Genomic DNA, 40690 nt, shown 5'->3' with positions numbered 1-40690 from the left:
GCTGATCGCGGCGATCATCTCCGGGCTGATCATGCGGTTCTCGCCGCTGCGCCTCGTCACCGCCTATATCGAGACGATCTGGGCGCTGCGCTTCTCGCTGATCACCATTGCGGCGATGCTCGCGCTCGGCGTGCTCACCCGCTACGCCGGCGTCGACGCCACGCTGGGCCTCGCCTTCGCGGGCACCGGCATCCTGTACCCGTTCTTCGGCACGCTGCTCGGCTGGCTCGGCGTCGCGCTGACCGGGTCGGACACGGCCTCGAACGTCCTGTTCGGCGGGCTGCAGCGGATCACCGCCGAGCAGCTCGGCCTGTCGGGCGTCTTGATGGCGGCGGCGAACTCGTCGGGCGGCGTGATGGGCAAGATGATCGACGCGCAGTCGATCGTGGTGGCGTCCACCGCGACCAACTGGTTCGGCCATGAAGGCTCGATCCTGCGCTTCGTGTTCTGGCACTCCATCGTGCTGGCCTGCATGGTCGGCGGCTTCGTGATGCTGCAGGCCTATGTCTATCCGTTCACGGAAATGGTGATTGCTGCTCCGAAATAGCGGGTCGCAGCATATTCGATGCGAAATTGCTTTTCCCCGTCGCCATCAGGCGGCGGGGATTTTGTTTGCGCCACCACATTGTGTCCCGACCTTTCTGGTCAAATCCGGCCGTCTCGCGTAGAACCGCGCGGGTGTCGACGACCCTTCCAGAACCGGGATATCCGATGATTTCCAATACGACATTGCTGCGCGCCGCCATGGCTGGCGCGGCACTTCTGTTCTCATGGCCGGCGCACGCCGCTGATGATTTCCCGTTCGGTCTCGAGATGACGCTGGACGCCCAGCGCATGCCTGGCTCGAAGCGCATCCCCAATCTCGAAATCGGTGATGCGGGCGAGGCGATGGTCGAGCTGTGGTGCAAGGGCGGGAAGGGACAGTTCTCGGTCGCCGGCAACACGGTGGTGTTCGTGCCGGGTACGATCGTCAACCGCAACTGCACGGAGGCGCAGGTGCAACTGGACGATCAGCTATTGGCGGATCTCGGTGCCGCGACCAACTGGCAACGGCGCGGCGATACGGTGACGTTCATCGGACCGAAGACACTGCGGTTTCGGCTGAATACGAATTAAGAGCACCCACATTCTGTCGTCGCCCGGCTTGACCGGGCGATCCAGTAAACACTGTCACTGGCGATCTTGCATGTCCGTCGCCGTGTACTGGATCACCCGGTTTCGCGGGTGATGACAGCGTAGGGAGTGGCTTACTTCCACCCGCTCTTCTCCGAGTCCCAACGCTGCGCCTTGAATTCCGCAGCCACGGCCGCCACCGCGCCATTGTCATCGCGCGGATCGCTTTCTTCATCGGTGGCCGGCGAATCCGCCAGCGCCAGCTTCGCGCCGGACGCCTCGTCCACCGTTGTCACCGACGGCGCCGAGATCCACAAAATGAGCTTGTCCGTCGCGCCGGGCTTGTCCGGCGACACCACGGCGCCGACTTCCACATTCTCCGTCAGTTCGAGCGCGGGCATGACCTGGCTCGGCCGTTTGAAGGTCAGCTTCAGTTTGCCGGTCTCGTCGTCCCACGCCGTCGCCGATGACTTTGCGCCCATGGTCTTGGCCAGCACATTCGCCAGCGTGGTGGCCAGCTTGCTGCGATCGATCTTGTCGCCGCTTTTCCAGCCCGTTGCATCGAAGCGCACCGTGCGCTCCATGTCGATCGCGCCGGCCGTCCAGCCGACGGCGACGACGCCAGGATAGGTCTTTGTCTTGGCGACGAACTCCACCGCCCGCTCCGGATCGACGGAAAGATTGATGACCTGTTCGCCGGCACGCAGCGCCTCGCAGCTGACAGACAGGCTGCCGAGCGAGACTTCGACACTCTGGCCGCGCAGCGAGCGGACGAAGTCGAGTGCCGCTTCCAGCTTGATCTTCACCGCAATGGATTCCGGTGACACCTCGCTGAAATCCTTCGGCGCGACGACGAGACTTTCATCGCTGCCCTGGTTCTGCAGGTATTCCTTCTCGCTCTGATCGGCGTTGTCCGCCGAGGTCAGGCTCGTGGTGGTCTGGCCGACCGTCACCTGGCCCTTGAATTCAAACGTGTCGCCGGTCGGTCGGCGGTTCAGCTTCACGGTCACCGGCAGCTTGTCGACCTGTGTCTCGGTCGCGCCCGACAGCGTCTGGCCATTGACCGTGAGATTGGCGACAAAGCGGTCCTTGCGATCGGTGCCCTTCTCGGCGGGATAGCAGACATCCAGCGTCGCGCCGGTCACTGTCTTGCCCTGCCGTGTCTCCTTCAGGATCACGTCGGCATTGCCATCCATCAATCCATCGATGGAGCTGAAGTAGCGGATCTCGGGGCCAACAACCTGGGTCTTGGGAGCGGCCTTCATTTGCGCAACAGCGACATTGACGGTTGCGAGTGATGCCGTTGCCGCGAGGCCGAACAGGCAGAGGGGAAGCGCGCGCATGTAAATGCCTTTGGACGGGTCTGAAATTGGACGCGGTGGAGTGATTCTGATCGCGCCAGACTATTCGCGGATTGAATCAGAACTATGCTGGCCAGAAAAGGCGCGCTGGCGTCTTTCTTTACCGCTCCCCCGTGCGCGGGAGCATTTGACACCATACCTTTGGTTGAGCGCCCGCGGCGCCAAGCCGCTTTCCCTGCAACGCAATATTGGCTAACCAAGGCCGCCTTCACCCGAGGGACGGCTTCTTGCCGTGCGCGTTCCGCGCAGAGTGCCATCCGCGCCAGCCTGCGGTCCCGTGCCGTTCCGGCTGCCGTGCCATTGATCCAAGAAAGTAACAAGAAATGTCCAAGCTTCATCTGGCGATCGCGGCCGTTGCCGCTGCGCTGGTCGTTGCTTCCCCGGCGGAAGCCCAGAGCCCAGAAATCACCATCGGCGTCAGCCTGTCGACCACCGGTCCGGCCGCAGCCCTCGGCGTGCCGGCGCGCAACGCGCTGGAATTCGTGCCGAAGGAAATCGGCGGCGTGCCGCTGAAGCTGATCGTCCTCGACGACGGCGGCGATCCAACGACCGCGACCACCAATACCCGTCGCTTCGTGTCGGAATCCAAGGCCGACATCATCATCGGCTCGTCGATCGTGCCGCCGTCGATCGCCATCTCGGCCGTCGCCAACGAAGCCGGCATTCCGCATTTCAGCCTGTCGCCGATGCCGTTCACCCCAGCCCGCGAAAAGTGGTCGGTGGACATGCCGCAGCCGGTCGAGATCGTCGGCAAGATCATGTACGACCACATGAAGGCGAATGGCGTGAAGACCATCGGCTATATCGGCTATTCCGACAGCTATGGCGATCTGTGGTTCAACGACCTGAAGACCCAGACCGGCCCGATGGGCATGAAGATCGTCACCGAGGAGCGTTTCGCGCGTCCGGATACATCGATCACCGGTCAGGCGCTGAAGCTGATCGCCAGCAATCCCGACGCCATCCTGATCGGCGCCGCCGGCACAGGCGCGGGCATGCCGCAGTCGGAACTGCGTGACCGCGGCTACAAGGGCCTGATCTACCAGACCCACGGCGCAGCGTCGTCGGACTTCATCCGCATCGCCGGCAAGGCAGCGGAAGGCGTGCTGATGGCCGCGGGTCCGGTGATGAACCCGGAAGGCCAGCCGGATTCGGCGCTGACCAAGAAGCCGGGCCTCGCACTCAACACGGCCTATGAAGCCAAGTATGGCGCCAACAGCCGCAGCCAGTTCGCCGGTCACTCCTATGACGTGTTCGAAGTGCTGAAGCGCGTCGTGCCCGTCGCGCTCAAGACGGCCAAGCCCGGCACGCCGGAATTCCGCGAAGCCATCCGCCAGGCATTGCTCACCGAGCGTGAGATCCCGGCGAGCCAGGGCGTTTACAACTACACCGAAAAGGATCGCAACGGCGTCGACGACCGCTCGCGTATCCTGCTGACGGTGAAGGACGGGAAATACGTTCCGGCGAAGTGAACTCGCTGAGCACAAAACAAAGCCGGCGGTCGTGAGACCGCCGGCTTTTTGTTTGGACCGCTGATGGCTAGATCGCGCTGTCGCCCTCGTGCTGGAAGCCGAGATAGCTGGCCACCACGCGCTGGTTGCTCGCGATGTCGCTGGCCTTGCCGTCGAGCACGAATTCGCCGAGCTCCATCACATAGGCGCGGTCCGCGATCTTCAATGCGGCCTGCGCGTTCTGTTCCACCAGCAGCACCGCGACGCCGGCGGCCTTGAGTTCGCCGACGATGCGGAAGATGTCGGCGACGATGATCGGTGCGAGGCCGAGACTTGGTTCGTCCAGCATGAGCAGCTTCGGTGCGCCCATCAGCGCGCGCCCCATGGCGAGCATCTGCTGTTCGCCGCCGGAGAGCGTGCCGGCGAGCTGCTTGCGGCGTTCCCTGAGGCGGGGGAACAGGGTGTAGACGCGCTCGAACGAGCGTGCGGCGGTCGCCTTGTCGATGCGGAAGGCGCCGAGCAGGAGATTGTCTTCCACATTCATCGTGGCGAAGAGTTCGCGATGCTCGGGCACGAGGCTGAGGCCGGCGGCAACGCGGTCCTCGATGTCGAGCTTGCTGATTTCCCTGCCGGCGAAGCTCACACCGCCTTTCAGCGGCAGGATGCCCATGGTGGCGTTGAGCAGAGTCGTCTTGCCGGCGCCATTGGCGCCGATGATGGTGACGATCTCGCCGTCGCGCACCTCGAGATTGACGGCGCGGACGGCCTCGACCTTGCCATAGGACACATGCGCGTCGGTGACTTTCAACAACGCGGTCATGCGGCGGCTCCGAGATAGGCCTTGATCACGTCGGGATTGGTCTTGATCTGGGCCGGCGTACCTTCCGCGATCTTGGTGCCGAAATCGAGCACCACGATACGATCGGCGAGATTCATGACAAAGCCCATGTCGTGCTCGACGAGGAGGACCGACATGCCGCCTTCGCGGAGCTGGCGCAGCAATGCCGCGAGCTGTTGCTTCTCCATATGGCGCAGGCCGGCGGCGGGCTCGTCGAGCAGGAGCAGCATCGGATCGACGCAGAGCGCGCGCGCGATCTCGACGATGCGCTGCTGGCCGAGCGAGAGCGAGCCGGCGAGCTGGTTCATCTGGTCGCCGAGGCCGACGCGCTCGATCTGCCTGGCGGCTTCGGCCAGCAGTTTTGCTTCATCGGCACGATCGAGCCGCAGCATGCTGGCGATCGCGCCCGAGCTGCCACGCAGATGCGCGCCAAGGGCGACGTTTTCCAGCACGGTCATGTCGGGCACGAGCTTCACATGCTGGAACGTGCGGGCGACGCCGAGTTTGACGACTTTCTGCGGCGGTGCGCCGGAGACGCTTTCGCCGCGCACCGTGACCAGGCCGGCCGTTGCGGGCAGCACGCCGGTGATCAGGTTGAACGTCGTGCTCTTGCCGGCACCGTTCGGGCCGATCAGCGCGACGATCTCGCGGCTCTTGACCTCGAAGGAGACGTCATTGACGGCGACTACGCCGCCGAACTGCTTGCGCGCCTTTTCGACCTGCAGGAGCACGCCATCGGCCGGTGCGCTCTCCGCGCGGCCGGGCAGTGCATCGGCCGGGGCGGGACGCTTGCGGCTTTCCCTCGCGGGCAGCAGCGAGGTCAGCCACGGCCACATGCCGGTGGGTGCGAGCTGCAGCAATGCGACGAGCAGGATGCCGAACACGATAGCCTCGAGCTGGCCGCTGCCGCCGAGCAAGGCCGGCAGGTAGCTCTGCAGCGCTTCCTTCAGGATGATGACCACGGCTGCGCCGAGCACGCCGCCCCAGACATAACCGGCGCCGCCGACGACGGCGATGAACAGATATTCGATGCCGAGATGCGGGCCGAACGGCGTCGGGTTCGCGGCGCGCTGGAAATGCGCATAGAGCCAGCCAGACAGGCCGGCCAGCACGGCGGCGTAGATGAACACCAGCAGCTTGGCCCGCGCCGTCTGCACGCCGAAGGCTTCGGCGGCGACATGGCCGCGGCGCAGCGCGCGGATGGCACGGCCGGTGCGGGAGTCCAGCAGATTCATGGAGAGCAGGGCAGCGATGATGACGGCGATCCAGATCGGGAAGTAGATCGTGCCGGGATCGAGCATCTTCCATGAGCCGATCGACAGCGGCGGGATGCCGGAGATACCGTCATTGCGGCCGAGGAATTCCAGTTTGCCAAACAGGTAGTACAGGCTGATGCCCCAGGCGATGGTGCCGAGCGGCAGATAATGGCCGGACAAGCGCATGGTCAGCAGGCCGAGCAGCACAGCGGCAAAGCCCGCCACCAGCAGCGACAGCGGCAGCGTCAGCCATGGCGACACGCCATAGGCGGTGGACAGAACGGCTGTCGTGTAGGCGCCGAAACCACAGAATGCAGCCTGGCCGAAGGAGGTGAGGCCGCCCACGCCCGTGAGCAGGACGAGGCCCATGGCGACCAGCGAGGCGAGGCCGATATTGTCGAGCAGCACGATCCAGAACGGCGGGATGCCGGGGATGAACGGGATCACGGCCATCACGACGGCGAAAGCGAAGATGGGAAGGAGACGCGACGTCATGGCGCTCAATCCTTCTCTTCTTCGACTTCAGGAGCTGCGAGCGAGCGCAGCAGCAGAACCGGCAGGATCAGTGTGAAGACGATCACTTCCTTGTAGTTGCTGGCATAGAAGGACGAGAATGCCTCGACGCAACCGACCAGGATCGCCGCGGCGGCGGTGAGGGGATAGCTCACGAGGCCGCCGATGATCGCGGCGACGAAGCCCTTTAAACCGATCAGGAAGCCGGTGTCGTAATAGAGCGTGGTGATCGGCACGATCAGGATGCCGGAGATGGCGCCGATGACCGAGGCCAGCAGGAAGGCCAGCTGGCCCGACAGCGTGGTGCGGATGCCGATAAGGCGGGCGCCGAGGCGGTTCACCGCGGTGGCGCGCAGGGCCTTGCCATAGAGCGTGTAGCCGAAGAACAGCCACAGGCCGACGATCAGCGCGATGGTGATGCCATAGACGGCGATGCTCTGGCCGGTGAAGCGCAGGGCGCCGATGGTGATGGCATCGGTCGAGATCGCCGGGCCACGCTGGCCTTCAGCGCCGAAGAAGACGAGGCCGAAGCCCTGCAGCGCGAGGTGGCAGCCCACCGAGGCGATCAGCAGCACCAGGACGGATGTGTGCGCAATCGGCTGATAAGCGATGCGGTAGAGGTACAGGCCGATGGCGGCGACGATCAGCAGCGACAGCGCGATATTGACCGGGATGCTGGACGGCTTGCCCGCCAGCGCCAGCATGATCCCCCAGATGGCGAGCGGGAACACGATATTGACGGCCACTGAGCGCAAGACACGCTTGGCCTGCAGCGCCCGGCGGAAGGTGAACAGGTCGAAGGCGAAGGCAACGACGCCCATGGCCACCGCCAGCTTGATGGTTCCCGGCATCTGCCCGGCCGAGAGGCTGGCATAGGTCAGCGCGCCGAAGGTGATGAACTCGCCCTGGGGGATCAGGATCACGCGCGTGACCGCGAAGACCAGCACCAGTGCCAGTCCCAGCAGCGCATAGATCGCGCCATTGGTGATGCCGTCCTGAAGCAGGAACAGCAAGATCGTCGTATTCAAGGCCGGACGCTCCCCCATATTGCCTGCCGCGGCGGATACCACAGGGGCAGGACAATCAACAATGGCGGTTGAACCCGCTCACATATTTGGTATATTTGATAACGATTATTGATCATAACTCAAGCCCAGCCGCAACTCGACCGGGTGTGACATTGAACCACCGGGATTCGCGGAAGGCGAGCGATGACGACGTCCAAAACCCCCATTCAGGATTCCGCCAGACCGGACCTGGCCAGCTTCGCTGAGGATGGCGATGCATTGCAGATGGGCGAGCTCAGTGAGCTGCTGGGCTATGTGATCAAGCGTGCGCAACTGAAGGTGTTCGATGATTTCCATCGCTGCATGGCGCCGCTGCAACTGACGCCGGCACAGTTCTCGGTGCTGCTGTTGCTCGACACCAATCCCGGGCGGAACCAGACAGAAATCGCCAACACGCTTGGCATCCTGCGTCCGAATTTCGTGGCGATGCTGGACGGCCTGGAAAGCCGCGATCTGTTGACGCGGATGCGCTCGCCGAGCGACCGCCGCTCGCATGTACTGATGCTGACGGACAAGGGCCGCGCCACGCTGGCCCGGGCCAAGAAACTGGTGGCGACGCGGCACGAGGCGCGGCTCATCGAATTGCTCGGGCCGGGAGAGCACAAGGCGTTGCTCGGGATGATGGCGAAGATCGCGAACGAGTTTTGAGTCGCAACGACGCGCTGTGGCATGTGATTTCCCTCCCCCAAGCGGCGTAGCCGCGCAGCGGGGAGGGTCCGCCGATAGGCGGGGGTGGGGGCTCTCCCCGCGCTCCGACGTCACGTGGGGATAGACCCCACCCGTCTCGAAGCTCGCTGAATGCTCGCTTCGATCCACCCTCCCCGCCGCGCCGCTCCGCGGCTTGGGGGAGGGAAAACTTCACCCCACCAAAATAACCCGAACATCATTCACGTTCGTCAGCGTTGGCCCGGTCTGCAGCAGATCGCCCGTAGCTGTGAAGAACGTCGTTGCGTCGTTGTTCTTCAGTGACGCGATGGGATCGAGCTTCTGCGCACGCATGGCTTCGAACGTCTTCGCATCGAGCAATGCGCCGGCCGGATCGCTGGCACTGCCTGCGCCGCCATCCGCGCCGTCCGTGTCACCGGCGAGTGCGACAATGCCCGTGGTGTCCTTGAAGGCATCCACCAGCGCCAGCGCATATTCCTGGTTAGGACCGCCGCGGCCATTGCCGATCACAGTGACAGTCAGCTCACCGCCGGAAACGATTGCGATCTTCCGGCCGTCGGCCTGCGCCTTCAGCGCCATCCTGGCATGCTCAGCCGCGACCTCGCGGGCCTCACCTTCGAGATCGGCGCCGAGATCGATGACCTCATAGCCGGCATCGCGTGCCACCTGCGCGGCGGCATCGAGCGATTCCTTCGGACGCGCGATCAGCTTGAAGCTGGCCCGTGCGAAGGCGGGATCGTTCGGCTTCACGCTTTCATTGGCTTCATCGTTCAGTGCGGCATTGACGGCATCATCGACTGCAAGCTTGTATTTGGCGACAATGGCGCGGGCGTCCGCGAGCGTCGTGGAATCCGGCACGGTCGGGCCAGAGGCGATCACCGCGGGATCGTCATGCGGCACGTCGGAGATGGCCAGCGACAGGATCTCGGCCTTCTGTCCGGCGCGGGCGAGACGGCCGCCCTTGATGCGGGACAGATGCTTTCGCACCGTGTTGATCTCGCCGATCACTGCGCCGGAGCGGAGCAGCGCGCGATTGAGCTGCTGCTTCTGCTGGAACGTGATGCCGGTGACTGGCGCGGTCCAGTTGGCGGAGCCGCCACCGGTGATCAGCACCAGCAGCAGGTCGTCGGCGGCGGCAGTGGCGGCGAGCGCGAGGGTGTCGTCGGCGCCCTTCATCCCGGCCTCATCCGGCACGGGATGGCCCGCCTCGACCACGCGGATGCGGCGGGTCGGAACGCCATGGCCGTGGCGGGTGGTGGCGATGCCGGTCAGGCGCTCGGGATCGAGCTTCAGCGTGTCGAGGTAATGCGCTTCGGCGGCGGCAGCCATGGCCGCGGCGCCCTTGCCGGCGGCGAGGCAGATGATGCGGCCTTTCGGCGGCGCCGGCAGGTGGGCGCTGAGAATGACGTCAGGATGCGCTGCAGCGACAGCGGCATCGAAAATGGCGCGGAGCAGGGGGCGTTTGTCAGTCATGGGAGGGGTTATGACGGGCAATTGTGGGGGCGGCAATCCCCTCTCCCGCTTGCGGGGAGAGGGTGGATCGATGACCGGAGGTCATCGAGACGGGAGAGGGACGGTCAGCTTCAGGCCCTCTCCCGCAAGCGGGAGAGGGGAAAAAACAACGAACCTCAGTTCGTCCCCACCTCGCCCTTCATCACTTCGCCGAACAGCTTCCAGCTCTCGCCTTCGAACTTCATCATCTGCATCTGGTCGATGGGCGCGAAGTCGGTAGGCGAGGTGTTGACCTTGACGCCCGGCAGCAGGGTCGACTGCTGGATGTCCTTCAGGTTAGCGGCCTGCTTCATCACGTTGGCGCGGGTGAGGTCGTCGCCGCACTGCTTGAGCAGGATCGCCATGGTCTCGGCGATGTTGTAGCCGGACATCAGCGAGGAATCCGCGGGATTGCCGTCCGGGACATATTTCGCGAGGAATTCCTTGTAGGCGATCATGCCGGGATCGTCCTTCCACTGCGGGTCGGTGGCGTCCTTGGCGTAATGCGCGGAGATCACGCCCTGCGCGTTCTCGATGCCGGCGGGGCGCAGCACCTGGCCGACCGAGACGCTGACGCCGGGGACGATCATGGTGGGCTTCCAGCCGAGTTCGGCGATCTTCTTGATGGTCTGCGCGGCAAATTTCGGCGTCGCGAAGATGACGACGACGTCCGGGTTTGCAGCCTTGATCTTCACGATATGCGAATCGACCGTCGGCTCGGTCAGCTCATAGCTGTCCTCGATGACGATCGACGATGCCTTGTCGCCAAAACCGTCTCGGAGGCCCTTGAGATAGTCCTTGCCGAAATCGTCGTTCTGATAGAGCACGCCGACCTTGGCGCCGGCCTTCTCCTTCATCAGATACTGCGAATAGATGCGACCTTCGCTCTGGTAGCTCGGCAGATAGCCCATGGTCCAGGGGAAGTGTTTCGGATCGTTCCACTTGGTGGCGCCGGTGGCCAGGAACAGCTGCGGCACCTTTTTCGCATTCATGTATTTGTGGATGGCCGTGTTGGACGGCGTGCCGAGCGCGGAGAACATCAGCAGCACTTCATCGCTCTCGACCAGCTTGCGGGTCTGCTCAACGGCCTTGGGCGGCGAATAGGCGTCGTCATAGGAGATGAAGGTGATCTTGCGGCCATTGATGCCGCCCTTGTCGTTGATCATCTTGAAATAGCCGGCCTGCGCCTTGCCGACGGCGCCATAGGCCGAGGCCGGTCCGCTATAGGGCACGATATTGCCGAGCTTGATTTCGGTATCGCTGGCGCCGGTGTCGTATTTCTTCTGGGCGAAGGCTGTGGTCGAGGAGGCGGCGAGCAACATGGCGGCGGCCGAGAGGGCAGCAAGCCGCACGGACGTGGCGGACATTCGAGTTCCTTCCCTTGCTTGCAAGGCATGATTTTCTTGTTCGGCAAACGCGCTCTCGCGTTTGCGAGCGGGTCTTACCGCGAATGCTCAGTGGCTCCAATGGAAAGCGTCCCGGAAATGCGCGAGGCCTGCGCCGACTTTGGTCGCAGGCCTCGCTTATTTCGCTGGAAGGAATGATCAGCCGGCGACGTCGGCGCTGATGATGTCGCCGAACAGCTCCCACATCTCGCCCTTGAAGCGCATCAGTTGCAACTGACTGATCGGCGCGAAGTCCGTTGCCGACGTGTTGATCTTGATGCCCGGCAGCAGGATCTCGGTGCGGTAGTCCTTCAGACTGGCAGCCTGCTTCATGACATTCTCGCGGGTGAGATCGTCGCCGCACTGCTTCAGCACCTGCACCAGCGTTTGTGCTGCGCCGTAACCGACGATGACATTGCCGTCGAGCTTGTTGCCCTCCGGAAAGTCCTTCGCCAGGAAGGCGAGGAAGGTCTTCATGCCGGCGTCATCCTTCCACTGCGGATCGGACACATCCTTGGCGTAGGCGGCCGAGATGATCCCCTGGCCGTTCTCGAAGCCGGCGGGCTTCATCACGCTGCCGACCGAGGCCGAGACATTGTTGAGGAAGTGCTCGGGCTTCCAGCCGATCTCGGCGATCTTCTTGATCGCCTGGGCGGCGAATTTCGGCGTGGTGATGTTGATGAAGACATCGGCGCCGGACGACTTCAGCTTGACGATATGGCTGTCGATGGTTGGCTGGGAGGTTTCATAGGCTTCCTCCGCGATGATCATCGTGGCGGCCTTGGCGCCCAGTCCGTCCTTGAGGCCCTTCAGATAGTCCTTGCCGTAGTCATCGTTCTGGAACAGCACGCCGATCTTGGCATTCGGCCGTTCCTTCAAAAGATACTTGGCATAGATCTGCGTTTCGGACTGGTAGCTAGGCTGCCAGCCCATGGTCCATGGAAAATCCTTCGGATCGTTCCACTTGGTCGCGCCGGTGGCGACGAACAGCTGCGGCACCTTCTTGGCGTTCATGTATTTGTGGATCGCCGAATTGGGTGGTGTGCCGAGCGGATTGAAGACGAGCAGCACTTCATCGCTCTCCACCAGCTTGCGCGCCTGCTCGACAGTCTTCGGTGGCGAATAGCCATCGTCATAGCTGATGAAGTTGATCTTGCGGCCGTTGATGCCGCCCTCGGCATTGATCTTCTTGAAATAGGCTTCCTCGGTCTTGCCGATCACGCCGTAGGCGGAAGCGGGGCCGCTATAGGGCATGATATTGCCGACCTTGATCTCGGTGTCGGTGACGCCGGGGCCATACTTCTTTTGGGCAAGCACACCCGATGTGGTGGCGGCGAGGATGGCGACGGCAGCCGGAAGCACGGCCAAACGCAGATGCATTGCAGGCATTTCTGTCTCCCTGATGATGGCTTGTGTGTCATGTTTGTTGACGCTGGAGCTCTCCGGCTCCTCGCGACATTCAACACCCGCGCGGAAGTGGCGGCAAGAAAAAGCCCCCGCGACATTGTCGCGAGGGCGGGGCGTTGGGTATCTTGCTACTGTAGCAGACCGCGGGACTATTGCGTCGCGACGTCGCCGCTAAAGATCTCGCCAAAGCGCTCCCACGCCTGGCCCTTGAAGCGCTGCATCTGCAGTTGCGAGATCGGCGCGAAGTCGGTGGCTGACGTGTTGATCTTCACGCCCGGCAGCATCGTGTCCGGTACGTAGTCCTTCAGGCTGGCAGCCTGTTTCATCACATTGGCGCGGGTGAGGTCGTCACCGCACATTTCGAGCACTTTCACCAGGGTCTGGGCAGCGCCGTAGCCGTAGATCGTGCCGGAGTCGGCCTTGTTGGCTTCGGGATAGTATTTGTCGAGGAAAGCCGACCATTTCTTGATGCCCGGATCGTCCTTCCATTGCTGATCGGTACCATCCTTGCTGTAGGACGCCGACAACACGCCCTGCGCATTCTCAAAGCCGGCGGGCTGCATGACGGCGCCGACGGAGATGCTGACATTGGTCATGATCTGCAGTGGCTTCCAACCGAGTTCGCCGGTCTTGCGGATGATCTGCGCGGCGAATTTCGGCGAGGCGAAGATCATGAGCACATCCGGATTGGCGGATTTGACCTTCACCACATGGGTATCCATCGTCGGCTCGGCGACCTCGTAACTGTCCTCGACCGTGATCATCGTCGCCGCCTTGGCGCCGAGACCGTCCCGGAAACCTTTCAGATAATCTTTCCCGAAGTCATCATTCTGGTAGATGATGCCGATCTTCGCGTCAGGCTTCTCCTTCAGCAAATACTTCGCATAGATCACGGCCTCGCTCTGATAGGAGGGCTGCCAGCCGATGGTCCATGGAAAATTCTTCGGATCGTTCCATTTGGTGGCGCCAGTCGCGACGAAGAGCTGGGGCACCTTCTTGCCGTTGAGATATTTCTGGATCGCGGTGTTCGACGGCGTGCCGAGCGGATTGAACACGACGAGCACTTCGTCGCTCTCCACCAGCTTGCGCACCTGTTCCACGGCCTTCGGCGGCGAATAGGCATCGTCATAGCTGATGAAGTTGATCTTGCGTCCGTTGATGCCGCCCTGCGCATTGACCATGGCGAAATAGGCGGCCTCGGTCTTACCAATCACGCCATAGGCTGATGCGGGGCCGCTATAAGGAATGATGTTACCGATCTTGATCTCGGTATCGGTCGCGCCGGTATCGTATTTCTTCTGCGCAAAGGCGCCGGTGGTGGCGAGCAGAAAAGTCAGCGCAGCAGGGATCGCTGCCAGACGCAATGATCTTGGAAATCCGGATCGTGCGAGCATTCAATGTCTCCCGTGGTGTTTCGTCCCAACAGTTTTTACGGAGCTCTACGGCCCCTGCGACATATTGAACGCCCGTCGTCCTCGGGTCACAAGAAAAAGCCCCTGCGACAAAATCGCAGGGGCCCGGAATCACGATAATTCGCGTGCAGTGCGGCGAGTGCGGTGCACTTAATCCGGCGCCTTCACATCGGCATTGATGATGTCGCCGAACAGCTCCCACTTGTCGCCCTTGAAGCGCATCATGCGAAGCTGCGAGATCGGCGCATAGTCGGTGGCCGAGGTGGAGATGGTAATGCCCGGCAGCAGTGTGTCCGGCGCAAAATCCTTCAGGCTGGCCGCCTGCTGCATCACGTTCTCGCGCGTGAGATTGTCGCCGGCCATTTCCAGAACTTTCACCATGGTCTGTGCGGCGCCATAGCCGAAGACGAGGCTGTTGTCGGTGCGGTCGGCGCCCGGCATGTATTTGTCGACAAAGGCCGACCATCTCTTCATGCCGGCATCGTCCTTCCACTGCGGGTCGGCGCCGTCCTTGCGGTAGTCGGCCGACAGCACGCCCTGTGCATTGTCGAAGCCGGCGGGCTGCATCACTGCGCCGACGGAGACGCTGACATTGGTGACGAGCTGCAACGGCTTCCAGTTGAGTTCTCCGATCTTCTTGATGCCCTGTGCCGCGAATTTCGGCGTCACGAAATGCATCACCACATCGGGATTGAGCGACTTCACCTTGACGATGTGGGAGTCGATCGATGGCGTCGAGATCTCGTAGCTTTCCTCGATCACGATCATCGACGCCGCCTTGGTGCCCAACGCCTCGCGGAACGCCTTCTGATAGTCCTTGCCGAAGTCGTCGTTCTGATAAACCACAGCGATCTTGGCGTCCGGCTTTTCCTTCAGCAGATATTTGGCATAGATCTGCGCCTCGACGGCGTAGCTCGGCTGCCAGCCCATGGTCCAGCGGAAGTTCTTCGGATCATTCCACTTGCTGGCGCCGGTGGCGACGAACAGCTGCGGCACCTTCTTGGCGTTCATGTATTTCTGGAACGCGGTGTTCGAGGGCGTGCCCAGCGAATTGAAGACCAGCAGGACCTCGTCACTCTCCACCAGCTTGCGCACCTGTTCCACGGCCTTCGGCGGCGAATAGGCGTCGTCATAGGTGATGAAGTTGATCTTGCGGCCGTTCACGCCGCCATTGTCGTTGATCATCTTGAAATAGGCGGCCTCGGTCTTGCCGATCAGTCCATAGGACGAGGCGGGACCGCTATACGGCATGATGTTGCCGATCTTGATCTCGGTATCGGTGGCGCCGGTGTCGTATTTTTTCTGGGCAAGCGCGTGGCCGGATGCGACGAGGCTCAAGCTCGCGGCGACGGACAATGCCAGCGCGTGGGCGCGGATCGAAGGCATTTCAAACTCCCGATGATTGTTGTTCTTGCGGGCCTTTTTGGCTCCGTCGGGATTGAACACGGTTCACATTTGCACCGCAATGAAAAGCCCTTCGCGAGAGGCTCACGAAGGGCTGATTTGTTGAGCAGGTGAATGCCGTGTGGCGGCAAATCTCAGCGGCTGATCTCGCCCGAAATGACAGGGCCGAACGGTTCCCACTTCTCGCCGGTGAAACGCATCATCTGCAGTTGTTCGATAGGGTAGTGATCATTCGTCGATGTGTTCAGCTTGACCCCTGGCAGCACGATATCCGGGACAAAGTCTTTCAGGCTCGCCGCCTGTTTCATTACATTGGCGCGAGTGAGGTCGTCGCCGGCCTGCCTCAGTACCTGCACCATCGCCTGCGCGACGCCATAGCCATAGATGGTGGAGATGTCGCTGCGGCTGTAGTCCGGCGCGTATTTGGCGAGGAAGGCGCTGAAGCGCTTCATCCCCTCGTCATTGTCCCATTGCGTGTCCGAGCCGTCCTTGGCGTAGTAGGCTGACAGGATGCCTTGGGAGATGTCGAGGCCGGCAGGTTTCAGTACGGATCCGACGGAAGCGCTGGCGTAGCCCTGGATGTAGAGCGGCTTCCAGTTCATCGCTGCAACCTTGCGGATGGCCTGCACAGCGGATTTGGGCGTGGTGACGCTGATCAGGACATCGGCGCCCGAGGCTTTGAGGTTGATGATGTGGCTGTCGATCGTCGGCTCGCTCACCTCATAGCTGGTAGCTGCCACAATCATCGAGGCCTTGTCACCGAGGCCGTCCTTCAGGCCCTTGAGCACGTCCTTGCCGAAATCGTCGTTCTGGTACAGCACCGCGATCTTCGCATCGGGCTTTTCCTTCAGGATGTAGCTCGCATAGATGCGCCCCTCGCTCTGATAGGGCGGCTGCCAGGCCATGGTCCACGGCCAGGCCTTGTGATCGCCGAACGACGTGCTGCCGGCGCCGACGAAGAGTTGCGGCACCTTCTTCCCGTTCAGATATTTCAGGATGGCCGTGTTCGACGGGGTGCCCAACGGATTGAACACGGCGAGAACCTCGTCGCTCTCGACCAGCTTGCGGGCCTGTTCTACGGCCTTGGATGGATTATAGGCATCGTCATAGCTGATGAAATTGATCTTGCGCCCGTTGATGCCGCCCTGATCGTTGATCATGCGGAAATAAGCGGCCTCGATGATCCCCGCGGTGCCATAGGCCGAGGCCGGGCCGCTATAGGGCATGATATTGCCGATCCTGATCTCGGTGTCGGATGCGCCGGGGTCGTATCGCTTCTGGGCGAAGGCCGGGTGAGCCGCGGCGAGGGACAGGGCCGCCGTCATGGCGACAAGGGCGGGCGAGTGAAGGCGCGTCGGCATATCCAGAAAAATCCTCGGCATGGCGAGGAGGCGCTAATGTCGGCGCCAAAGAAAACCCCTCGCGATGCGATCGCGAGGGGCACTGCGGATGTGGCAGAAAGATGGTGACGGAACCCGATCAGCCGTCGATCTTGCCGGCGATGATGGGGCCGAACAGGTCCCACTTGTCGCCCTTGAAGCGCATCATCTGAAGTTGTTCGATCGGGTAGAAGTCGGTGGCCGAGGTGTTGATGGTGATGCCCGGCAGCAGCGTGTCCGGTGCAAAGTCCTTGAGGCTGGCCGCCTGCTTCATGATGTTGGCGCGCGTCAGGTCGTCGCCAGCCTGCTTGAGCGTCTGCACGATGGTCTGCGCATGGCCATAGCCGAACACGACGGAGCCGTCGGTCTTGTTCGCATCCGGGGCATATTTGGCGAGGAAGGCGTAAAATTTCTTCATGCCCTCGTCATTGTCCCACTGCGGATCGGCGCCATCCTTGGCATAGGCAGCCGACAGGATGCCCTGCGCGTTGTCAAAACCCGCAGGCTTCAGCACCGAACCGACCGAGGCGCCGACATTGCTCTGGAAGTACATCGGCTTCCAGCCGATCTCGGCGACGCGCTTGATGGCCTGGGCGGCGAATTTCGGCGTGGTGATCGACACGAATGTATCCGCACCCGCAGCCCGCAGCTTGACGATGTGCGAGTCGATGGTCGGCTCGGACACCTCATAGCTGGCTTCGGAAATGATCATCGATGCAGCCTTGGTGCCGAGACCGTCCTTGAGGCCCTTCAGCAGATCCTTGCCGAAATCGTCGTTCTGATACATGACGCCGATTTTGGCATCCGGTTTTTCCTTCAGGAGATAGGCGGCATAGATGCGGCCTTCGCTCTGATAGGCGGGCTGCCAGCCCATGGTCCACGGGAAGTCCTTGTACTCGCCGAACTTGGTGGCGCCGGTCGACACGAACAGCTGCGGCACCTTCTTGGCGTTCATGTATTTCTGGATCGCCGAATTCGATGGTGTGCCGAGCGGTGAGGCGAGGAACAGGACTTCATCGGACTCGACGAGCTTGCGCGCCTGCTCCACGGCCTTGGGCGGCGAGTAGCCATCGTCATAAGTGATGAAATTGATCTTGCGGCCATTGATGCCGCCCTGGTCGTTGATCATTTTGAAATAAGCGGATTCGATCGTGCCGATCACGCCATAGGCGGATGCGGGTCCGCTGTAGGGCATGATGTTGCCGATCTTGATTTCCTTGTCGGTGGCGCCGGTGTCGTATTTCTTCTGCGCAAACGCGCTGCCAGTGAGTGCGACGGAGACTGATGCGGCAAGCAAAAAGGACGTTGCGCGCGAACCAAGCAAAGGCATTCCGGGATCTCCCTAGATCATTGTGAGTGAAGTTGTTTTGTCTCGTTTTGTTGGACCACATTGGTCGCGAGGGATTGAATACGGTTCGCCTTGAGCTGGCAAGAAAAAGCCCCCGCAACTTTCGTCGCAGGGGCTTCTATGTCCGTTAGTTAATGTTGGACCTGATCGATCAGCGACGCATCTTGCTGAACATCGCCTGCACACCGTATGCGAGCTGGCGTGCTCCGTTCGGCAGCAGGAAGATGATGAAGATCAGGATGACGCCGAACACCGCGCCGGACAGGCCTTTCGACACGTGCTCAGCAATGTTCGGAACGAACACGATGAACAGCGCACCCGCGAGCGAGCCCGGCAGCCAGCCAACGCCGCCGACCACCATGCCGAGGAACAGCGCGATGGCGAGCTGGATGGTGTAGCCATCCGGCGCCACGAACTGCACCGCGATGGCGCCGAGGCCGCCGGCAATGCCGGTGATGCCGGCCGAGACGCCGAAGGCAAGGGTCTTGTAGAGCGCCACATCGACACCCATCGCGGAGGCCGCGATCTCGTTGTCGCGGATCGACATCATCGCGCGGCCGGAGCGCGACTTCAGTAGATTGACCGACACGATGTAGATCGCGATCGCAACGACGAGGGTGAAGAAATACAGCCACATGTCCTGCGACACCTTCAGCCCCATGGAGGCGAAGATCTCGGGGGCATCCGGCTTGGTGACGACGAGGCCCTGCACGCCGCCGGTCCAGTGCTCGAACACGCCGAGCTTCAAGAGCTGCGGCATCGCCACCGCCAGCGCAAAGGTCGCCAGCGCGAGATAGATACCGCTCAATCGAAGTGCGGGCAGGCCGAACAGGAAGCCGGCGATGAAGCAGATGATGCCGGCAAACGGAAGCGTGAGCGCGTAGTTCATGCCGGCGTGTTCGATCAGGATCGCCGACGTATAGGCACCGAGTGCATAGAACGCGCTCTGGCCCAGCGAGAACTGGCCGCTGGCACCCGTAAGGATGTTCAGCGCCAGCACCGCGATCGCGTAGATCAGAACCATCGTCATCTGGAAGATGATGAAGTTCTTCACGAAGAACGGCGTGATCGCGAGCAATGCGAGCAGCACCAGGGATGCGACCGGTCCGAGCGACATCGCCTTTTTGGGAACAGCGGCGACGACCGGAGCAGAGGAGACTTCTTGAACGGTGCTCATGATCACACTCGCTTCACGATGGTACGGCCGAACAGGCCATGGGGTTTGACGACCAGCACGGTGATGATCAGCGCCAGTGCGATGGGCAGCTTGAGCTCGTTACCGACACCCGGAATATAGGTGCCGACAAGGTTCTCGAAGATGCCGACCAGGAAGCCGCCGATCACGGCGCCGAGCGGGCTCGACAACCCGCCGACGACTGCGGCCGCGAAGCCGTAGATCAGCACGCCGCCCATCATGTTGGGCTCCAGGAATACGACCGGAGCGATCAGCATGCCGGCGATCGAGCCGATCGCGGCGGCCATGCCCCAGCCGAGGGCGATCATCCACGAGGTGTTGATGCCGACCAGGCGAGCCGATTCCGGCATCACTGCCGCAGCGCGCATCGCCAGACCCACGCGGGTGAAGCGGAAGAACAGGAACAGCAGGATCAGCAGCACCAGCGTGACGCCGATCATGCCGGCCTGGTGGGTCGAGATCAGCTGGCTGCCCAGGAAAGGAGCCGAGCCGAATGGCGACGGGAACTGCTTGATGGTGAAGTCCCAGGTCAGGCCCGCGACGCTGTTCACGATGGCGAACAGCGCGATGAAGCCGGCGACGTGGGTCAGCACCGGCGCTTTCGCGAGCGGCTTGAACAGTGCCCGCTCGATGACGACGCCGCCGATGAAGGAGAAGACCAGCACGACGACGAAAGCGATCCAGTAGGGCGTGCCCCACTGCATCAGTTGCCAGGCGACGAAGGTCGAGAACATCGCCATCTCGCCCTGGGCGAAGTTCAGATGGTCGATCGCCTGGTAGATCATCACGACTGCGAGCGCCATACAGGCATAGATCGCGCCCGTGGCAATGCCAGCCAGGACTTGGTTGGTAAACAGCTCCATGGCTTCCCCCTCAATATCCCAGATAGGATTTACGGACGTCTTCGTTGTTCGCGATCTCGTCGGCGGTGCCGGACATCACGATGCGTCCTGTTTCGATCACATAGGCCTTGTCGGCGAGTTCGAGCGCGAGCTGTGCGTTCTGCTCGACGACCAGGATCGAGACCTTGTCCTCGCGATTGATCTTGCCGAGGATCTTGAACAGATCCCGCACGACCAGGGGCGCAAGGCCGAAGGAAGGCTCGTCCAGCAGCATCAGGCGGGGCCGCAGCATCAGCGCACGGGCCACCGCGAGCATCTGCTGTTCACCGCCGGACAGCGTGCCGGCCTGCTGGGTGTGGCGCTGCTTGAGCACCGGGAAGTGGTCATACATGCGCTCGATGTCGCCATCGATCGCCTTGGTGTCCTTGCGGCTGATCGCGCCGAGCTGCAGGTTCTCTTCCACCGTCATGGTGGTGAAGGTGCCGCGGCCCTGCGGGACATGGGCGATGCCCAGCCGCACAATGCTTTCGGTCGACTTGTTGTCGAGCTTCTTGCCTTCGAACTCGATCGAGCCGGTGGAGCGCACCATGTTGCAGATCGCCCGCAGCGTGGTGGTCTTGCCGGCGCCATTGGCACCGAGCAGGGTGGTGAGGCTGCCTTCCTTGAGATCGAATTCGAGGCCGTGCAGCGCCTGGACCTGGCCGTAATAGGCACGCAGGTCCTTTACATGGAGCATCGCGGTCATGAATCCTTGTCTCCCAGATAGGCCTTGATGACAGCCGGATCTTTCTGGACGGCAGCCGGGGTGCCTTCCGCTAGTTTCTTGCCGAAGTTGAGCGCGACCACGTGGTCGGCGATGGACATCACGAGCCCCATGTGATGCTCGACGAGCAGCACGGTGACGTCGCGTTCGTCGCGGATGCGACGGATCAGGTCGCCGAGCACATAGACTTCCTCGTGATTGAGGCCGCCGGCCGGCTCGTCGAGCAGCAGGATCTTTGGCTCGGCCGCGAGCGCGCGCGCGAGTTCGACGCGCTTCTGGGTGCCGAAAGGGAGACCCGACACGATGGTATCGGCGACGTCGTGGAGGTTGAGGTAATCAAGGATGTCGTTGACGTCCTTGTTGATCGCCGCTTCGCCCTTGCGCACCCATGGCAGCTTCAGCGAGTCGCTGATGATGTCGCTGTTGGTGCGGGCATGCTTGCCGACGCGCACATTGTCGCGAACCGTGAGGTTCGGAAACAGTGCGACGTTCTGGAAGGTGCGGCCGATACCGATTTCGGAGATCTTGTGCGCAGGCCGCGTCAGGATCGACTGGCCTTCCATCAGGATGTCGCCCTTGCTTGGCTGATAGAGCCGGCTGAGGCAGTTGAACAGCGTGGTCTTGCCGGCACCATTCGGGCCGATCAGGCCGAGGATGTGACCCTTCTGCATGTCGAACGACACGCCATTCAATGCGATGATGCCGCCGAACACGACGCTGACGTCGTTGACCTGCAGCAGTGGGCTGCCCGATGCAGCAGGCGCACGCGGCGCCGTATGAGTTTGTGCGACTTGTGCCTGCGTCATGTGCGAGGCCCGTCGATATGACGAAGGCCTTCGCAGTGAAGGCTATCCGAACCCTTCAACAATACGAGCAACTTTCCCTCCTGATTTGTTTTTCTTGGTTTCTGTTTTTTTTGAATGCGGCGCTGCAAGTCCCCCGAGCGCCGCTTCGATATTTCTTACCATTGCGAGCAAGCGAGGTCCAATGTCGTTGCGCAGTCGTTCTTCCGTGAAGCGAAATGCGGGTGCGCCGCAATTGAAGGCATATGGGCCGGTGCCGTCGTTCAGTGTGAGCGCAACGCCGGCCGCATGTACATCGTCCTGCCATTCACCTGCGGAAATCACGAATCCATATTTGGCGACCATCTCGCCGGCCTGTTCGAGGCCGTCGCGCATCTTGGCCCAGCGGCTTCCATAGTGTTCGCGAAACTCGCGCAATAATTGGGCACGCTCTTCTGCAGGCAGTGCCCAGAAATAAGCACGCCCCATTGCCGTTGTTGCGATCGGGATACGGGAGCCGACATCGAGCTGGACGCCGACGGTGAGGCTCGACTTGCTCTGCCCGAAATAGATCATGCTGAGACGATCGCGGGCACCGACGGCACAGGCGCCGCCGGTCTGTCGCATCAATTCGTCGCGGAACGGTTCGGAGAGAGAGCGCACGCCCAAATTCGCAAGTGCAGCATACCCGAGGGCCATGGCTGCCGGCGCGAGCTGATACTTCTCGAAGCGTGGAACGGGCGTAAGATAACCAAGCTTCGTCAGCGTATAGGTGAGACGGGAGATCGTCGGCTTTGGAAGATTGGTGCGCGCCGCGATTTCCTGATTGCCGAGCAATCCGTCATTGGGGCGGAACGCGCGCAGCACATCGAGGCCACGCGCCAGTGCGACGACGAAATTGCGATCGGTCGCCGGTGGTTTTCCTGAACGCTTCACGCTTCCCCGATGATTGTCTCACGTCGTCGATTTTTCGACACGTTGTCCTTGTTTGCGCCCAGATTGGTTTTTCTCTTGTGCGCGCTCGTTGACAATGGACGCTCTTCAAAATAACCCTGCCTGTCAAGATGTGGAATTAAATTTCGCACTGCGAAACAACAAAAATCCCGCCAGTAATTCGATCCAAGGAGAATGCCGTGAGTGATGTCGTGAAGCTTGAACGTCATGATGAAGTTGCTGTTGTCACGGTCAATTCGCCCCCGGTGAATGCGCTCAGCGCGGCGGTTCGCCGTGGCATCTTCGAAAACGTCAAGGCTGCGAATGCCGACACTGCGGTGAAGGCGATCGTCATTGCCTGCGCGGGCCGCACCTTCGTCGCTGGCGCCGACATCACCGAATTCGGCAAGCCGCCGCAGTCGCCGGGCCTCAACGAGGTCATCGCCGAAATCGAGAATTCCTCTAAGCCGGTCATTGCTGCCATTCACGGCACCGCGCTCGGCGGCGGCCTCGAGCTGACGCTCGGCTGTCACTTCCGTGTCGCTGTGAAGGAAGCCAAGCTCGGTTTGCCCGAAGTGAAGCTAGGTCTGCTGCCGGGCGCCGGGGGCACCCAGCGCCTGCCGCGTGCGGTTGGTCCTGAGCTCGCCGTGCAGATGATCGTCACCGGTAATCCGATCGGCGCGCCGGAAGCTCTCAAGAATGGCTTGATCGAAGAGATCGTCGAAGGCCCGACCGAAGGCGCCATTGCATTCGCCAAGAAGGTGATCGTCGAGAAGCGCCCGCTGCGCGTGCTCAAGAACGATGATTCGAAGCTTGCCGCCGCCAAGGCCGATCGCTCGATCTTCACCAATGCTGCCGCCGCCGCCAACAAGAAGAACCGCGGCATGAATGCGCCGCTCGCTTGCGCCGAAGCCGTGAGCTGGACGCTCGATACGCCGTTCGACGAAGCGCTCAAGAAGGAGCGCGAGATGTTCCTGAAGCTGGTCGCTGACGACCAGTCGAAGGCACAGCGTTATGCCTTCTTTTCCGAGCGTGAAGCCGCCAAGGTCCAGGGCGTGCCGGAAACCACGAAGCCGCGTCCGGTCGAGCGCGTCGCCATCATCGGCGCCGGCACCATGGGTGGCGGCATCGCCATGTCCTTCGCCAATGCCGGCATCCCGGTGACGCTGATCGAGACCGGCGAGGAGCAGCTCAAGCGCGGCATGGGCATCATGCAGAAGAACTGGGAGAACACCGCGGCCCGCGGCGGCATTCCGGCAGATGCACCGGCCAAGCGCATGGCGCTGATCAACGGCAAGGTTGGCCTCGACAACGTCAAGGACGCGGACCTCATCATCGAGGCCGTGTTCGAAACCATGGCCATCAAGAAGGAAGTGTTCACTGCCATCGACGCGCACGCCAAGCCGGGCGCGGTGCTGGCCTCCAATACCTCCTATCTGAACATCAACGACATTGCCGCCGTCACCAAGCGTCCGCAGGACGTGCTCGGCATGCACTTCTTCTCGCCCGCCAACGTCATGAAGCTGTGCGAAATCGTGCGCGCTGAAAAGACCGCGCCGGATGCGTTGCTCACCGCCGTTGCCATCGCACGCAAGATTGCGAAGGTTCCGGCCGTGGTCGGCGTCTGCGACGGCTTCGTCGGCAACCGCATGCTTGCAGCCCGCTCCAAGCAGTCCGAGAAGCTGCTGTTCGAAGGCGCGCTGCCGCAGCAGGTGGATGCCGTCGTCACCAAGTTCGGCCTGCCGATGGGCCCGTTCGCCATGGGCGATCTCGCCGGCCTCGATATCGGCTGGCGTTCGCGTCAGGACCGCGGCATCAAGTCGGAAATCGCCGACGCGCTGTGCGAAGCCGGCCGCTTCGGCCAGAAGACCGGCAAGGGTTACTACAAGTATGAAGCCGGTTCGCGTGCGCCGATCCCGGATCCGGAGGTCGAGAAGCTGATCGACGAGACCTGCAAGCGCCTCGGCCTCACCCGCCGCGCCATCGGTGACCAGGAGATCCTGGAACGCATGGTGTATCCGATGATCAATGAGGGGGCCCGCATCCTCGAAGAGAAGATCGCCTCGCGCCCGAGCGATATCGATGTGATCTGGCTCTACGGCTATGGCTGGCCGATCTATCGCGGCGGCCCGATGTTCTATGCCGATCAGGTCGGCCTGAAGGAAATCGCGGATCGTCTGTCGTTCTACGCCAAGCAGACCAACGATCCCTCGCTGGAGCCGGCCCCGCTGCTGAAGAAGCTGGCGGACGAAGGCAAGACGTTTGCGTCGCTGGGTAAGTAAGCGCCGTCATCCACGTGTCGTCCCCGCGAAAGCGGGGACCCATAACCTCCGAGCCAGTTTCGATCACGGTGCTCTCCCAGAGCACCATTTCGTCATCGGAGGCTATGGATCCCCGCCTTCGCGGGGATGACATGCGAGTGTGTGGACCTGCAGTTTGATCGACAGGTAGCCTGATGTCCTACCCCGGCGAGAAATATTACCCCAAAGGCGTCCGCTGGGACGCGCCGATCGCGCGCGGCACGTTGCCGGGCCTGCTCGCCGAGGCGGCACGCAACTACGATACCCGCACCGCCATCGAATTCCGCGGCAAGCCGATCTCCTTTACCGATCTGCAGGCCCGTGCCGACATCGCCGCCGCGAGCTTCATGCGTGCTGGCTACGGCCCCGGCGCGACCATCGCGCTATTTCTCGGCAACACGCCGGATCATCCCGTTATTTTCTTCGGTGCGCTGAAAGCCGGCGCCCGTCTCGTGCATTTGTCGCCACTGGATGGCGAGATCGCGCTGTCTCACAAGCTGAGCGACTCCGGGGCGCGCGTGCTGGTCACCAGCAATCTCGCAGCGCTGCTCCCCATGGCGCTCAAGTTTCTCGACAAGGGTCTTCTGGACAAGCTCATTGTCTGCGAGGACGACGACTGGGGCGCAATCGGGACCCAGCAGCTGCCGTTGCCGGGCAATCCCAGGATTGTCACTTTCCGGAATTTCACCGCCGGCGCCACGCCGCCCACCGAGTGGCCGACCATCTCGCCCGATGACGTCGCGCTGCTGCAATATACCGGCGGTACCACCGGCCTGCCGAAAGGCGCGATGCTGAGCCACAGCAATCTCACTTCGGCGGTGTCGATCTACAATGTCTGGGGCGCGCCATCGCGCGCCGAGCGCAACCGTGTCGAGCGCGTCATCTGCACGCTGCCGCTGTTCCACATCTATGCGCTGACGGTCATCCTGCTCGGCCGCATCAGCGTGGGCGATACGATTTCGCTCCATCAGCGTTTCGATGTCACCAGCGTGCTCGACGACATCGAAAAGAAGAAGGCAACTGTGTTCCCCGGCGTTCCCACCATGTGGATCGCCATCGCCGCCGATCCGTCGCTGGAGACACGCGATCTGTCGTCGCTCGCCGTGGCAAGCTCCGGCGGCGCGCCGCTACCTGTCGAAGTCGCGCGGCTGTTTGAGGGCAAGACCGGACTCAAGCTCAAGAGCGGCTGGGGCATGACCGAGACCTGTTCGCCCGGGACGGCACATTCGGCGGAAGGTCTCGACAAACCCGGTTCGATCGGCCTCGCGCTGCCCGGGATCGAACTCGACGTCGTCTCGCTGGAAGATCCTTCGCAGGTGCTCGGTATCGGTGAGACCGGTGAGATCCGGATCAAGGGGCCGAACGTCACCAAGGGCTACTGGAATCGCCAGCAGGAAACTGCGGAAGCCTTTGTCGGCGATCGCTTTCTTACCGGCGATATCGGTTACATGGACGCGGACGGCTACTACTATCTGGTCGATCGCAAGAAGGACATGATCATCTCCGGCGGCTTCAACGTCTATCCGCAGATGATCGAACAGGCGATCTACACCCATCCGTCCGTGCAGGAAGTGATCGTCATCGGCGTGGCCGATCAGTATCGCGGCGAGGCTGCGAAGGCTTTCATCACCCTGCGCACGGGCGCGGAAGCGTTCAGCATTGACGATCTGCGCAGCTTCCTCACCGGCAAGCTCGGCAAGCACGAATTGCCGGCGACCGTGGAATTCCTGAGCGAATTGCCGCGGACGCCGGTCGGAAAACTGTCGCGCCACGCCTTGCGCGATCTGCTCGCGACGCCCACACTCGATCAACAACAATCAGCCTCCGGAGGACGCCCATGACCGACGCCGTCATCGTTTCAACTGCCCGCACCCCGATCGGCAAGGCCTATCGTGGCGCACTCAATGCCACCGAAGGTGCGACGCTGCTTGGCCATGCCATCGAGCATGCCGTGAAGCGTGCCGGCATCGACCCGAAGGAGGTCGAGGACGTGGTGATGGGTGCGGCTCTGCAGCAGGGGGCCACCGGCGGCAATATCGCGCGCAAGGCGCTGCTGCGTGCAGGTCTCCCGGTCACGGTCGCCGGCACCACCATCGATCGCCAGTGCGCGTCGGGCCTGCAGGCCATCGCGCTCGCTGCGCGCTCGGTGATCTTCGATGGTGTGGAGATCGCCGTCGGTGGCGGCGGCGAGTCGATCTCGCTGGTGCAGAATGATCACGCCAACAAGTTTCACACCGTCGATCCCGAACTGCTGAAGATCAAGGCTGACGTCTATATGCCGATGCTCGACACCGCGGAAACGGTGGCCAAGCGTTACGGCATCTCGCGCGAGAAGCAGGACGAATACGGCCTCGAAAGCCAGCGCCGCACCGCGGCCGCGCAACAGGGCGGCAAGTTCAATGACGAACTGGCGCCGATCACGACCAAGATGGCTGTGACCGACAAGGCGACCGGCGAAGTCACCATGAAGGACATCACGCTGTCGCAGGACGAAGGTCCGCGTCCGGAGACCACCGCTGAAGGTCTCGCCGGCCTCAAGGCCGTGCGCGGCGATGGTTTTACCATCACCGCCGGCAATGCCTCGCAGCTCTCGGATGGCGCCAGCGCCACCGTGATCATGAGCGACAAGCTCGCCGCGCAGAAGAACCTCAAGCCGCTCGGTATTTTCCGTGGCTTTGTTTCGGCCGGTTGCGAGCCGGATGAAATGGGCATCGGTCCTGTGTTTGCCGTGCCGCGCCTGCTCAAGCGCCATGGCCTCACGGTCGACGACATCGATCTCTGGGAGCTCAATGAAGCCTTCGCCGTGCAGGTGATCTATTGCCGCGACAAGCTCGGCATCGATCCGGACAAGCTCAACGTTAATGGCGGCGCCATCTCGGTCGGCCATCCCTATGGCATGTCGGGCGCGCGGCTCGCCGGCCACGCCTTGATCGAAGGCCGTCGCCGCAAGGCGAAATATGCGGTCGTCACCATGTGCGTCGGTGGTGGCATGGGTTCCGCCGGCCTGCTCGAAATCGTTCAGTAATCAACTGCACTCAAGGAGGATCCGATGGATCTGAGTTTCAATCCAGAAGAAGTCGCGTTTCGCGAGGAAGTGCGCAAGTTCTTCCATGAAAGTATCGACCCGGTCGTGCGCAAGAAGCTGCAGGAAGGTCACCACACGTCGAAGGAAGACCTGGTGAACTGGCAGCGCACGCTGAACAAGAAGGGCTGGGCCGTCCCGCATTGGCCGAAGGAATATGGCGGCACCGGCTGGAGCGCCGCCAAGCAGTATATCTTCCTCGAAGAGCTGCAGAAGACCCCGGCGCCGCCGCCGCTGCCGTTCGGCGTCAACATGGTCGGCCCGGTCATCTACACCTTCGGCAACGAGCAGCAGAAGAAGCACTTCCTGCCGCGCATCGCGAATATGGACGACTGGTGGTGCCAGGGCTTCTCCGAGCCCGGCTCGGGGTCCGACCTCGCCTCGCTGAAGACCACGGCGAAGAAGAAGGGCGACACCTGGATCGTCAATGGCCAGAAGACCTGGACCACGCTGGCCCAGCATGCCGACTGGATCTTCTGCCTCTGCCGCACTGATCCCGATGCGAAGAAGCAGTCGGGCATCTCCTTCATCCTCATCGACATGAAGTCGAAGGGCATCACCGTCCGTCCGATCCAGACCATCGATGGCGGTGTCGAGGTCAACGAAGTGTTCTTCGATGAAGTCGTGGTGCCGGCCGAGAACCTCGTCGGCGAGGAAAACAAGGGCTGGGATTACGCCAAATTCCTGCTCGGCAATGAGCGCGTCAACATCGCCCGCGTCGGCATGTCGAAGGAGCGCATCCGTCGCATCAAGGAGCTGGCCTCCAGCGTGATGTCCGGCGACAAGCCGCTGATCGAGGACCCGCAGTTCCGTCAGAAGCTCGCCGCCACCGAGATCGAGCTGAAGGCACTCGAGCTGACCCAGATGCGCGTCGTTGCCGCCGAAGGCAAGCACGGCAAGGGCAAGCCGGATCCAGCCTCGTCGATCCTGAAGATCAAGGGCTCGGAAATCCAGCAGACGCTCACCGAGCTGCTGCTCGAAGTCACCGGTCCGTTCGCGCTGCCCTTCCTGCCGGAAGGCGAAGGGCAGAACGAGGAGACCGACTGGGCTGCCCCGATCGCGCCGACCTATTTCAACTACCGCAAGGTGTCGATCTACGGCGGCTCCAACGAGATCCAGCGCAACATCATCGCCAAGGCGGTGCTGGGGCTTTGATCTAGCCAAACACGTCATTGCGAGGAGCGCAGCGCCGAAGCAATCCAGGAAGCATCAAGCGAAGACTGGATTGCTTCGGCGCAAGAGCGCCTCGCAATGACGGCGAGTGCAAATATTCACCACGCGCGTCGCGCGCGATCCGAGAGAAACGAAAATGGATTTTGATCTTTCCGAGGAGCAGCGGCTTCTCAAAGACAGCGTGGACGGCCTGCTGAAGGCGTCCTACGACTTCGAGGCCCGCAAGAAGTACCGCGCTGAAAAGGGCGGCTACAGCAAGGCGATCTGGGGCAAGTTCGCCGAGCAGGGCCTGCTCGGCCTGCCGTTCAGCGAAGAGGACGGCGGCTTCGGCGCCGGCCCGATCGAGACCATGATCGTGATGGAAGCGCTCGGCCGCAATCTCGTGGTCGAGCCCTATCTTGACACGGTGGTGCTCGGCGGCGGCTTCCTGCGTCGCGGCTCGGCCGAACAGCGCGCTGCGCATCTGCCGGGTATCATCGACGGCTCGAAGACGCTTGCTTTCGCGCAGGTCGAACGCGACTCGCGCTATGACCTCGGCGACATCAAGACCTCCGCCAAGAAGAGCGGTTCGGGCTACACGCTGTCCGGCGAAAAGTTCGTGGTCGGCCATGGCGACACGGCGGACACGCTGATCGTCACGGCGCGTACGGCAGGCGGCCAGCGCGATGCCAAGGGCGTCGGCGTGTTCCTCGTCCCGGCCAATGCCAAGGGCGTCGATATCCGCGGTTACGAGACCCAGGACGGCAGCCGCGCTGCCGACATCAAGCTGACCAATGTCGAAGTCGGTGCTGACGCCGTGATCGGCGAGGCCGAGAACGGCCTGTCGATCGTCGATCAGGTCGTTGACGATGCCCGCATCGCGCTCTGCGCCGAAGCGGTCGGTGCGATGGAAGAGGCCCTCAAGGTCTCGGTCGAGTACATCAAGGAGCGCAAGCAGTTCGGCGTCGCCATCGGCTCGTTCCAGGCGCTGCAGCACCGCGCGGCCGACATGTTCACCGCGCTGGAGACCGCGCGCAGCATGTCCTACCTCGCCTCGATGGCGTCGGCCTTCACCGATCTCGACGAACGCGCCAAGACGGTCGCCGCTGCCAAGGTGCAGATCGGCCGTTCCGCGCGCGCCGTCGGCCAGGGCGGCGTGCAACTGCATGGCGGCGTCGGTGTCACCATGGAGTACAAGATCGGCCACTACTTCAAGCGGCTGACCATGATCGAGCAGCAGTTCGGCGATGCCGATTTCCACCTTCGCCGCGTGGCCGCGGCCGGGGGCATCACCGAGTAAGCGCCTTCCACTCAAAATGCCCGGCCTCGTGCCGGGCATTTTTCGTTTCAACCGTCATTGCGAGGAGCGAGAGCTCTAACCATTCGGCCCGCGCGTCTGCCGCAGCGCTTCACCGAGCGCCATCGCCACCGTCATCGCCAGATTGATCGAGCGTAGGCTCTCGCGCATTGGGATCACCACGCGGCTGTCGGCGGCGGCGGCGACGTCCTCGGGCACGCCGGCACTCTCGCGGCCGAACAGCAGGATCTCATTGTCGGAATAGCTGTGCGTCAGATAGGGCTCAGCGCCCTTGGTCGTGAACAGCGCCAGCTGGTGGCCGGCTTCGCGCCGCCAGTCATCAAAGTGTCGCCACGAGATATGGCGGACGATCGACACCTGGTCGAGATAATCCATCCCGGCGCGGCGAAAATGGCGGTCCGAGATCGGAAAGCCCGCGGGCTCGATGATGTGCGCCTCCACATCGAGGCAGGCGCACAGGCGGAGGATCGTGCCGGTGTTTTGCGGGATGTCAGGCTGGTAGAGGGCAATGCGCATCCGTGATGCGTTACCGCCCTCTGGTCTCGGCGACAAGCGTCGCGGCTATTCTGCCGGAGCGAGATGCGGACGGCCCTCGACCGTCGCAGCCTTTTCGCGGCGGCCGACCCGTGCGCGCCGCTTCTTCCACCAGATCACCACGCCGGTCACCGACAGCGCTGCGACCACGAGGCCCATCAGCGAGATCAGGATGCGGCCGGGCAGGCCGAGGATGCGGCCCGAATGCATCGGGAATTGCATCTGCACGAAGATGTCCGCGGCAGTGCCGACCCAGGGCAGCTTCTGGCCGAGCGGCCGGCCGTCCTCGCTGTCGTAATACAGCGATGCGGGGCCGACGCCCGCGGCACCGTGGTCGTCACCGGGCTCGAAGAACGACACCTGATAGACGCCGTGCGCCGGGCCGTAGAACAGCGAGCCCACCGGTGTGGCCCAGCCGCGCGCCTTGCCATCCGCCTGCGCGCGCTCATAGATCTGCGCCCAGGTCATCTTCGGCTCGATCGGATTATCGAGGTGGCGATACTCGCGCGTCTCGTAGGGCGAGGGCGTGTAGTTGGAAACCTTCTTCATCATCGGTGCGAACACCTCGAACCAGAGGTTCAGCGAGAACGCCGTGAAGGCGATGATGAACAGCAGGCCCCAGGTCCACAGGCTGAAGGCGCGGTGGATGTCGAAATTGATGCGATAGGTGCTGCCGGTGGTCTTGATCATCCAGGCCGGCTTCCAGCGCGCCCAGAAGCCCTTGCCGAGTTCACGCGCAACGGATGGGTCGGCGCCGGCCTTGGCGCGCTTGCGCGAGGGCAGGGTCAGGTAGAAGCCGACGAAACAGTCGATGGTCCAGATGATGGCGATGATGCCGAGGATGCGCATGCCCCATCGGTCGCTGCCCCAGAATTCCGGGATGTGCATCGTGTAGTGCAGCTTGTAGAGAAACGAGACGAAGTTCTCGCGGGTGATCGGCCACACCGCGCCCCAATAGCGCTTGCCGAGTTCCTCGCCGGTGTTGGGATCGAGGAAGACCTGATTGTAGTCGATGGAGTAGCGCTTCTGCGTCGTCGGATCGATGCGCGGGAGGACGAAGAAGGACAGCGAGTGGTCCTTCTCCGGCGTCATGGTTATATGGATCACGCGCGCGCGGGGATCGCGCTGCTCGATCAGATTGGCGAGTTCGATCGACGGCTTGGCCGGGCCCTGGGTGGTGACGTCCTTGAGCTTGCTGTTGAGCAGATCGTCAAGTTCGTGATCCCACGAGATGATCGCGCCGGTGACGCCCGAGAAGAACAGGAAGGCGGCGGTCAGAAGGCCTGCCCAGCGATGCAGGCGCCCGAAAATCAATCTCATGGCGTTCCGCCCCTCTCAATTTAGACGGGATCTGATTACCAAGAACGACCACCGCCGGTCGAGGGACCGGCGGTGGCAGAATGTCGCGATTTATAAGGGTTCTAAATTGTCACCAGCGATAGGTGAGCTTCGCGATGGCCTTGCGGCCTTCGGCATAGAAGCAGCTGCTGTAGCCATAACAGGCCGCCACGAACCGTGTATCGGCGAGATTGGTGACGTTGAGTGCCATTCGCCAATTGTCCTTGGTGTAGGCGACCAGCGCGTCGATGGACGTGGACGCGGGAACTGCGAAGGTGTTGGCGTCGTCCCCGGCACTTGCGCCGACATAGCGCACGCCGCCGCCGATCTGCACGCCACGCAGCGGCCCGCCCTGTAGCGTGTAGTCGGTCCACAGGGAGAAGCGATTGAGCGGCACGGTCGTCGGGGCCTTGCCGACATTCACCGGATCCTTGGTGATCGTCGCATCGATATACGAATAGCCGCCGCGGATGTTGAAGCCCTCGGTCAATGTCGCGGTGCCCTCGAGTTCGATGCCACGCGAATTGACCTCGCCGGTCTGAACGGCTGCGAATGTCGGCGGCGGGAAGGTGACCACATTGGCGCGGGTCAGGTCGAAGGCCGCCAGGGTGATCAGCGCATTGATGCCGACCGGCTGATACTTGATGCCGACCTCGTACTGCTTGCCGGTTTCCGGCTTCAGCAGGTTGCCGAGTCCATCCGTATTGAGCACCGGCAGGAAGGACTCCGAGTAGCTGAAATAGGGGGCGATGCCGCTATCGAAATTGTACATGACCGCCGCGCGGCCGGTGAAGGCGGAGGCGTCGGTCGAGGCCTTTGCACCCTGCAGCGTGGCATCGACATCGGTGGTGACGAAGTCCTGTCGTCCGCCGAGCTGGAACGACAGGCGGCCGAGCTTGATCTGATCCTGCGCATAGATGCCGACCTGTGACTGCTTCACGCCGGTGTCGTCGGCCGGGCCCGTGTTCGTCCAGGCATTGGTGTAGACCGGGTTGAAGATGTTGATCTTGCCGGTGGTGTAGCCGTCGGCGCGATCGCGGAACGTGGTGTTGCGATAGTCGATGCCGAACAATGTCGTGTGGCTGAGAATGCCGGTGGTGAACTTGCCCTGCAGCTGATTGTCGACGGCGAATGAATTGATGGTCGAGTCGCCGGCGCTGCCGCCGCGGCCCATCAGGCCCGCCGCTTCGTCGGCGGCGTCCGCATATCCGGTGCCATAGAAGCTGGCCTGCCGGTTATACATGTAGGAATAGCGCAGGTTCTGCCTGAAGGTCAGCGCATCATTGATGTTGTGCGAGAGCAGATAGCCGACCGATGCCTGCTCGGTATCGAACTGGTTCATGCCGGGCTCGCCGCCGAAACGGTTGACCGGAATGGTGCGGCCGTTATTTGCCGTTACAGTTCCCGACGGCGGGAAGAACTGCAGGCCCCAGCCCGCCTTGTCCTTCTGATAGTTCGACAGGAAGGTGATCGAGGTGTCTTCGTTCGGCTTGAACGTCACGGCTGGTGCGATGAAGACACGATTGTTCTTCGAGAAATCCACCTGGGTGTCGCTGTCGCGCACCACGCCGGTCAGGCGATACAGCACCGTGCCTTCCTTGTTGGCAGCGCCGCCGAAATCGAATTCGCCCTGGAAGCGGTTGAAGCTGCCGCCGGAGACCGAGACTTCGCCGAACTGGCGCGCGGTCGGCAGTTTGCTCACATAGTTGAGCAGGCCGCCCGTGCCGCTGCCGCCATACATGGCAGAGGAGGGGCCCTTCAGGACTTCGAGCCGCTCGGCGCCGTAGGGCTCGAGACCGAGGAAGTGCACATATTGGCTGCTCGGCAGCCGCAGGCCGTCGAGATAGAGGCCGGCCATGGTCATGTCGAAGCCGCGGATCTGCAGCCCGCCAAAGCGCGTGTCGGAGCCGCCATTGACGTCGCCGCTGACGCCGGCGCTGTAGCGCAGCGCCTCGCCGATCGAGCCTGCGCCCTGGTTGATCATCTGATCAGTGGTGACCACCGAGATCGACTGCGGGGTTTCGATCAGCGGCGTGTCGGTCTTCGTGCCGGTGCCGCTGCGTGTGGCGACGAAGCCTGCCACCGGGCCGCCGGCGCGTTCACCCGTTCCAATGGGAGCCGCAACCGCCGGAGCGGCCTGTGGCGCCCGCGCGGTGCGACTGGCGCGTGATGCGCGGCTGGTGGAGGCGCGCTGGGCCGGTCGGGCAGTGGTGGGCCGCGCGCGCTGCTGTGGTGAGTCCACGGTCACGGCTGGCAGTGTGGCTTGTGCCTGGGCGGTTTCGGCGGGCACGGACAAAGCAAGGCCACTGACGGCACACAGGCAGAATGCGCGAATGGTCGGAAGATGCGCTGTGGATCGCAAATGGTGTACTGTCGTCATGGCCAGGATGCCTCGCATTCAGAACCGGCTTGGCCGGTATGATTTTGGTGTCATCCGGCTCTATCGGAGGCACCGTGCGAGTACAGGCTTTGGCCGTTAGAATAGTTACAGGTGCGGGCTTCTAGTCCAGGGTGTTGCCGAGATGGCGCAGAAGTTGTCACGAAGAGACATGTTTTCCGCGACATAGTTGCAGGTTCAGGCGAATGCCCGGATCGATTGATTCAAGGGAGGCGCCCGGAGAATCAGCTCCGACCCGGCGGATCGGCCAACCTGTTTCCCGCCCCTCAGACAGGCCCTGCGCATGCGGGGCGAAAGCCAAATTCTCCGCCCCGCGGAACACCCCCGAATCTTGCGTGCATCGCATCCGGCTTCCCCGTTCGTAGGCTTGCGATGCTGCGGTAGGGATGCAATAGAACGATTCTGGATTGCGTGTTTTTGCTGCGAGGCAAGGACAAGTGACCACGCCGCCGTGGGGAGGAACCGCGGGCACCGGTCATTGCTCTAGGTCAACGCGCATGCGTTGCCGGACGGGCATTGACGGGGAGCAGATAAGAAAGGGTTGGGATCGTGACGACAACGTCTTCGGCGCAGCATACGCGCCGTGATTTCCTGTACGTAGCCACTGGGGCCGTGGCTGCGGTTGGTGCTGCAGCCGCCGTCTGGCCGCTGATTTCTCAAATGAATCCAGATGCTTCGACCATCGCGGCGGGTGCGCCGATCGAGGTCGATCTCACCCCGATCGCCGAGGGGCAGGACATCAAGGTGTTCTGGCGCGGCAAGCCGATTTTCATCAGCCATCGCACCAAGAAGCAGATCGAGGACGCCCGTGCGGTCCCGGTCTCCAGCCTGCCTGATCCCCAGACCGACCAGGCCCGCGTCAAGGAAGGCCACGACCAGTGGCTGGTCGTGATCGGCATCTGCACCCATCTGGGCTGTATCCCGATCGCCCATGAAGGCGCCTATGACGGCTTCTTCTGCCCGTGCCATGGCTCGGTCTACGACACTTCCGGCCGTATTCGTCAGGGACCGGCGCCCGCCAACCTGCCGATTCCGCCTTACGCCTTCGTCTCCGACAGCAAGATCAAGATCGGCTGAGCCCCACGGCTCGCCTCGAGACCTTGCGCCGATAGTGTCGTTTTCTTCTTCAGGATCGCATCATGAGCGGACCATCCAGCTACCAGCCCTCCCATCCTGCCCTGCAGTGGTTCGAAAAGCGCCTGCCGCTTGTCGGGCTGATCCATTCGTCCTTCATCGCCTATCCAACGCCGCGTAACCTGAACTACTGGTGGACGTTCGGCGGCATCCTGTCCTTCATGCTCGGTGTGCAGATCATCACCGGTGTGATCCTGGCGATGCACTACACCCCGCATGTCGACCACGCCTTCAACTCGGTCGAAGCCATCGTCCGTGACGTGAATTACGGCTGGCTGCTGCGCTATCTGCATTCCAACGGCGCATCGATGTTCTTCATCGCCGTCTACATCCACATGCTCCGCGGCCTCTATTACGGCTCCTACAAGGCGCCGCGCGAGGTGCTCTGGATCCTCGGTGTGATCATCTATCTGCTGATGATGGCCACCGGCTTCATGGGCTACGTGCTGCCGTGGGGCCAGATGAGCTTCTGGGGCGCCACCGTCATCACCAACCTGTTCTCGGCCATCCCCTATGTCGGCGAGAGCATCGTGACCCTGCTGTGGGGCGGCTACGCCGTCGGCAATCCGACCCTGAACCGCTTCTTCTCGCTGCACTACCTGCTGCCCTTCGTGATCGCGGGCGTCGTCGTCCTGCACGTCTGGGCGCTGCATGTGGTCGGCCAGAACAATCCGGCCGGCGTCGAGGTGAAGACCGAAAAGGACGTGGTGCCGTTCACGCCCTATGCGACCATCAAGGATGGTTTCGGCATCGTCTGCTTCATGATCTTCTTCGCCTGGTTCGTGTTCTACATCCCGAACTATCTCGGCGATCCCGACAACTACATCCCGGCCAATCCGGGCGTGACGCCCGCACACATCGTGCCGGAATGGTACTACCTGCCGTTCTACGCGATCCTGCGCTCGATCCCGTCCAAGCTCGGCGGCGTCATCGCCATGTTCTCGGCGATCATCGTGCTGGCCTTCCTGCCCTGGCTGGACAGCGCCAAGACGCGTTCGTCGAAGTATCGTCCGCTCGCCAAGCAGTTCTTCTGGATCTTCGTCGTGGTCTGCCTGCTGCTCGGCTGGCTCGGCGGCAAGCCTGCGGAAGGCATCTACATCACCGCCGGCCGTATCCTGACCTTCTGCTACTTCGCCTATTTCCTGATCGTGCTGCCGATCCTCAGCCGCATCGAGACGCCGCGCGCGGTGCCGAACTCGATCGCCGATGACGTGCTGGCGAAATACGGCAAGAAGGCCGGCCCGATGGCGCCGGTGATCCTGGCGCTGGTTCTGGCCGGTGGTCTGGTCATGGGCGGTTCGCAGAGCGCCAAGGCCGCGGAGGGCGGACCGACGCCGCCGTCGCTGTCGTGGAGCTTTGCCGGCCCTTTCGGCAAATTTGACCGCGGTGCCCTGCAGCGCGGCTACAAGGTCTACAAGGAAGTCTGCGCCACCTGCCACTCGATGAACCTGGTCCACTTCCGCAACCTTGCGGATCCCGGCGGTCCCGGCTTCTCGGCGGCACAGGCGCTGGCAGTCGCGTCGGATATCCAGGTCAAGGATGGCCCGAATGACGCCGGTGACATGTTCGACCGTCCGGGCCGTCTCGCCGACAAATTCCCGTCGCCATTCCCGAACGAGAACGCGGCGCGTGCGGCCAATGGCGGCGCCTATCCGCCGGACCTGTCGCTGATGGCCAAGGCCCGCAACTATGACCGCGGCTTCCCGCAATTCATCTTCGACTTCTTCACCCAGTTCCAGGAGAAGGGCCCGAACTATATCGACGCCCTCCTGCAGGGCTACGAGGATGCGCCGAAGGATTTCCAGCTGCCGCAGGGGGCTTACTACAACAAGTATTTCCCCGGTCACGCCATCAAGATGCCGAAGCCGATCTCCGACGATCAGGTGACCTATGACGACGGCACCCCGCAGAAGGTCGAGAACTACGCCAAGGACGTGGCGACCTTCATGATGTGGACCGCCGAACCGCATCTCGAGGCGCGCAAGCGGCTCGGCCTGCAGGTGATGGTGTTCCTGCTCATCTTCGCCGGCCTGATGTATTTCACGAAGAAGAAGGTCTGGGCCGACGCGCACTAAGCGCGTTCCTGCTTGAGAAACGAAAAGCCCCTTCGGGGGCTTTTTTGTTGCCTGTTGTCGCGCGCGACATTTAACGGCATTCCAGATCGCCATGCGATGCGCGCATTTGCGTTGTCATCATCTCGACGCCAAAATGCGTTCAACCGATCACACCACAAACATCCCGGAGGATATCATGGGCTCATCCATCACTTTCAAGCGCCCCGATGGCAAGGAAGCCAAGGGCTATCTCGCCAAGGCCGGCAGCGCCAATGCGCCGGGCGTGGTCATGATCCAGGAATGGTGGGGCCTGTCCGACCAGATCAAGGGCCTTGCCGATCGCCTCGCCCAGGAAGGCTTCGATGTGCTGGCGCCCGATCTCTATAACGGCGTGGTCGTGCCCTATCACGACACGGACGCCGCCAACAAGGAGATGAACTCGCTGGATTTCATGGATGCCACCACGCAGACCGTGCGCGGCGCCGTGCAGTATCTGTCGAAGGACGGCGCAAAGGTCGGTCTCACCGGCTTCTGCCTCGGCGGCGCGGTCACCGTGATCGGCGCCACCAAGATTCCCGAACTCAGCGCTGCCGTTGCCTTCTACGGCATCCCGCCGGAGCAGGCCGCAAAGCCCGCCGATGTGCAGGTGCCGCTGCAGGGCCACTTCGCCAATCGCGACGACTGGTGTACGCCGGAAGTCGTCGACAATTTCGAGAAGGGCCTGAAAGCCGCCGGTAAGAGCGCGGAATTCTTTCGCTATGACGCCGACCACGCCTTCGTCAACGAACAGCGCGCCGAAGTGCACGATCTCGAAGCCGCCAAGCTCGCCTGGAGTCGCGCGGCCGCGTTCTTCAAGAAGCATCTCGCTTGATCACTTGCTGCACTTGATGCAGCCGGGATGACCGGACAGGTCGGGTGCCAGGACAACAGAACATGGCACCTGATTTCTCTATTTCCGATCTCCGCCAAGTCCCACAATTCTTCGACACCGTCGCGGACCGCATCTGGCAGGCATGGTGGAAGCGTCATGGCGTGCCCGAGGCGTATATCGTCGCGCGCCTGCGCGAGAACATGACGGGCAATGACCTGCCGATCGCGCTGGTCGCCCACCGCGGCAACGCTTTTCTTGGCACCACCTCACTGCTGGTCTCAGACCTGGACGAACGCCCGCAATACACGCCTTGGGTCGCTGCCGTCTGGACCGAGCCGGATGCGCGCGGGCAGGGCGTTGCGCCGGCCCTGATCGAACGCGCCTGCGCCGAGGCCACGGACCGTGGCCACGACAAGGTCTATCTCTGCGCCGCCCCGCGGCGGCGAGACTATTATCTGCATCTGGGCTGGCACCCGATCGAGGACGATGTCGGCCCGCTCAAGCTGACGGTATTCGTCAGGGATCGATTGCCGCGATCTCCATCTTGACGCCGTCCGTTTCCCGTGGCTCAGTGCCGGTCATGAGCACCCCTGTCCGCAACTCCCGTCGTTGGTGGCGCACCTCCTGAAGAGGTGGCTGGTGCGATTTGCTCTTTTCCCAATCGTCGAAGGCCGCCATCGCAGTGCGACGGCCTTTGCTTTGTTCTGATTGGCTCGTTTGTCCTGTGTGGCGCCTCCGGCTTGCTCCCCTAAGAGGACACGATGAACAGGACGATTTTTTCTCTCCCCGCTGAGAGCACCTACAAGACCGCTGGCGGCCTGATCGTCACGCGCCATGCCGAGATGTTCACGGGTGGGACGGCGCTCGACGATCTCATCACCCGGCTCGACCATCACCGCGGCGTGGTGCTGTCGTCGGGAACTACGGTGCCCGGCCGCTATGAGAGCTTTGATCTCGGCTTCTCCGATCCGCCGCTGCTGCTGGAAACGACCGGGACGGAATTCGCCATCACCGCGCTGAACAAGCGCGGCCAGGTGCTGATCGCTTTCCTCGCCGAAAAGCTGAACGACCCCTGCGTGGTGCTCGACGGCCGAACCATGGCGAAGCTGAAAGGGCATATCGTCCGCGGCGAGGCGCCCGTGGAGGAAGATCAGCGCACCCGCCGCGCCAGCGTGATGTCGCTGATCCGCGATCTTGTCGCGCAGCTGTTCTCATCCGCCGATCCCATGCTCGGCCTGTTCGGCGCCTTCGCCTACGATCTCGTCTTCCAGGTCGAAGACCTCAAGCAGAAGCGCGCCCGCGAGGCCGATCAGCGCGACATCGTGCTCTACATTCCGGATCGTCTGCTCGCCTATGACCGTGCCACCGGCCGCGGCGTCACGCTCACCTACGACTTCGCCTTCAAGGAGCGCTCCACCGAGGGCCTGCCGCACGAGACGCCGGAAAGCGGCTACAACAAGTCGCCGCGCCAGGGCTTTGCCGATCACGCCCCCGGCGAATATCAGCAGACCGTCGAGAAAGCCCGCGCCGCCTTCGCGCGCGGCGATCTGTTCGAGGCCGTCCCCGGCCAGCTGTTCGCCGAGCCCTGCGATCGTTCGCCAGCCGAAGTCTTCCAGCGCCTCTGCATCATCAACCCGTCGCCCTATGGCGCGCTGATGAATCTCGGCGACGGTGAATTCCTCGTCTCCGCCTCGCCGGAAATGTTCGTGCGCTCCGACGGCCGCCGCGTCGAAACCTGTCCGATCTCCGGCACCATCGCGCGCGGCTCCGATGCCATCGGCGATGCCGAGCAGATCCGCCAGCTGCTGAATTCGGAGAAGGACGAATTCGAGCTCAATATGTGCACCGATGTCGATCGCAACGACAAGGCGCGCGTCTGCGTGCCCGGCACCATCAAGGTGCT

General features: G+C 62.5%; 33 protein-coding genes. 14 read left to right on the top strand and 19 right to left on the bottom strand.

The annotated features are described in order from the left end of the window. Window positions 1-547 (top strand): L-lactate permease (locus ACIQ17_RS07060; RefSeq protein WP_398466837.1); only part of this gene is annotated, 547 nt, incomplete at its 5' end. 164 nt (window positions 548-711) lie between these two features. After that, the gene (locus tag ACIQ17_RS07055) at window positions 712-1116 is read left to right on the top strand and encodes an META domain-containing protein (RefSeq protein WP_398466835.1); all 405 of its coding nucleotides are present in this window, start codon (window positions 712-714) and stop codon (window positions 1114-1116) included. A gap of 131 nt (window positions 1117-1247) precedes the next feature. On the opposite strand, the gene ACIQ17_RS07050 is transcribed toward ACIQ17_RS07055, so the two are convergent. After that, a complete protein-coding gene (locus ACIQ17_RS07050; RefSeq protein ID WP_398466833.1) occupies window positions 1248-2456 on the bottom strand; it encodes a hypothetical protein in 1209 nt (402 codons plus the stop codon). 341 nt (window positions 2457-2797) lie between these two features. Between ACIQ17_RS07050 and ACIQ17_RS07045 the strand changes: the two genes are divergently transcribed. Then, on the top strand, window positions 2798-3946 hold the full coding sequence (locus ACIQ17_RS07045; protein ID WP_398466831.1) for an ABC transporter substrate-binding protein: 1149 nt from the start codon (window positions 2798-2800) through the stop codon (window positions 3944-3946). Window positions 3947-4013: 67 nt separating this feature from the next. Here ACIQ17_RS07045 and ACIQ17_RS07040 read toward each other — a convergent pair whose 3' ends face one another. Genes ACIQ17_RS07040 through ACIQ17_RS07030 form a run of 3 tightly spaced genes read right to left on the bottom strand, consistent with a single transcriptional unit; the run spans window position 4014 to window position 7560 of the window. Further along, window positions 4014-4745 (bottom strand): ABC transporter ATP-binding protein, encoded by a 732-nt coding sequence (locus ACIQ17_RS07040; protein WP_398466829.1) that lies wholly within the window; start codon window positions 4743-4745, stop codon window positions 4014-4016. After that, the gene (locus tag ACIQ17_RS07035; protein WP_398466827.1) at window positions 4742-6514 is read right to left on the bottom strand and encodes an ATP-binding cassette domain-containing protein; all 1773 of its coding nucleotides are present in this window, start codon (window positions 6512-6514) and stop codon (window positions 4742-4744) included. Before ACIQ17_RS07035 ends, ACIQ17_RS07040 begins: the two co-directional genes overlap by 4 nt. 5 nt (window positions 6515-6519) lie before the next feature. Then, window positions 6520-7560 carry a branched-chain amino acid ABC transporter permease gene (locus ACIQ17_RS07030; protein WP_398466825.1) on the bottom strand — a complete coding sequence of 347 codons (1041 nt, stop codon included), beginning with the start codon at window positions 7558-7560 and terminating at the stop codon, window positions 6520-6522. 183 nt (window positions 7561-7743) lie between these two features. On the opposite strand from ACIQ17_RS07030, the gene ACIQ17_RS07025 reads away from it, so the two are divergent. After that, entirely contained in the window at window positions 7744-8247 is a 504-nt protein-coding gene (locus ACIQ17_RS07025; protein WP_398466823.1) for a MarR family winged helix-turn-helix transcriptional regulator, read from the top strand. A gap of 210 nt (window positions 8248-8457) precedes the next feature. On the opposite strand, the gene ACIQ17_RS07020 is transcribed toward ACIQ17_RS07025, so the two are convergent. The 12 genes from ACIQ17_RS07020 to ACIQ17_RS06965 form a co-directional block, all read right to left on the bottom strand. Further along, window positions 8458-9738 (bottom strand): glycerate kinase, encoded by a 1281-nt coding sequence (locus ACIQ17_RS07020; protein WP_398466821.1) that lies wholly within the window; start codon window positions 9736-9738, stop codon window positions 8458-8460. Window positions 9739-9893: 155 nt separating this feature from the next. Then, on the bottom strand, window positions 9894-11123 hold the full coding sequence (locus ACIQ17_RS07015) for an ABC transporter substrate-binding protein (protein ID WP_398466819.1): 1230 nt from the start codon (window positions 11121-11123) through the stop codon (window positions 9894-9896). 177 nt (window positions 11124-11300) lie between these two features. Further along, window positions 11301-12530, bottom strand: coding sequence for an ABC transporter substrate-binding protein (locus tag ACIQ17_RS07010; protein ID WP_398466817.1), 1230 nt, complete (start codon window positions 12528-12530; stop codon window positions 11301-11303). A gap of 167 nt (window positions 12531-12697) precedes the next feature. Continuing rightward, the gene (locus ACIQ17_RS07005) at window positions 12698-13942 is read right to left on the bottom strand and encodes an ABC transporter substrate-binding protein (protein WP_398466815.1); all 1245 of its coding nucleotides are present in this window, start codon (window positions 13940-13942) and stop codon (window positions 12698-12700) included. A gap of 168 nt (window positions 13943-14110) precedes the next feature. Then, the gene (locus ACIQ17_RS07000) at window positions 14111-15346 is read right to left on the bottom strand and encodes an ABC transporter substrate-binding protein (RefSeq protein WP_398466814.1); all 1236 of its coding nucleotides are present in this window, start codon (window positions 15344-15346) and stop codon (window positions 14111-14113) included. Between the two features lie 152 nt (window positions 15347-15498). Continuing rightward, a complete protein-coding gene (locus ACIQ17_RS06995; RefSeq protein ID WP_398466812.1) occupies window positions 15499-16725 on the bottom strand; it encodes an ABC transporter substrate-binding protein in 1227 nt (408 codons plus the stop codon). 118 nt (window positions 16726-16843) lie between these two features. Next, the gene (locus tag ACIQ17_RS06990) at window positions 16844-18073 is read right to left on the bottom strand and encodes an ABC transporter substrate-binding protein (RefSeq protein WP_398466810.1); all 1230 of its coding nucleotides are present in this window, start codon (window positions 18071-18073) and stop codon (window positions 16844-16846) included. Between the two features lie 169 nt (window positions 18074-18242). Continuing rightward, window positions 18243-19268, bottom strand: a complete 1026-nt coding sequence (locus tag ACIQ17_RS06985) for a branched-chain amino acid ABC transporter permease (RefSeq protein WP_398466808.1) — start codon at window positions 19266-19268, stop codon at window positions 18243-18245. Window positions 19269-19270: 2 nt separating this feature from the next. After that, window positions 19271-20149 carry a branched-chain amino acid ABC transporter permease gene (locus ACIQ17_RS06980; protein ID WP_398466806.1) on the bottom strand — a complete coding sequence of 293 codons (879 nt, stop codon included), beginning with the start codon at window positions 20147-20149 and terminating at the stop codon, window positions 19271-19273. Between the two features lie 10 nt (window positions 20150-20159). Then, on the bottom strand, window positions 20160-20873 hold the full coding sequence (locus tag ACIQ17_RS06975) for an ABC transporter ATP-binding protein (protein WP_398466804.1): 714 nt from the start codon (window positions 20871-20873) through the stop codon (window positions 20160-20162). Next, on the bottom strand, window positions 20870-21697 hold the full coding sequence (locus ACIQ17_RS06970) for an ABC transporter ATP-binding protein (RefSeq protein WP_398466802.1): 828 nt from the start codon (window positions 21695-21697) through the stop codon (window positions 20870-20872). The genes ACIQ17_RS06975 and ACIQ17_RS06970 overlap by 4 nt, the downstream gene beginning before the upstream one ends. A gap of 42 nt (window positions 21698-21739) precedes the next feature. Next, window positions 21740-22609 (bottom strand): IclR family transcriptional regulator, encoded by an 870-nt coding sequence (locus tag ACIQ17_RS06965; protein WP_398466800.1) that lies wholly within the window; start codon window positions 22607-22609, stop codon window positions 21740-21742. A 197-nt stretch (window positions 22610-22806) separates the two neighbouring features. Between ACIQ17_RS06965 and ACIQ17_RS06960 the strand changes: the two genes are divergently transcribed. The 5 genes from ACIQ17_RS06960 (at window position 22807) to pimD (ending at window position 30440) form a co-directional block, all read left to right on the top strand. Then, window positions 22807-24888: a 3-hydroxyacyl-CoA dehydrogenase NAD-binding domain-containing protein gene (locus ACIQ17_RS06960; RefSeq protein ID WP_398466798.1), complete on the top strand. Its 2082-nt coding sequence runs from the start codon at window positions 22807-22809 to the stop codon at window positions 24886-24888. Window positions 24889-25061: 173 nt separating this feature from the next. Then, the gene (gene pimA / locus ACIQ17_RS06955; protein ID WP_398466796.1) at window positions 25062-26747 is read left to right on the top strand and encodes a dicarboxylate--CoA ligase PimA; all 1686 of its coding nucleotides are present in this window, start codon (window positions 25062-25064) and stop codon (window positions 26745-26747) included. Further along, window positions 26744-27931, top strand: coding sequence for an acetyl-CoA C-acyltransferase (locus ACIQ17_RS06950; RefSeq protein ID WP_398466794.1), 1188 nt, complete (start codon window positions 26744-26746; stop codon window positions 27929-27931). The genes pimA and ACIQ17_RS06950 overlap by 4 nt, the downstream gene beginning before the upstream one ends. A gap of 24 nt (window positions 27932-27955) precedes the next feature. After that, window positions 27956-29143, top strand: coding sequence for a pimeloyl-CoA dehydrogenase large subunit (gene pimC / locus ACIQ17_RS06945; RefSeq protein ID WP_398466792.1), 1188 nt, complete (start codon window positions 27956-27958; stop codon window positions 29141-29143). A 154-nt stretch (window positions 29144-29297) separates the two neighbouring features. Then, window positions 29298-30440: a pimeloyl-CoA dehydrogenase small subunit gene (gene pimD, locus ACIQ17_RS06940; RefSeq protein ID WP_398466790.1), complete on the top strand. Its 1143-nt coding sequence runs from the start codon at window positions 29298-29300 to the stop codon at window positions 30438-30440. Between the two features lie 75 nt (window positions 30441-30515). Here the strand turns inward: pimD and ACIQ17_RS06935 are convergent, their stop codons facing one another. The 3 genes from ACIQ17_RS06935 to ACIQ17_RS06925 form a co-directional block, all read right to left on the bottom strand. Beyond that, window positions 30516-30974, bottom strand: coding sequence for a tRNA (cytidine(34)-2'-O)-methyltransferase (locus ACIQ17_RS06935; RefSeq protein WP_398466789.1), 459 nt, complete (start codon window positions 30972-30974; stop codon window positions 30516-30518). A 45-nt stretch (window positions 30975-31019) separates the two neighbouring features. Then, window positions 31020-32312 carry a PepSY-associated TM helix domain-containing protein gene (locus ACIQ17_RS06930; protein ID WP_398466787.1) on the bottom strand — a complete coding sequence of 431 codons (1293 nt, stop codon included), beginning with the start codon at window positions 32310-32312 and terminating at the stop codon, window positions 31020-31022. A gap of 109 nt (window positions 32313-32421) precedes the next feature. After that, window positions 32422-34413, bottom strand: a complete 1992-nt coding sequence (locus tag ACIQ17_RS06925) for a TonB-dependent siderophore receptor (protein ID WP_398466839.1) — start codon at window positions 34411-34413, stop codon at window positions 32422-32424. Between the two features lie 864 nt (window positions 34414-35277). Between ACIQ17_RS06925 and petA the strand changes: the two genes are divergently transcribed. The 5 genes from petA to ACIQ17_RS06900 form a co-directional block, all read left to right on the top strand. After that, window positions 35278-35805, top strand: coding sequence for a ubiquinol-cytochrome c reductase iron-sulfur subunit (petA, locus tag ACIQ17_RS06920; RefSeq protein ID WP_398466785.1), 528 nt, complete (start codon window positions 35278-35280; stop codon window positions 35803-35805). Window positions 35806-35867: 62 nt separating this feature from the next. Beyond that, on the top strand, window positions 35868-37937 hold the full coding sequence (locus ACIQ17_RS06915; protein ID WP_398466783.1) for a cytochrome c1: 2070 nt from the start codon (window positions 35868-35870) through the stop codon (window positions 37935-37937). 175 nt (window positions 37938-38112) lie between these two features. Then, complete coding sequence (locus ACIQ17_RS06910; RefSeq protein WP_398466781.1) at window positions 38113-38787, top strand: dienelactone hydrolase family protein; 675 nt, start codon at window positions 38113-38115, stop codon at window positions 38785-38787. A gap of 62 nt (window positions 38788-38849) precedes the next feature. Further along, window positions 38850-39335 carry a GNAT family N-acetyltransferase gene (locus tag ACIQ17_RS06905; RefSeq protein ID WP_398466779.1) on the top strand — a complete coding sequence of 162 codons (486 nt, stop codon included), beginning with the start codon at window positions 38850-38852 and terminating at the stop codon, window positions 39333-39335. A gap of 213 nt (window positions 39336-39548) precedes the next feature. Continuing rightward, window positions 39549-40690, top strand: a 1142-nt coding sequence (locus ACIQ17_RS06900; RefSeq protein ID WP_398466777.1) for a chorismate-binding protein, incomplete at its 3' end; no start/stop codon positions are given.

Source organism: Tardiphaga sp. (genome assembly GCF_044340795.1).
Lineage (GTDB): Bacteria > Pseudomonadota > Alphaproteobacteria > Rhizobiales > Xanthobacteraceae > Tardiphaga.
This window is presented reverse-complemented; position numbering and strand designations above follow the sequence as displayed.

Bases quoted from the DNA above. Each gene is read 5' to 3' on its own strand.
- ACIQ17_RS07055 (WP_398466835.1), top strand. From the start codon at position 712: ATGATTTCCAATACGACATTGCTGCGCGCCGCCATGGCTGGCGCGGCA.
- ACIQ17_RS07035 (WP_398466827.1), bottom strand. From the start codon at position 6,514: ATGACGTCGCGTCTCCTTCCCATCTTCGCTTTCGCCGTCGTGATGGCC.
- pimD (WP_398466790.1), top strand. From the start codon at position 29,298: ATGGATTTTGATCTTTCCGAGGAGCAGCGGCTTCTCAAAGACAGCGTG.
- ACIQ17_RS06915 (WP_398466783.1), top strand. From the start codon at position 35,868: ATGAGCGGACCATCCAGCTACCAGCCCTCCCATCCTGCCCTGCAGTGG.
- ACIQ17_RS06930 (WP_398466787.1), bottom strand. From the start codon at position 32,312: ATGAGATTGATTTTCGGGCGCCTGCATCGCTGGGCAGGCCTTCTGACC.
- ACIQ17_RS06980 (WP_398466806.1), bottom strand. From the start codon at position 20,149: ATGGAGCTGTTTACCAACCAAGTCCTGGCTGGCATTGCCACGGGCGCG.
- ACIQ17_RS06950 (WP_398466794.1), top strand. From the start codon at position 26,744: ATGACCGACGCCGTCATCGTTTCAACTGCCCGCACCCCGATCGGCAAG.
- pimA (WP_398466796.1), top strand. From the start codon at position 25,062: ATGTCCTACCCCGGCGAGAAATATTACCCCAAAGGCGTCCGCTGGGAC.
- ACIQ17_RS07015 (WP_398466819.1), bottom strand. From the start codon at position 11,123: ATGTCCGCCACGTCCGTGCGGCTTGCTGCCCTCTCGGCCGCCGCCATG.
- ACIQ17_RS07020 (WP_398466821.1), bottom strand. From the start codon at position 9,738: ATGACTGACAAACGCCCCCTGCTCCGCGCCATTTTCGATGCCGCTGTC.
- ACIQ17_RS07010 (WP_398466817.1), bottom strand. From the start codon at position 12,530: ATGCCTGCAATGCATCTGCGTTTGGCCGTGCTTCCGGCTGCCGTCGCC.
- ACIQ17_RS06910 (WP_398466781.1), top strand. From the start codon at position 38,113: ATGGGCTCATCCATCACTTTCAAGCGCCCCGATGGCAAGGAAGCCAAG.
- ACIQ17_RS07005 (WP_398466815.1), bottom strand. From the start codon at position 13,942: ATGCTCGCACGATCCGGATTTCCAAGATCATTGCGTCTGGCAGCGATC.
- ACIQ17_RS06985 (WP_398466808.1), bottom strand. From the start codon at position 19,268: ATGAGCACCGTTCAAGAAGTCTCCTCTGCTCCGGTCGTCGCCGCTGTT.
- ACIQ17_RS06905 (WP_398466779.1), top strand. From the start codon at position 38,850: ATGGCACCTGATTTCTCTATTTCCGATCTCCGCCAAGTCCCACAATTC.
- ACIQ17_RS07000 (WP_398466814.1), bottom strand. From the start codon at position 15,346: ATGCCTTCGATCCGCGCCCACGCGCTGGCATTGTCCGTCGCCGCGAGC.
- ACIQ17_RS07040 (WP_398466829.1), bottom strand. From the start codon at position 4,745: ATGACCGCGTTGTTGAAAGTCACCGACGCGCATGTGTCCTATGGCAAG.
- ACIQ17_RS07045 (WP_398466831.1), top strand. From the start codon at position 2,798: ATGTCCAAGCTTCATCTGGCGATCGCGGCCGTTGCCGCTGCGCTGGTC.
- ACIQ17_RS06970 (WP_398466802.1), bottom strand. From the start codon at position 21,697: ATGACGCAGGCACAAGTCGCACAAACTCATACGGCGCCGCGTGCGCCT.
- ACIQ17_RS06935 (WP_398466789.1), bottom strand. From the start codon at position 30,974: ATGCGCATTGCCCTCTACCAGCCTGACATCCCGCAAAACACCGGCACG.
- ACIQ17_RS07050 (WP_398466833.1), bottom strand. From the start codon at position 2,456: ATGCGCGCGCTTCCCCTCTGCCTGTTCGGCCTCGCGGCAACGGCATCA.
- pimC (WP_398466792.1), top strand. From the start codon at position 27,956: ATGGATCTGAGTTTCAATCCAGAAGAAGTCGCGTTTCGCGAGGAAGTG.
- ACIQ17_RS06975 (WP_398466804.1), bottom strand. From the start codon at position 20,873: ATGACCGCGATGCTCCATGTAAAGGACCTGCGTGCCTATTACGGCCAG.
- ACIQ17_RS06995 (WP_398466812.1), bottom strand. From the start codon at position 16,725: ATGCCGACGCGCCTTCACTCGCCCGCCCTTGTCGCCATGACGGCGGCC.
- ACIQ17_RS07025 (WP_398466823.1), top strand. From the start codon at position 7,744: ATGACGACGTCCAAAACCCCCATTCAGGATTCCGCCAGACCGGACCTG.
- ACIQ17_RS06990 (WP_398466810.1), bottom strand. From the start codon at position 18,073: ATGCCTTTGCTTGGTTCGCGCGCAACGTCCTTTTTGCTTGCCGCATCA.